General features: G+C 39.2%; 71 protein-coding genes, 1 rRNA gene and 2 other annotated features (1 of these 74 only partly in view). Of the genes, 1 reads left to right on the top strand and 71 read right to left on the bottom strand.

Annotation, left to right across the window (positions count from 1 at the left end):
* Nucleotides 1–66: the start of a KinB-signaling pathway activation protein gene (locus tag ACFQZ1_RS09475; protein ID WP_377881853.1), read on the bottom strand. Its footprint begins 537 nt before the window's first position; only the first 66 of its 603 coding nucleotides appear in the window; its start codon is at nt 64–66; the stop codon falls past the left edge of the window.
* A 135-nt stretch (nt 67–201) separates the two neighbouring features.
* On the opposite strand from ACFQZ1_RS09475, the gene gerD reads away from it, so the two are divergent.
* Nucleotides 202–810 (top strand): spore germination lipoprotein GerD, encoded by a 609-nt coding sequence (gerD, locus tag ACFQZ1_RS09470; RefSeq protein ID WP_377881851.1) that lies wholly within the window; start codon nt 202–204, stop codon nt 808–810.
* A 15-nt stretch (nt 811–825) separates the two neighbouring features.
* Here the strand turns inward: gerD and ACFQZ1_RS09465 are convergent, their stop codons facing one another.
* The 70 genes from ACFQZ1_RS09465 to rrf all read right to left on the bottom strand — a co-directional run.
* Nucleotides 826–1,887, bottom strand: coding sequence for an Mrp/NBP35 family ATP-binding protein (locus ACFQZ1_RS09465; protein ID WP_377881850.1), 1,062 nt, complete (start codon nt 1,885–1,887; stop codon nt 826–828).
* Nucleotides 1,888–2,038: 151 nt separating this feature from the next.
* Nucleotides 2,039–2,752 (bottom strand): N-acetylmuramoyl-L-alanine amidase CwlD, encoded by a 714-nt coding sequence (cwlD, locus tag ACFQZ1_RS09460; RefSeq protein ID WP_377881849.1) that lies wholly within the window; start codon nt 2,750–2,752, stop codon nt 2,039–2,041.
* A 66-nt stretch (nt 2,753–2,818) separates the two neighbouring features.
* Nucleotides 2,819–3,247 (bottom strand): DUF2521 family protein, encoded by a 429-nt coding sequence (locus ACFQZ1_RS09455; protein ID WP_377881848.1) that lies wholly within the window; start codon nt 3,245–3,247, stop codon nt 2,819–2,821.
* 164 nt (nt 3,248–3,411) lie between these two features.
* Nucleotides 3,412–3,804, bottom strand: coding sequence for a 30S ribosomal protein S9 (gene rpsI / locus ACFQZ1_RS09450; RefSeq protein WP_020063209.1), 393 nt, complete (start codon nt 3,802–3,804; stop codon nt 3,412–3,414).
* 21 nt (nt 3,805–3,825) lie between these two features.
* Nucleotides 3,826–4,263 (bottom strand): 50S ribosomal protein L13, encoded by a 438-nt coding sequence (gene rplM / locus ACFQZ1_RS09445; RefSeq protein WP_336484580.1) that lies wholly within the window; start codon nt 4,261–4,263, stop codon nt 3,826–3,828.
* 156 nt (nt 4,264–4,419) lie between these two features.
* Nucleotides 4,420–5,163 carry a tRNA pseudouridine(38-40) synthase TruA gene (gene truA, locus ACFQZ1_RS09440; protein WP_377881847.1) on the bottom strand — a complete coding sequence of 248 codons (744 nt, stop codon included), beginning with the start codon at nt 5,161–5,163 and terminating at the stop codon, nt 4,420–4,422.
* 14 nt (nt 5,164–5,177) lie between these two features.
* Nucleotides 5,178–5,972: an energy-coupling factor transporter transmembrane component T family protein gene (locus tag ACFQZ1_RS09435; RefSeq protein ID WP_377881845.1), complete on the bottom strand. Its 795-nt coding sequence runs from the start codon at nt 5,970–5,972 to the stop codon at nt 5,178–5,180.
* Complete coding sequence (locus ACFQZ1_RS09430) at nt 5,960–6,841, bottom strand: energy-coupling factor ABC transporter ATP-binding protein (protein ID WP_377881844.1); 882 nt, start codon at nt 6,839–6,841, stop codon at nt 5,960–5,962. The genes ACFQZ1_RS09435 and ACFQZ1_RS09430 overlap by 13 nt, the downstream gene beginning before the upstream one ends.
* Nucleotides 6,817–7,659 carry an energy-coupling factor ABC transporter ATP-binding protein gene (locus ACFQZ1_RS09425; RefSeq protein ID WP_377881843.1) on the bottom strand — a complete coding sequence of 281 codons (843 nt, stop codon included), beginning with the start codon at nt 7,657–7,659 and terminating at the stop codon, nt 6,817–6,819. The genes ACFQZ1_RS09430 and ACFQZ1_RS09425 overlap by 25 nt, the downstream gene beginning before the upstream one ends.
* Nucleotides 7,660–7,923: 264 nt before the next feature.
* A complete protein-coding gene (rplQ, locus tag ACFQZ1_RS09420; RefSeq protein WP_098310011.1) occupies nt 7,924–8,286 on the bottom strand; it encodes a 50S ribosomal protein L17 in 363 nt (120 codons plus the stop codon).
* Nucleotides 8,287–8,321: 35 nt separating this feature from the next.
* Nucleotides 8,322–9,266 (bottom strand): DNA-directed RNA polymerase subunit alpha, encoded by a 945-nt coding sequence (locus ACFQZ1_RS09415; RefSeq protein ID WP_000569645.1) that lies wholly within the window; start codon nt 9,264–9,266, stop codon nt 8,322–8,324.
* Between the two features lie 181 nt (nt 9,267–9,447).
* Entirely contained in the window at nt 9,448–9,837 is a 390-nt protein-coding gene (gene rpsK / locus ACFQZ1_RS09410) for a 30S ribosomal protein S11 (RefSeq protein ID WP_154710865.1), read from the bottom strand.
* 24 nt (nt 9,838–9,861) lie between these two features.
* A complete protein-coding gene (rpsM, locus tag ACFQZ1_RS09405) occupies nt 9,862–10,227 on the bottom strand; it encodes a 30S ribosomal protein S13 (RefSeq protein WP_035433696.1) in 366 nt (121 codons plus the stop codon).
* Between the two features lie 21 nt (nt 10,228–10,248).
* Entirely contained in the window at nt 10,249–10,362 is a 114-nt protein-coding gene (rpmJ, locus tag ACFQZ1_RS09400) for a 50S ribosomal protein L36 (RefSeq protein ID WP_000868344.1), read from the bottom strand.
* A gap of 35 nt (nt 10,363–10,397) precedes the next feature.
* The gene (gene infA, locus ACFQZ1_RS09395; RefSeq protein ID WP_020062312.1) at nt 10,398–10,616 is read right to left on the bottom strand and encodes a translation initiation factor IF-1; all 219 of its coding nucleotides are present in this window, start codon (nt 10,614–10,616) and stop codon (nt 10,398–10,400) included.
* 67 nt (nt 10,617–10,683) lie between these two features.
* Complete coding sequence (gene map / locus ACFQZ1_RS09390) at nt 10,684–11,430, bottom strand: type I methionyl aminopeptidase (RefSeq protein WP_377881842.1); 747 nt, start codon at nt 11,428–11,430, stop codon at nt 10,684–10,686.
* Entirely contained in the window at nt 11,430–12,080 is a 651-nt protein-coding gene (locus ACFQZ1_RS09385; RefSeq protein WP_098310009.1) for an adenylate kinase, read from the bottom strand. Before ACFQZ1_RS09385 ends, map begins: the two co-directional genes overlap by 1 nt.
* Nucleotides 12,081–12,133: 53 nt before the next feature.
* On the bottom strand, nt 12,134–13,432 hold the full coding sequence (gene secY, locus ACFQZ1_RS09380) for a preprotein translocase subunit SecY (protein WP_377881841.1): 1,299 nt from the start codon (nt 13,430–13,432) through the stop codon (nt 12,134–12,136).
* Nucleotides 13,432–13,872: a 50S ribosomal protein L15 gene (gene rplO, locus ACFQZ1_RS09375; protein ID WP_098310007.1), complete on the bottom strand. Its 441-nt coding sequence runs from the start codon at nt 13,870–13,872 to the stop codon at nt 13,432–13,434. The genes secY and rplO overlap by 1 nt, the downstream gene beginning before the upstream one ends.
* 33 nt (nt 13,873–13,905) lie before the next feature.
* Nucleotides 13,906–14,088: a 50S ribosomal protein L30 gene (rpmD, locus tag ACFQZ1_RS09370; RefSeq protein ID WP_020062307.1), complete on the bottom strand. Its 183-nt coding sequence runs from the start codon at nt 14,086–14,088 to the stop codon at nt 13,906–13,908.
* A 17-nt stretch (nt 14,089–14,105) separates the two neighbouring features.
* A complete protein-coding gene (gene rpsE, locus ACFQZ1_RS09365; RefSeq protein ID WP_336484572.1) occupies nt 14,106–14,606 on the bottom strand; it encodes a 30S ribosomal protein S5 in 501 nt (166 codons plus the stop codon).
* 21 nt (nt 14,607–14,627) lie between these two features.
* On the bottom strand, nt 14,628–14,990 hold the full coding sequence (rplR, locus tag ACFQZ1_RS09360) for a 50S ribosomal protein L18 (RefSeq protein WP_377881840.1): 363 nt from the start codon (nt 14,988–14,990) through the stop codon (nt 14,628–14,630).
* 31 nt (nt 14,991–15,021) lie between these two features.
* The gene (rplF, locus tag ACFQZ1_RS09355; RefSeq protein WP_377881839.1) at nt 15,022–15,561 is read right to left on the bottom strand and encodes a 50S ribosomal protein L6; all 540 of its coding nucleotides are present in this window, start codon (nt 15,559–15,561) and stop codon (nt 15,022–15,024) included.
* Between the two features lie 31 nt (nt 15,562–15,592).
* Complete coding sequence (gene rpsH / locus ACFQZ1_RS09350) at nt 15,593–15,991, bottom strand: 30S ribosomal protein S8 (protein WP_020062303.1); 399 nt, start codon at nt 15,989–15,991, stop codon at nt 15,593–15,595.
* A 29-nt stretch (nt 15,992–16,020) separates the two neighbouring features.
* Nucleotides 16,021–16,206: a 30S ribosomal protein S14 gene (gene rpsN, locus ACFQZ1_RS09345; RefSeq protein WP_020062302.1), complete on the bottom strand. Its 186-nt coding sequence runs from the start codon at nt 16,204–16,206 to the stop codon at nt 16,021–16,023.
* A gap of 33 nt (nt 16,207–16,239) precedes the next feature.
* Nucleotides 16,240–16,779 carry a 50S ribosomal protein L5 gene (gene rplE / locus ACFQZ1_RS09340; protein WP_020062301.1) on the bottom strand — a complete coding sequence of 180 codons (540 nt, stop codon included), beginning with the start codon at nt 16,777–16,779 and terminating at the stop codon, nt 16,240–16,242.
* 26 nt (nt 16,780–16,805) lie between these two features.
* Complete coding sequence (gene rplX / locus ACFQZ1_RS09335) at nt 16,806–17,117, bottom strand: 50S ribosomal protein L24 (RefSeq protein WP_377881838.1); 312 nt, start codon at nt 17,115–17,117, stop codon at nt 16,806–16,808.
* A gap of 38 nt (nt 17,118–17,155) precedes the next feature.
* Nucleotides 17,156–17,524: a 50S ribosomal protein L14 gene (gene rplN / locus ACFQZ1_RS09330; protein WP_035433708.1), complete on the bottom strand. Its 369-nt coding sequence runs from the start codon at nt 17,522–17,524 to the stop codon at nt 17,156–17,158.
* 45 nt (nt 17,525–17,569) lie between these two features.
* On the bottom strand, nt 17,570–17,833 hold the full coding sequence (gene rpsQ, locus ACFQZ1_RS09325) for a 30S ribosomal protein S17 (RefSeq protein WP_011983253.1): 264 nt from the start codon (nt 17,831–17,833) through the stop codon (nt 17,570–17,572).
* A 20-nt stretch (nt 17,834–17,853) separates the two neighbouring features.
* Complete coding sequence (gene rpmC / locus ACFQZ1_RS09320) at nt 17,854–18,054, bottom strand: 50S ribosomal protein L29 (protein WP_000855718.1); 201 nt, start codon at nt 18,052–18,054, stop codon at nt 17,854–17,856.
* Nucleotides 18,044–18,478, bottom strand: a complete 435-nt coding sequence (gene rplP, locus ACFQZ1_RS09315) for a 50S ribosomal protein L16 (protein WP_020062298.1) — start codon at nt 18,476–18,478, stop codon at nt 18,044–18,046. The genes rpmC and rplP overlap by 11 nt, the downstream gene beginning before the upstream one ends.
* Before the next feature lies 1 nt (nt 18,479).
* Complete coding sequence (rpsC, locus tag ACFQZ1_RS09310) at nt 18,480–19,139, bottom strand: 30S ribosomal protein S3 (protein ID WP_020062297.1); 660 nt, start codon at nt 19,137–19,139, stop codon at nt 18,480–18,482.
* A gap of 3 nt (nt 19,140–19,142) precedes the next feature.
* Nucleotides 19,143–19,484: a 50S ribosomal protein L22 gene (gene rplV / locus ACFQZ1_RS09305; protein ID WP_011983250.1), complete on the bottom strand. Its 342-nt coding sequence runs from the start codon at nt 19,482–19,484 to the stop codon at nt 19,143–19,145.
* Nucleotides 19,485–19,501: 17 nt separating this feature from the next.
* Entirely contained in the window at nt 19,502–19,780 is a 279-nt protein-coding gene (rpsS, locus tag ACFQZ1_RS09300) for a 30S ribosomal protein S19 (RefSeq protein WP_020062296.1), read from the bottom strand.
* 60 nt (nt 19,781–19,840) lie between these two features.
* Nucleotides 19,841–20,671 (bottom strand): 50S ribosomal protein L2, encoded by an 831-nt coding sequence (rplB, locus tag ACFQZ1_RS09295; RefSeq protein ID WP_098310002.1) that lies wholly within the window; start codon nt 20,669–20,671, stop codon nt 19,841–19,843.
* 28 nt (nt 20,672–20,699) lie between these two features.
* The gene (rplW, locus tag ACFQZ1_RS09290) at nt 20,700–20,990 is read right to left on the bottom strand and encodes a 50S ribosomal protein L23 (RefSeq protein WP_035433713.1); all 291 of its coding nucleotides are present in this window, start codon (nt 20,988–20,990) and stop codon (nt 20,700–20,702) included.
* Complete coding sequence (gene rplD / locus ACFQZ1_RS09285; protein WP_154710857.1) at nt 20,990–21,613, bottom strand: 50S ribosomal protein L4; 624 nt, start codon at nt 21,611–21,613, stop codon at nt 20,990–20,992. The genes rplW and rplD overlap by 1 nt, the downstream gene beginning before the upstream one ends.
* A gap of 26 nt (nt 21,614–21,639) precedes the next feature.
* The gene (gene rplC / locus ACFQZ1_RS09280) at nt 21,640–22,272 is read right to left on the bottom strand and encodes a 50S ribosomal protein L3 (RefSeq protein ID WP_230576168.1); all 633 of its coding nucleotides are present in this window, start codon (nt 22,270–22,272) and stop codon (nt 21,640–21,642) included.
* 33 nt (nt 22,273–22,305) lie between these two features.
* A complete protein-coding gene (gene rpsJ / locus ACFQZ1_RS09275) occupies nt 22,306–22,614 on the bottom strand; it encodes a 30S ribosomal protein S10 (RefSeq protein ID WP_001040596.1) in 309 nt (102 codons plus the stop codon).
* 486 nt (nt 22,615–23,100) lie between these two features.
* A complete protein-coding gene (gene tuf, locus ACFQZ1_RS09270) occupies nt 23,101–24,288 on the bottom strand; it encodes an elongation factor Tu (RefSeq protein WP_272190985.1) in 1,188 nt (395 codons plus the stop codon).
* Nucleotides 24,289–24,409: 121 nt separating this feature from the next.
* Nucleotides 24,410–26,488, bottom strand: a complete 2,079-nt coding sequence (fusA, locus tag ACFQZ1_RS09265; protein ID WP_377881837.1) for an elongation factor G — start codon at nt 26,486–26,488, stop codon at nt 24,410–24,412.
* A gap of 208 nt (nt 26,489–26,696) precedes the next feature.
* A complete protein-coding gene (gene rpsG, locus ACFQZ1_RS09260; protein WP_020062289.1) occupies nt 26,697–27,167 on the bottom strand; it encodes a 30S ribosomal protein S7 in 471 nt (156 codons plus the stop codon).
* Between the two features lie 29 nt (nt 27,168–27,196).
* The gene (rpsL, locus tag ACFQZ1_RS09255; RefSeq protein ID WP_098309996.1) at nt 27,197–27,619 is read right to left on the bottom strand and encodes a 30S ribosomal protein S12; all 423 of its coding nucleotides are present in this window, start codon (nt 27,617–27,619) and stop codon (nt 27,197–27,199) included.
* A 352-nt stretch (nt 27,620–27,971) separates the two neighbouring features.
* A complete protein-coding gene (rpoC, locus tag ACFQZ1_RS09250; protein WP_377881836.1) occupies nt 27,972–31,583 on the bottom strand; it encodes a DNA-directed RNA polymerase subunit beta' in 3,612 nt (1,203 codons plus the stop codon).
* Between the two features lie 37 nt (nt 31,584–31,620).
* Nucleotides 31,621–35,154, bottom strand: coding sequence for a DNA-directed RNA polymerase subunit beta (rpoB, locus tag ACFQZ1_RS09245; protein ID WP_377881835.1), 3,534 nt, complete (start codon nt 35,152–35,154; stop codon nt 31,621–31,623).
* 288 nt (nt 35,155–35,442) lie between these two features.
* A complete protein-coding gene (locus tag ACFQZ1_RS09240) occupies nt 35,443–36,042 on the bottom strand; it encodes a class I SAM-dependent methyltransferase (RefSeq protein ID WP_377881834.1) in 600 nt (199 codons plus the stop codon).
* Nucleotides 36,043–36,118: 76 nt separating this feature from the next.
* A complete protein-coding gene (gene rplL / locus ACFQZ1_RS09235) occupies nt 36,119–36,478 on the bottom strand; it encodes a 50S ribosomal protein L7/L12 (protein ID WP_377881833.1) in 360 nt (119 codons plus the stop codon).
* A gap of 67 nt (nt 36,479–36,545) precedes the next feature.
* Complete coding sequence (gene rplJ / locus ACFQZ1_RS09230) at nt 36,546–37,046, bottom strand: 50S ribosomal protein L10 (protein WP_377881832.1); 501 nt, start codon at nt 37,044–37,046, stop codon at nt 36,546–36,548.
* A gap of 40 nt (nt 37,047–37,086) precedes the next feature.
* Nucleotides 37,087–37,229: a sequence feature (ribosomal protein L10 leader region), on the bottom strand.
* Nucleotides 37,230–37,278: 49 nt separating this feature from the next.
* The gene (rplA, locus tag ACFQZ1_RS09225) at nt 37,279–37,971 is read right to left on the bottom strand and encodes a 50S ribosomal protein L1 (protein ID WP_098309990.1); all 693 of its coding nucleotides are present in this window, start codon (nt 37,969–37,971) and stop codon (nt 37,279–37,281) included.
* A gap of 181 nt (nt 37,972–38,152) precedes the next feature.
* Nucleotides 38,153–38,578: a 50S ribosomal protein L11 gene (gene rplK, locus ACFQZ1_RS09220; protein WP_001085872.1), complete on the bottom strand. Its 426-nt coding sequence runs from the start codon at nt 38,576–38,578 to the stop codon at nt 38,153–38,155.
* 169 nt (nt 38,579–38,747) lie between these two features.
* Nucleotides 38,748–39,281: a transcription termination/antitermination protein NusG gene (gene nusG, locus ACFQZ1_RS09215; protein WP_230576161.1), complete on the bottom strand. Its 534-nt coding sequence runs from the start codon at nt 39,279–39,281 to the stop codon at nt 38,748–38,750.
* A gap of 126 nt (nt 39,282–39,407) precedes the next feature.
* Nucleotides 39,408–39,587, bottom strand: a complete 180-nt coding sequence (gene secE / locus ACFQZ1_RS09210; RefSeq protein ID WP_098309988.1) for a preprotein translocase subunit SecE — start codon at nt 39,585–39,587, stop codon at nt 39,408–39,410.
* 32 nt (nt 39,588–39,619) lie between these two features.
* Nucleotides 39,620–39,766 carry a 50S ribosomal protein L33 gene (gene rpmG / locus ACFQZ1_RS09205; RefSeq protein ID WP_336484561.1) on the bottom strand — a complete coding sequence of 49 codons (147 nt, stop codon included), beginning with the start codon at nt 39,764–39,766 and terminating at the stop codon, nt 39,620–39,622.
* Between the two features lie 166 nt (nt 39,767–39,932).
* Complete coding sequence (locus ACFQZ1_RS09200) at nt 39,933–40,607, bottom strand: RNA polymerase factor sigma-70 (RefSeq protein WP_377881831.1); 675 nt, start codon at nt 40,605–40,607, stop codon at nt 39,933–39,935.
* A gap of 67 nt (nt 40,608–40,674) precedes the next feature.
* Nucleotides 40,675–41,187, bottom strand: coding sequence for an NYN domain-containing protein (locus ACFQZ1_RS09195; protein WP_377881830.1), 513 nt, complete (start codon nt 41,185–41,187; stop codon nt 40,675–40,677).
* A gap of 2 nt (nt 41,188–41,189) precedes the next feature.
* Nucleotides 41,190–41,933 carry a 23S rRNA (guanosine(2251)-2'-O)-methyltransferase RlmB gene (gene rlmB / locus ACFQZ1_RS09190; RefSeq protein WP_377881829.1) on the bottom strand — a complete coding sequence of 248 codons (744 nt, stop codon included), beginning with the start codon at nt 41,931–41,933 and terminating at the stop codon, nt 41,190–41,192.
* Between the two features lie 2 nt (nt 41,934–41,935).
* Nucleotides 41,936–42,337: a Mini-ribonuclease 3 gene (locus ACFQZ1_RS09185; RefSeq protein ID WP_377881828.1), complete on the bottom strand. Its 402-nt coding sequence runs from the start codon at nt 42,335–42,337 to the stop codon at nt 41,936–41,938.
* A 2-nt stretch (nt 42,338–42,339) separates the two neighbouring features.
* Nucleotides 42,340–43,737 (bottom strand): cysteine--tRNA ligase, encoded by a 1,398-nt coding sequence (gene cysS / locus ACFQZ1_RS09180; protein ID WP_377881827.1) that lies wholly within the window; start codon nt 43,735–43,737, stop codon nt 42,340–42,342.
* Nucleotides 43,718–44,383, bottom strand: coding sequence for a serine O-acetyltransferase (cysE, locus tag ACFQZ1_RS09175; RefSeq protein ID WP_377881826.1), 666 nt, complete (start codon nt 44,381–44,383; stop codon nt 43,718–43,720). Before cysE ends, cysS begins: the two co-directional genes overlap by 20 nt.
* A 181-nt stretch (nt 44,384–44,564) precedes the next feature.
* Nucleotides 44,565–44,813 (bottom strand) — a binding site (T-box leader).
* Nucleotides 44,814–44,861: 48 nt separating this feature from the next.
* Nucleotides 44,862–46,319 carry a glutamate--tRNA ligase gene (gltX, locus tag ACFQZ1_RS09170; protein WP_377881825.1) on the bottom strand — a complete coding sequence of 486 codons (1,458 nt, stop codon included), beginning with the start codon at nt 46,317–46,319 and terminating at the stop codon, nt 44,862–44,864.
* Between the two features lie 89 nt (nt 46,320–46,408).
* On the bottom strand, nt 46,409–46,885 hold the full coding sequence (ispF, locus tag ACFQZ1_RS09165; protein ID WP_377881824.1) for a 2-C-methyl-D-erythritol 2,4-cyclodiphosphate synthase: 477 nt from the start codon (nt 46,883–46,885) through the stop codon (nt 46,409–46,411).
* A gap of 134 nt (nt 46,886–47,019) precedes the next feature.
* Complete coding sequence (gene ispD, locus ACFQZ1_RS09160) at nt 47,020–47,703, bottom strand: 2-C-methyl-D-erythritol 4-phosphate cytidylyltransferase (protein WP_377881856.1); 684 nt, start codon at nt 47,701–47,703, stop codon at nt 47,020–47,022.
* 16 nt (nt 47,704–47,719) lie between these two features.
* Nucleotides 47,720–48,820 (bottom strand): PIN/TRAM domain-containing protein, encoded by a 1,101-nt coding sequence (locus ACFQZ1_RS09155; protein ID WP_377881823.1) that lies wholly within the window; start codon nt 48,818–48,820, stop codon nt 47,720–47,722.
* Nucleotides 48,821–48,980: 160 nt separating this feature from the next.
* Nucleotides 48,981–50,054, bottom strand: coding sequence for a DNA integrity scanning diadenylate cyclase DisA (gene disA, locus ACFQZ1_RS09150; protein WP_377881822.1), 1,074 nt, complete (start codon nt 50,052–50,054; stop codon nt 48,981–48,983).
* A 3-nt stretch (nt 50,055–50,057) separates the two neighbouring features.
* Entirely contained in the window at nt 50,058–51,434 is a 1,377-nt protein-coding gene (gene radA / locus ACFQZ1_RS09145) for a DNA repair protein RadA (protein WP_377881821.1), read from the bottom strand.
* Between the two features lie 98 nt (nt 51,435–51,532).
* Nucleotides 51,533–53,968, bottom strand: a complete 2,436-nt coding sequence (clpC, locus tag ACFQZ1_RS09140) for an ATP-dependent protease ATP-binding subunit ClpC (RefSeq protein ID WP_377881820.1) — start codon at nt 53,966–53,968, stop codon at nt 51,533–51,535.
* Between the two features lie 13 nt (nt 53,969–53,981).
* A complete protein-coding gene (gene mcsB / locus ACFQZ1_RS09135; RefSeq protein ID WP_377881818.1) occupies nt 53,982–55,055 on the bottom strand; it encodes a protein-arginine kinase McsB in 1,074 nt (357 codons plus the stop codon).
* Between the two features lie 4 nt (nt 55,056–55,059).
* Nucleotides 55,060–55,608: a protein-arginine kinase activator protein McsA gene (gene mcsA, locus ACFQZ1_RS09130; protein WP_377881817.1), complete on the bottom strand. Its 549-nt coding sequence runs from the start codon at nt 55,606–55,608 to the stop codon at nt 55,060–55,062.
* 101 nt (nt 55,609–55,709) lie between these two features.
* Nucleotides 55,710–56,171, bottom strand: a complete 462-nt coding sequence (locus tag ACFQZ1_RS09125) for a CtsR family transcriptional regulator (protein WP_377881816.1) — start codon at nt 56,169–56,171, stop codon at nt 55,710–55,712.
* 208 nt (nt 56,172–56,379) lie between these two features.
* Nucleotides 56,380–56,478 (bottom strand): 5S ribosomal RNA (gene rrf, locus ACFQZ1_RS09120); the annotation flags it as partial.

The raw sequence follows: 56,478 nt of genomic DNA, 5'->3' as shown, positions 1-56,478 counted from the left end.
AATTGTACTGCTTCCCCCAAGAACCAACGTCGTCCAAAAAAGTCGTACCCATTTTCGGCTATTCACATACATATCCCCCAATATATATATTTCTAATTAAATTGTAACAATGTCATTTTCAAAAAGCTAGCCATCAATATGTATAAATTCCTTCAAGATATTTATATTAAAAAGAGAAATATGTGAAAGGAGCCCCGGCTGATGAAACGGAATCTGCTCATTTTGGTCTCTTTCATCCTTTTTATCGGAATAGTTGCATGTGCACAAGAAAAAGAAGCAAAATCCAATTTAGACTATGATCAAACAAAAAAAATGATTATTGATATTTTAAAAACGGATCAAGGCAAAAAAGCAATCCAAGATGTACTAACCGATGAAAAAATGAAACAAGCTCTTATTTTAGATGAAACTGTAGTAAAAAAAACAATTGAAGATACTATGTTATCAGAGAAAGGGCAACAATTTTGGGAAAAAGTATTCAAAGATCCTGAGTTTGCTGCTAAGTTTGCAAAAAGCATGGAAAAAGAACAAACAAGTTTAATGAAAACATTATTAAAAGATCCTGAGTATCAAGCAGGTGTTATAGAAATTATGAAAAACCCAGAAGTTGGGAAGATCATGATGCAAACAATGAAAAGCAAAGAGTATCGTCAATATTTACAACAAGTCTTAACTGAAACTGCCGAAAGCCCCCTATTCCAGGCAAAAATGATCGATATTATTAGTAAAGGTGTTGAAAAGGCTCAGAAAAGTGGCAGTGAGCAGAAAAAAGAAGGCGGGTCAGAAGAAGGAAAAAAAGAACAAAAATAACCCTCGTACTGAGGGTTATTTTTGTTCAATCGCTGCTCTCTCAATTACTTGCTTAGCAATTTGTTTATAGATTACTCCAATGCTATGGTCCTCATCATATACAGATGGAGCAAATTCTTCTGCATTCCAATCGGGCTGCTGGAGAGGAATTTGGCCAAGTACTACTGTACGAAGCTCTTCTGCTAGCTTTTCTCCTCCACCTTTTCCAAAAACATATTCTTTTTCACCAGTTACTTTACTTTCGAAATAAGACATATTTTCCACAACACCAATAATCTCATGCTCTGTGCGCAGTGCCATCGCACCAGCTCTAGCGGCTACAAAAGCTGCTGTCGGATGAGGTGTTGTCACAACAATTTCCTTACAAGCCGGAAGCATAGAATGTACATCCAACGCTACATCACCTGTGCCAGGAGGTAAGTCCAATACTAGATAGTCTAAATCACCCCACTCTACTTCTGTAAAGAAATGATTTAACATTTTCCCAAGCATTGGTCCTCTCCAAATAACAGGCGCATTGTCTTCTACAAAAAATCCCATAGAAATAACTTTCACACCAAAACGCTCCACTGGAATAATTTTATCCCCTCTTACAATAGGACGTTTTTCAATCCCCATCATATCCGGTACACTAAATCCGTATATATCAGCATCAACGATTCCAACCTTTTTCCCTAATCTAGCAAGAGAAATCGCTAAGTTTACAGAAACCGTCGATTTTCCAACTCCACCTTTTCCACTTGCTACTGCTAGGAAAGTTGTTTTTGAATGCGGCGATAATAAAGATTCACCCTGCTCTTCTTGCGGAGCAAATTGTATGCGTTCTTCTTCCGTAAATTCTGTAAAGCGTAAACCAACTGTTGCTGCTCCTAGTTCTTTCACTAATTTCACAATTGTTCCTTGTAGCTGCATTTGTTCGGCCGTTCCTGTCTTCACAATCGCAATTTTAATACTCACATGTTCTTTTTCTGGTTTCACAGTGACTTCTTTAATAGCATTAGTCTCTTTTAATGTTTTATTTAGAAACGGATCTACAATCCCATCAAGTGCTCCCACTACTTGTTCTTTCGTTACCATAATCTGTCCCGCCCCCTGTTATAAAAATAAGACACAATAGTTTCAATTAAGTTCTTACGAGCATGTAATTGCTCATCCAAACAAAATAAATGCGTTTTCATTGTAAGTATAGCATATTTTCGGAAAACTCCGTTACAAAGAAGAACCCTCCTTAATTAGGAGGGTTGCCTTTCTCAGTAAAATATCGCAAAACCCCGCGATATATAGCAGCAGCAACTTTTTGCTGATATTTCTCTGAATTTAATAAATATCTTTCGTTTACATTAGATAAAAAGCCAGCTTCAACTAACACACCCGGTGTTTTCGCATGCTTCAATAAATAAACGTGAGAAATTGTTTTTGCAGAACGTTTCGTATTCTCAAGACTTGTTCGTAGTTCAGCTTGAATAAATTTTGCTGCCCGCTCATTTTCTACTAAAGAACGATAATAAAATGTTTGTGCTCCTTTCGAATCGCCACTTGGAAGAGCATTCAAGTGCACACTAACAAAAAAGTCAATATCAGACTTATTAATAATCTCAACACGTTTTTTTAAGTCCTCTGCTTTGCGGCGCCTATATCCCTTGGTGCTTTTGTCTGCCAAATCATAATCTCCATTGCGTGTTAAAATCACGAGTGCCCCTTGTTCTTGTAAATAATCTCGCACTTTTTTTGTAATTTCCAATGTAATATCCTTTTCCACAATATCTTCTCCACCGACTGCTCCTCCATCTGGGCCACCATGACCAGCGTCTAGCACAATAATTTTTCCAGACAAAGGCAAGTTCCATGCTCTCCATGATTTTGTAATTTGAAAATCCTGCTTCACCAAGAAAAAGAGTGCAACCGCTGCTAACATAAAAGAAATAATCCGAATTCTTTTCATACCTTTCCCCCTCTAGCTAGTCCCTCTACTTACTTATATGGGACAAGAGGAAAGTTTATGATTTTCTTAATGCAGCTTCATGCGATATCTTCTCTCACCTTTTTCATATCCTTGTTGCCACCATGCGCTAATAAAATGTTGGCATAATTGATATAACTGTTCATCTTCGTTTTCTTCTATGGAATGCAAAGGAACACTTGTCAAAAAATGAAATAGCATTTCTGTTAATTGAATTTCTTCATGAGACGATCTGCTTTTCACATCTAAAAGAGATTCTCCATGATAACCAAACTTACTGTACCTAGCTCCTAATAAATAGGATTCAATACCTAACTCTATACAATAATCTTCATAATGACGATGGAATGTATCCATACAAAAGCAATCACGAATATTTTCTCTGAGTTTTTGTAATGATAATTCACGCAGTATTTTACGTTCATACTTCAGCTGCTTTTCTCTTTGTTTTTCTTTCAGGCTTACAATAACATTCATAGTACTTAAAACCTCCCTATGTACGTATTAGTCTAAACTTCTCAGTAGGAAGCATACACAAGAAGACAGCACTAAAATATTCCAAAGAAGGAGATGCTAACAGAAGATGTTTAAGAACATAAAAAAACCCCAGCCCAAAGGCTGAGGTTTGAAGTTCGCAAAAATTAACGTTTTGAGAACTGAGGTGCACGACGAGCACCTTTAAGACCGTATTTTTTACGCTCTTTCATACGTGCGTCACGAGTTAATAGACCTGCACGTTTTAATGTTAAACGGTATTCTGGATCAGCTTTTAATAAAGCGCGAGAAATACCGTGACGAATAGCACCAGCTTGACCAGTGTATCCACCGCCATGTACATTTACAAGTACATCGTAGTTACCTAAAGTTTCTGTTGCAACTAGAGGTTGTTTCACTACTTCACGTAATGCAGCAAATGGGATATAGTTTTCAAAATCACGACCGTTAATGATAACGCGTCCTTCGCCTGGAACTAGGCGTACGCGTGCTACTGAACTCTTACGACGTCCAGTACCATTGTATTGTACCTGTGCCAAAGTAAGCCCTCCTTTAATTAATTATCCGCGAAGTTCGTAAACTTCTGGTTTTTGTGCTTGGTGTGGATGCTCAGATCCAGCATACACATTTAATTTTTTAGACATTTGACGTCCTAAACGTCCTTTTGGAAGCATGCCTTTAATAGCAAGCTCTAACATTTGTACAGGGTAGTTTGTACGCATTTCTAGAGCTGTTCTTTGTTTAAGTCCACCTGGGTGATTTGTGTGACGGTAGTAAATTTTATCGTTTAATTTATTACCTGTTAAGTGAACTTTCTCAGCGTTAATAATAATTACATGATCACCAGTATCAATATGTGGTGTAAATGTTGGTTTGTTTTTACCACGTAAAATGGATGCTACTTCAGTAGCAAGGCGACCTAAAGTTTTACCTTCAGCATCAACCACATACCATTTACGCTCAACTTCGTTAGCTTTTGCCATAAAAGTCGTACGCATTTGTTTCCCTCCTACTCAATATCTTTTCCATAGAAAAAATTCTATTGTTTATCTTAAACACGATTTCCTTCCGGGGCTAATCGCGGTTTTAGAAACAATACCATATGTTATGATATCCTTTTGAGTTTCTAATGTCAAGCAAATGTTACACCAGGATTAGTTGTTATAGTTTACCTCCCATAAATACAGGCCTTGCCCCGGTACCATCTTCCCAGCAAAACGGCGGTCTTGTTTTTTTAAAATATCTGGAATACTTTCAGGAAAAATTTTTCCTTGACCGACGCTAAGCAGCGTACCGACAATAATTCGAACCATGTTATATAAAAAACCATTTCCAACAAAGCGAAAGATTAGCTCATCACCTTGTTCTATTAAATCTATTTCATAGATTGTTCGCACTTTATCCTTTTTATCAGTTTTTGCCGAACAAAATGAAGTAAAATCATGCGTTCCAATAAAATAAGGAATCGCTTTCTGAATGGATTCTATTTGTACTGCATATGGATATTGATATACATAATGTCTACGAAATACATCTGCTTTTTTAGATAACAATACACGATAGCGATATTCTTTTTTTACAACACCGTATCGTGCATGAAAGTCTAAAGTTTTTTTCTCAGCCTGCTGCACAACAATATCATCTGGAAGCATTGTATTTAAAGCTGCCATCCATTGCTCTCCTGTTAATGATAACGGTGTATCAAAATGAATGACTTGGCCTTTGGCATGGACAGTGGAATCTGTTCTTCCTGACGCTTGTACACGAACAGGCTCTCCTTTATGCAACTTTTGCAATGCTTTCTCTATTTCTTGTTGAACAGTACGCTGATTGGGTTGAATTTGGTATCCGCAAAAATTAATTCCATCATACGCGACTGTGCATTTTATTCTTTCCATATTTATACTCTCCATTACGATCGAACTAAAATTAAAATACAAGCTAAACCACATAGACTCAAGAGTGTTAATGTATCCAGCCATTTCCATTCTAATTGCCGGAATTTTGTACGGTATCCATTACTTTGATAACCCCTTGCTTCCATAGCAATTGCTAAGTCTTCTGCACGTTTAAACGCACTAATAAATAGAGGTACAAGTAATGAGATAATTGCTTTCAATCTATCTTTCATTGGACCACCTGCAAAGTCTATGCCACGAGAAGCTTGTGCTTTCATAATTTTACTCGTTTCATCCATCAAAGTCGGAATAAAGCGCAACGAAATAGACATCATAAGTGCAATTTCATGAACAGGAACTTTTATACGTTTTAAAGGATGCAGCAATGTCTCCATGCCATCTGTAATTTCAATTGGTGTTGTTGTTAATGTTAGTAGAGTGGTCATTAAAATAATAACTAAAAAACGAATCGAAATATAAATCCCTTGCTCCAGCCCTTTCTCATATATAGAAAACCATCCAAATTGAAAGAGTACAGTACCTTCTTTTGTTGTAAAAATATGCAGAAAGAACGTGAATAAAAAAATCCATAAAATAGGCTTTAAGCCAGACAGAATATAACGAATCGGCACTTTTGCAAAAAACAAAGCAATGAGTGCATACAAAAATAGCAAGCTATATGAAATTGCATTATTTGCTAAAAAAACAACAAATACATATAAAAAAACAATTAACAGTTTTGCACGAGGATCCATTCTATGAATAGCAGATTCTCCTGGAATATATCTTCCGATAATTAACTGCTGCATGATGAATCCCCACCTTTTCTAAACAGTTGTATGACTTCATCTGCTAAATCTTCTAAAGACAAGGTGGCTTTCGGTATAGAAATGCCTAATTTCTCCTCAATTTCCCGCTTATATTTCAGCGACATTGGAAGAGACACACCAATTTGTTCAAGTTCTTCTGCATGCATAAAGACTTCTTCTGATGTTCCTTGCAAAAAGACCGTTCCTTTATGCATGACAACAATGTTGTCTGCATATTTTGCAGCATCCTCCATATTATGTGTCACAAGAATCACCGTAAGATTATTTTGCTTGTGAAGATCATAAAACATCTCCATAAGCTCATTTTGGCCCTTTGGATCAAGTCCTGCTGTTGGCTCATCTAATACTAATACCTCAGGCTCCATCGCTAATACACCAGCTATAGCAACACGTCTCATTTGTCCTCCGCTTAATTCAAACGGAGATCGTTCTAATAGTTCTTCTGATAACCCAACCAATCGAATAGCATCTTTTGCTTTTTGTTTCGCCTCATGCTCAGACACACCAAAATTTAAAGGACCGAAACAAATATCTTTTTCCACCGTTTCCTCAAATAACTGATGTTCTGGAAATTGAAAAACAACCCCAACTTTTTTTCGAAGAGGTTTTAATTTTTTTACTTTCTTTTGAGAAGATATTGTATACTCTCCAATGCGAACAGTTCCACTCGTTGGTTGTAATAAACCATTTAAATGTTGGATCATCGTTGACTTACCCGAACCCGTATGACCGATAATCGCATAATATCCGCCACTAGGAAACGCAATATCTATATCATAAAGGGCCCGTTTTTCAAATGGGGTTTTATATTGATAACGATGCTCTACTTTTTGGAATGTAATCTCCAAAGTTCGCTCACCAAACTTTCCATTGTAAGATGCATTGATTGTAAAGGAATTTCATTACTTTTCAATAATTCTGCCATTTTCACAGAAAATGGCACGTCTAAGCCGATTTCTTTCAGCATTTTAGATGACCTAAAAATATGCTCGGGCGTTCCTTCTTCTAATATTTCTCCGCGATTTAAAATAACAATACGATCTGATTGCGCAGCTTCCTCTAAATCATGAGTAATCGAAAGAACTGTAATCCCTTTCGTACGAACAAGATCTCTGACTGTTTCTACTACTTCTCTACGGCCTTGTGGGTCAAGCATAGATGTTGCTTCATCTAATACTAAAATAGACGGCTGAAGTGCCAATACGCCCGCAATTGCAACGCGTTGCTTTTGCCCACCTGATAAATAGTGAGGTTCTTCATTTTGAAACTCTTCCATTCGAACGAGCTCCAAAGCATGCTTCATACGCTCTATCATCAGCTCCCTGGGCATTCCGATATTTTCAAGTCCAAAGACAACATCATCCTGTACAGTTGTTCCAACAAATTGATTATCTGGATTTTGAAAGACCATTCCAATCTGTTTCCGAATATCCCAGACAGTTTCTTCAGATAGAACAAGAGTTTCATTTACAGTAATTGTTCCAGCTGATGGTAAAAACAAACCATTTAATAACTTTGCAAGCGTGGATTTTCCTGACCCATTTTGTCCAATAACAGATACCCATTCTCCTTCATATAAGGAGAACGAAACGTCACGCAGAGCATAAGAAGCAGCTTGAGGATATTGAAATGATATGTTCTCAGCACGAAGCTTCTCTTTTTTCACTCGCGGGCCCCCTCTTACATTATTCAACCAAATAAAGTGAAACTTCCATCAGTAAGGTTCTTTCATCTCCCATTGATAGAAAGCTCTCACCAATTAGGCACATGCCGGCAGGTATCTCCTACCTAGCTTCCCCGTTTCTCTCTGAATCTTGAGGTGGGAGTCTTACTGCCTGCGAATGGCAGGATAAGTGTTTTCTTCTATACTTAAAAAAAAAGGGCCATGACCAGTTACTTAAAAAGTACTGTCCTGCCCTTTTGCTTGTCATTATACTAACTCGATAATTACCATTGGTGCAGCGTCACCGCGACGTGGACCAATTTTTGCAATACGAGTGTATCCGCCTTGACGCTCAGCATAGCGTGGAGCTACATCAGCGAATAATTTTTGTAATGCATCTTGACCAGTCTCAGCATTAGCAACTTCATTACGAATGTAAGAAGCTGCTTGACGACGAGCATGAAGATCTCCGCGTTTACCTAAAGTGATCATTTTTTCCACTACAGAACGAAGTTCTTTTGCACGAGTTTCTGTCGTTTGGATGCGCTCGTTGATAATTAAATCAGTAGCTAAGTCACGTAACATAGCTTTACGTTGCGCACTTGTACGGCCTAATTTTCTGTATGCCATTCGTAGTTCCCTCCTTTGTTGATGAGTTTAAATCCTCAGTCGTCTTTACGTAAGCCTAAACCTAGTTCTTCTAGCTTATGCTTAACTTCTTCTAAGGATTTACGTCCTAAGTTACGAACTTTCATCATATCTTCTTCTGTTTTGTTCGCAAGCTCTTGTACAGTGTTAATACCTGCACGTTTTAAGCAATTATAAGAACGAACAGAAAGATCAAGTTCTTCAATTGTCATTTCTAGAACTTTTTCTTTTTGATCTTCTTCCTTTTCGACCATAATCTCAGCATTTTGCGCTTCGTCAGTTAAACCAACAAAGATGTTTAAATGCTCTGTTAAGATTTTGGCACCTAAAGAGATAGCTTCTTTTGGCCCGATGCTTCCATCCGTCCATACATCAAGCGTAAGCTTATCATAATTTGCCACTTGTCCAACACGTGTCTTTTCCACTTGGTAAGTCACACGTGATACTGGAGTATAAATAGAATCAATAGGAATTACACCTATTGGTTGATCCTCGCTCTTATTTGCATCAGCTGGCGTATACCCACGGCCACGCTTTGCAGTTAAACGCACGCGGAAATGCGCATCCTTTGCTAACGTTGCAATGTATAAATCTGGATTTAAGATTTCAACATCACTATCATGAGTAATATCAGCAGCTGTGACAATACCTTCGCCCTGTACATCAATTTCGAGCGTCTTCTCTTCTTCAGAGTAGATTTTGAGAGCTAACTTTTTCAAGTTTAAGATGATCGTTGTAACGTCTTCTACTACACCCTCAACTGTCGAAAATTCATGTAATACGCCATCGATTTGGATGGCAGTAACAGCGGCACCAGGGAGTGAGGATAAAAGGATACGACGTAAGGAGTTACCCAAAGTAGTACCATATCCACGCTCAAGCGGTTCAATAACGAATTTACCATACTTAGCATCTTCGTTAAGCTCAACCGTTTCGATTTTTGGTTTTTCAATTTCAATCATTTATTAAACCCTCCTTCAAAACGTCGAAACCTCGGTTAGACATAGGAAATCACCTCTATCTAACCGAAAGTCCCCCTTAGGCAGTTCCCGATTGTGCACAACAAGCGATGTTTCTGTACGAAATTTCTCGATAATGCATCATATCCATTATAGACAATAGGGAAAAATCTATACAGAAAAATTATACACGACGACGTTTTGGCGGACGACATCCATTATGAGGTACTGGAGTAACATCTTTAATTGCTGTTACTTCTAGACCTGCAGCTTGAAGCGCACGAATTGCAGCCTCACGACCAGCACCAGGACCTTTTACAGTAACCTCTAAAGTTTTTAAACCATGCTCCATTGCAACTTTAGCAGCAGTTTCAGCAGCCATTTGTGCAGCGAATGGAGTAGATTTACGAGACCCACGGAAACCAAGTGCACCAGCACTAGACCAAGAAAGCGCGTTACCATGAGTATCTGTAAGAGTTACGATTGTGTTGTTGAAAGTAGAACGAATATGAGCGATACCAGCTTCAATATTCTTTTTCACACGTTTTTTACGAGTGTTTGTTTTACGTGCCATTGTTAGTTCAACCTCCTTTACTTATTATTTCTTTTTATTTGCTACTGTACGACGTGGACCTTTACGTGTACGAGCATTGTTTTTAGAGTTTTGACCACGAACTGGTAAACCACGACGGTGACGAAGACCACGGTAAGAACCGATCTCCATTAGACGTTTAATGTTAAGAGAAACTTCACGACGAAGGTCTCCTTCAACTTTGATACGATCGACGATATCACGGATACGTCCTAATTCGTCTTCAGTTAAATCGCGAACTCGTGTTTCTTCAGAAACACCAGCTTCAGCAAGAATTTTTTCAGCAGTTGTGCGACCAATGCCGAATACGTAAGTTAAAGAAATAACAACGCGTTTGTCACGAGGAATATCTACACCTGCGATACGTGCCATTCCGAATGCACCTCCTTCTGATTAACCTTGTTTTTGTTTATGTTTAGGGTTTTCACAAATAACCATTACTTTTCCACGTCTACGAATAACTTTACATTTTTCGCAGATCGGCTTAACTGACGGTCTTACTTTCATGTCTCGAACCTCCTTAAAGATTACGGAGTGCTATATTATTTAAAGCGGTACGTGATACGACCACGATTTAAATCGTACGGAGATAATTCTACCGTAACTTTATCTCCTGGTAAAATACGAATGAAGTTCATACGGATTTTACCAGAAACGTGAGCCAATACAACATGCCCATTCTCTAATTCTACTTTGAACATAGCATTTGGCAACGTTTCAATAACGGTACCTTCGACTTCAATTACATCATCTTTAGCCATTCAATGTTCTCCCTTCTTCAAATCAGTAACATTCTACACTGTTCTGAAATTCCGGAGAGCCAGCTACCTATAAAGTGGTAAGGATTTCGTATCCTGCTTCTGTAAGAGCAATCGTGTGCTCAAAATGTGCACACCATTTACCATCTACCGTTACCACTGTCCAGTCATCAGATAGTGTTTTTACATATCGTCTTCCTTGGTTCACCATCGGCTCAACACAAATGACCATTCCCGGTTTTAATCTAGGGCCTTGATTCGGTGGACCATAGTGCGGGATTTGTGGGTCTTCATGTAAGTCTTGCCCGATTCCGTGACCGACATACTCCCTAACGATCGAGAATCCATTATCTTCAACATACGTTTGAATCGCATGTGAAACATTAGATAATCGTTCGCCCGGTTTTGCGTGTTCTAGACCAAGATACAACGATTTTTCTGTGACATCAAGTAGCTTTTGAACAGATTCGGAAATGTTTCCTACTGGATACGTCCATGCAGAATCTCCATGGTATCCATTATATTTCGCACCAATATCGATACTAATAATATCGCCTTCTTGGAGCTTGCGCTTTCCTGGAATCCCGTGTACAAGCTCTTCGTTTACCGAAGCACAAATGCTTCCCGGAAATCCGTTGTATCCTTTAAAAGATGGCACAGCGCCATATTTTAGAATCGTTTTTTCCGCTATTTGATCGAGCTCTTTCGTTGTAATTCCTGGGGCAATATGCTTTTTTAACTCTTGATGAGTTAAAGCAACAATCTTGCCAGCTTCTCGCATAATCTCGATTTCGCGAGGAGTTTTGCAAATAATCATTACGCTAAGCCTCCGATGAGAAGATCGACATCAGCAAATACTTTATCGATATCTTGCTCACCATTAATGCTTTTTAAGTAACCAAGCTCTTCGTAGAAATCAAGCAACGGCTTTGTTTGCTTAATATTCACTTCTAAACGATTTGCTACAGTTTCTTCGTTGTCATCAGAACGCTGATATAACTCGCCACCACATTTATCACATACGCCCTCTTTTGCTGGCGGATTGAATTCTAAGTGGTAAGTCGCACCGCACTCTTTACAAATGCGACGGCCTGTTAAACGTTTTAACAACAATCCTGAATCCACATTAATGTTTAAAACATAATTGATCTTTTTGCCAAGATCTTTCATGATTTCTTCAAGAGCTGACGCTTGTGCAACTGTTCGTGGAAAACCATCTAATAAGAAGCCTTTTACGCAGTCTTCTTGGCTTAAACGCTCACGCACGATTCCGATTGTAACTTCATCTGGTACAAGTGCTCCTTTATCAATAAAGGACTTTGCTTGTAAACCAAGTTCAGTTTCATCTTTCATAGCAGCACGGAACATATCTCCTGTTGAAATGTGAGGGATGTCATACTTGGCAACAATCTTTTCGGCTTGTGTGCCTTTACCAGCACCTGGAAGCCCCATTAGAATTAAGTTCATCTGTATTCCCCCTCATGAATGAGAATGTAGGGAAGATGCCTCTTCCCACTTACTCACTGTTTGATAAACCCTTTGTAATGGCGTTTCACTAATTGACTTTCGAGCTGTTTCATTGTCTCTAAAGCAACACCGACAACAATTAGCAAACTCGTTCCACCAATCTGTGCAGATTGTGGCAGATTTGCAACTTGAATAAATAAAACAGGTAGAATTGCAATTGCCGCTAAGAAAATTGCACCTACAAAGGTCAACCGATACAAGATCTTTGTTAGATATTGTTCTGTATTCTTACCCGGACGAATACCAGGAACATATCCACCCTGTTTATTTAAGTTTTCAGCCATCTGTTCAGGATTCACTTGAACAAATGCATAGAAATATGCAAAAGCAATAATTAGTGTAACATATATGATCATACCCACTGGATGAGTATAGTTAAAGTTCTTAATAATCCACTGCGATATTTCATATTTCGGGAAAAACTGTGCAATAGTCGGAGGCGTAATCAAGAATGAAACAGCAAAAATTACTGGAATAACACCGGCACTATTTACCTTAAGTGGTAAATGAGTGTTTTGTGCTCCAGTATAACCACCATTTCCAGTTACGCGCTTCGCATATTGAATCGGGATCTTTCTAACAGCCTGTTGAATGTAAATAACACCAACTACAACTGCTAACACAGCTAACAAAATTAAACCAACTCTTACGATACGAATGAACAAGTCATCTCCGGCATTTTGGAACTGCTGTGCATACACTTGACTTATAGTATTTGGGATCGCTGCGGTAATACCTGCAAAGATGATAATAGAAATACCGTTTCCTACTCCCTTTGCCGTAATCTGCTCACCTAACCACATTAGAAATGCAGTTCCGGCAGTCAGTACCGTAGCAATATATAAGTATGTTGACCAGCTAGGATCCGTAATTAACTGTCCACCTGCCATACCGTTAAAACCGATTGACATACCGATTGCTTGAATAAAAGCAAGAACAATTGTAAAGTAGCGGGTAAACTGATTTAACTTACGACGACCCATTTCCCCTTGTTTTGACCATTCCGTAAATTTAGGAACAACATCCATCTGCAATAATTGCACGATGATGGATGCTGTAATGTACGGCATGATTCCCATCGCAAAGATGGAGAATTTTTTCAAGGCTCCGCCGCCAAATGTATTCAGAATACCCAATACATTCAACTGGTCTTGCGCTCTCAGTACATCTGCATTTGTATGAGGCACTGGGATGAACGTGCCAATCCGAAACACGATTAACATCGCTAAAGTGAATAATATTTTCTTTCTTATCTCAGCAACGCGCATAAAGTTGGAGATTGTGCGAAACATTAGATCACCTCAACTGTTCCGCCAGCCGCTTCAATTGCTTCTTTTGCAGTTGAAGAGAACTTGTGAGCTTTAACAGTAAGCTTTTTCTCTACCGCACCGTTTGCAAGAATTTTAACACCGTCATTTAATTTGCTGATAACGCCAGTCTCAAGCAATAATTCAGGTGTTACTTCTGTACCGTCTTCAAAACGATTTAACGTTGTTAAGTTAACGATAGCAAACTCTTTACGGTTAATGTTTGTGAAGCCGCGTTTTGGTAAACGACGGAATAATGGAGTTTGACCACCTTCAAAACCAAGACGAACACCGCCGCCAGAACGTGCGTTTTGTCCTTTATGACCTTTTCCAGCAGTTTTACCATTACCAGAACCGATACCACGACCTACACGGTTACGAACTTTACGAGAACCTTCTGCAGGTTGTAATTCATGAAGTTTCATTCCAAGGCACCTCCTTATATTGATGAGTTATCATTAAGCTTCTTTTACAGTTACAAGGTGAGAAACTTTGTTGATCATACCGCGAATAGCAGGAGTTTCTTCCTTAACTACAGTTGAATTCAACTTTTTAAGACCTAAAGCTTCTACAGTCGCACGTTGATCTTGTGGACGACCAATTACACTACGAGTGAGGGTAATTTCTAACTTTTTCGCCATTATGTTTTCCCTCCTTCTTAACCTAGTAGCTCTTCTACAGATTTACCGCGTAATTTTGCAACATCTTCAGCACGCTTAAGATCTTTTAATCCATTTACAGTAGCACGGATCATGTTAATTGGTGTGTTAGAACCAAGAGATTTAGAAAGAATATCTTGTACACCAGCTAATTCAAGAACCGCACGAACTGGACCACCAGCGATAACTCCAGTACCTTCTGCAGCAGGTTTTAAGAATACTTCACCCGCTCCAAATTGACCGATAATTTCGTGTGGAATTGATGTACCAACTAATGGTACTTCGATTAAGTTTTTCTTAGCATCTTCGATAGCCTTGCGGATTGCATCTGGTACCTCTTGCGCTTTACCAGTACCGAATCCAACATGACCGTTTTTATCACCAACTACAACCAGTGCAGCGAAGCGGAAACGACGACCACCCTTAACAACTTTCGCAACACGGTTTATCGTAACTACACGTTCTTCAAGTTCAAATTTACTTGGGTCAATGCGACGCATCTATTTTCCCTCCTTTGACCATTAAAATTGTAAGCCAGCCTCACGAGCAGCTTCAGCTAAAGCTTTAACACGACCATGGTATAAGTAACCGCCGCGATCAAATACTACTTCTTTAACGCCTTTCTCTACAGCACGTTTAGCAACTAATTCGCCAACTTTAGTAGCAGCTTCAGTGTTGCCTGTACCGTTAAGAGTAAGTTCTTTATCAAGAGTAGACGCGCTTGCTAATGTTACACCGTTTACATCATCAATTACTTGAGCGTAAATGTGTTGATTAGAACGGAACACGTTTAAACGTGGACGCTCAGCAGTACCAGCAAGCTTTGCACGTACACGTGCGTGTCTTTTCTTACGAACCGCATTTTTATCAGGTTTAGTGATCATTCTTGTCACTCCTTTCTTTCACCTAACGGGTTTACTTAGCAGTTTTACCTTCTTTACGACGTACAACTTCGCCTTCGTAACGAATACCTTTGCCTTTGTATGGCTCTGGAGCACGTACAGCGCGAACGTTAGCAGCGAATTCGCCAACACGTTGCTTGTCGATACCTTTAATTACGATCTTTGTAGGAGCAGGAACTTCAACTTCAAGACCAGCTTCTGGAGTCATCTCAACTGGGTGAGAGTAACCTACGTTTAATACAAGTTTGTCACCTTGTTTTTGTGCACGGTAACCAACACCGATTAATTCAAGTCCGCGAGCGAAACCTGTTGTTACACCTTCAACCATGTTTCCAAGAAGAGCACGAGTTGTTCCGTGTAATGCACGGTGTACCTTCTGTTCAGAAGGGCGTTCTACTGTTAAGATATTTTCTTCAATTTTGATAACCATATCAGCATTGAAAGTACGAGTTAATTCACCTTTAGGGCCTTTTACAGTTACAGTATTGTTTTCTGCTACTGTAACTGTAACACCTGCAGGGATTTCAAGAATCTTTTTACCAATACGAGACATGTGGTCACACCTCCGTTCGTTTAAATATATATTACCAAACGTATGCTACTACTTCTCCACCAGTTTGTAATTGACGAGCATCTTTGTCCGTCATTACGCCCTTAGATGTAGAAACAAGTGCAATACCTAATCCGTTAAGTACACGTGGTACTTCATCAGCTTTTGCATAAACGCGTAAGCCAGGCTTACTGATACGCTTTAATCCAGTGATTACGCGCTCATTGTTTACACCGTATTTTAGGAAAATACGAAGGATACCTTGCTTGTTATCCTCGATGTATTCCACATCACGAATGAAACCTTCACGTTTTAGGATTTCAGCGATTTCTTTTTTGATTTTAGAAGCAGGAACTTCTAATTTCTCATGACGTACCATGTTCGCATTACGGATGCGAGTAAGCATATCTGCAATTGGATCTGTCATCACCATGTGTTTTACCTCCTTCCCATTTGTGGGTATTACCAACTAGCTTTTTTAACACCAGGAATTTGACCTTTATATGCAAGTTCACGGAAACAAATACGGCAAAGTTTAAATTTGCGGTATACAGAATGCGGACGACCGCAGCGCTCGCAACGTGTATAATCTTGCACTTTAAACTTAGGAGTACGCTTTTGTTTCGCAATCATAGATTTTTTAGCCACGTTTTCGCCTCCTCTACTTAGCGTTGGCTTCCATTATTTTTGGAATGGCATACCGAATTGTGTTAATAGTTCACGAGCTTCTTCATCAGTTTTCGCTGTAGTAACGATTACGATGTCCATACCACGAACTTTACTTACTTTATCATAATCAATCTCAGGGAAAATTAATTGCTCTTTAACACCTAATGTGTAGTTACCACGACCATCGAAAGATTTCTTAGAAACACCACGGAAATCACGTACACGTGGTAAAGAAACTGATACTAATTTGTCGAAGAACTCATACATTTGCTCGCCGCGTAAAGTAACCTTTGCACCGATAGGCATACCTTCACGAAGACGGAAACCTGCGATAGATTTTTTAGCGCGAGTTACAACAGGCTTTTGACCTGCGATTTGTGTTAATTCTTCTACAGCACTGTCTAATGCTTTAGAATTGGATACCGCGTCACCAACACCAGTGTTGATTACGATCTTTTCGATTTTCGGTACTTCCATTACAGATTTATAGTTAAACTTGCTCATAAGAGCAGGAGTAATTTCTTTTTGGAATTTCTCTTTAAGGCGATTCAATGAAGGGACCTCCTTTCATATAGAACTTATTTATCTAATAATTCACCAGATTTTTTTGCAACACGAACTTTTTTACCATCTTCCACTTTGTAACCTACGCGAGTAGGTACACCTGTTTTAGGATCTAATGGCATAACATTAGATACGTGGATAGCTGCTTCTTTCGTGATAATTCCACCTTGTGGATTTAACTGAGATGGCTTAGAGTGCTTCTTAACGATGTTAACACCCTCAACGATAACACGGTTTTCTTTTGGGAAAGCTGCAAGGATAACACCTTGTTTTCCTTTGTCTTTACCACTGATTACCTGTACTTTATCACCTTTTTTTACATGCATCTTACTTCTGCACCTCCTTAGCAAGGCAAGACCTTAAATTATAGAACTTCTGGAGCTAAAGAAACGATCTTCATGAAGTTGTTATCACGTAATTCACGAGCTACTGGTCCGAAGATACGAGTACCACGTGGGCTCTTATCGTCTTTGATGATAACCGCTGCGTTTTCATCAAATTTGATATAAGAACCGTCTGGACGACGAGCACCGCTCTTCGTACGTACTACTACTGCTTTAACAACGTCACCTTTTTTAACAACGCCACCTGGTGTTGCTTGTTTTACCGTAGCAACGATAATATCACCGATGTTTGCGTATTTACGACCAGAGCCGCCTAATACTTTAATTGTTAAAAGTTCACGTGCGCCAGAGTTGTCAGCTACTTTCAAACGAGATTCTTGTTGGATCATGTTATGAAACCTCCCTTCGGACTTAAAATTCCGATTCGTCTATATTTAGATAATAACCGCTTCTTCAACGATTTCAACTAAACGGAAACGCTTAGTAGCAGAAAGCGGGCGAGTTTCCATGATTTTTACGATATCGCCAACTTTTGCTTGGTTTTGCTCATCATGCGCTTTGTACTTCTTAGAATACTTAACGCGTTTTCCGTACAAGGAATGAGTTTTGTAAGTTTCAACTAAAACTGTAATCGTTTTGTCCATTTTGTCAGAAACAACACGACCAGTATAAACTTTGCGTTGGTTACGTTCGCTCACTTTGCAAACCTCCCCTCAATTTATCGATTAATTCCGATCTCTCTTTCACGAACTACAGTTTTCATACGAGCAATCGCTTTACGCACTTCACGGATGCGTGTTGGATTCTCTAATTGTCCTGTAGCAAGCTGGAAGCGAAGATTAAACAACTCTTCCTTTAACGCTTTAACTTTTGTTTCGATTTCGGCAGTGGTTAATTCACGAATATCATTAGTTTTCATTAGATTCACCACCATTTTCTTCACGTTTTACGAATTTACATTTCACTGGTAACTTGTGAGCTGCAAGACGTAATGCTTCGCGTGCTACCTCTTCAGATACACCCGCGATTTCAAACATAACCTTTCCAGGTTTTACTACTGCTACCCAACCTTCTGGAGCCCCTTTACCGGAACCCATACGTACTTCTAGAGGTTTAGCAGTGTAAGGTTTAGAAGGGAAAATTTTAATCCAAACTTTACCGCCACGTTTCATATAACGAGTCATTGCACGACGAGCTGCTTCGATTTGACGGTTTGTAATCCAAGAAGCCTCTTGAGATTGTAAACCAAACTCACCAAAATGTACTTCAGCGCCACCTTTTGCACGACCACGCATTTTACCACGATGCTCTCTACGATATTTTACGCGTTTAGGCATTAACATATTATTTTCCTCCTTCCTCAGAAGCTTTCTTTTTTGTAGGAAGGACTTCTCCACGGTAGATCCATACTTTTACGCCTAATTTACCGTACGTTGTATCAGCTTCAGCTGTTGCATAGTCAATATCAGCGCGAAGTGTATGAAGTGGAACAGTTCCTTCACTGTAAGATTCTGCACGAGCGATATCAGCTCCGCCAAGACGACCAGAAACCTGTGTTTTGATACCTTTAGCTCCTGCACGCATAGCACGTTGAATTGCTTGCTTCTGTGCACGACGGAAAGATACACGGTTTTCTAATTGACGAGCGATGTTTTCGCCTACTAATTTAGCGTCAAGATCAGCTCTCTTAACTTCTAAAATGTTGATGTGTACACGTTTACCTGTTAATTGGTTAAGAGCTTTACGAAGTGCTTCAACTTCTGTACCACCTTTACCAATTACCATACCAGGTTTTGCAGTGTGAATTGTAACATTTACACGATTTGCCGCACGCTCGATTTCTACTTTAGAAACAGCAGAATCTTTTAAGCGAACGTTGATGTACTCACGAATTTTGATGTCTTCATGTAAGAATGTAGCATAATCTTTTTCAGCGTACCAACGAGATTCCCAATCACGAATGATACCGACACGAAGACCAACTGGACTAACCTTTTGACCCATCGATTATCCCTCCTTCTTTTCTGATACCACAACTGTGATGTGGCTTGTGCGTTTGTTAATTTGGCTTGCACGACCCATTGCACGTGGACGGAAACGTTTTAACGTTGGACCTTCGTCAACGAAAACTTTTTCAACAACTAAGTTGTTTACATCCATTTCATAGTTATGTTCTGCATTTGCAATTGCAGATTTCAAAACTTTTTCTACAACTGGAGAAGCAGTTTTTGGCGTGTGGTTAAGGATAGCAATCGCTTCACCCACTTGCTTACCTCGGATTAAGTCTACTACTAAACGAACTTTACGAGGAGCAATACGAACTGTTCTCGCTACTGCTTTAGCTTGCATTGAAGTGCCTCCTCTCATTATCTTCTAGTTTTCTTATCGTCAGCATCATGACCTTTGTACGTACGAGTTGGTGCGAACTCACCTAACTTGTGGCCAACCATATCCTCAGTTACGTATACAGGAACGTGTTTACGACCATCATATACAGCGATTGTATGACCAATAAACTGTGGGAAGATCGTTGAACGACGAGACCAAGTTTTTACAACTTGTTTTTGCTCAGTTTCATTTAACTTTGCAATTTTGTTCATTAAATGATCATCAACAAATGGTCCTTTTTTCAAGCTACGAGCCATTTTGGTGCCTCCCTTCGTGATTGCCGTACGGTTCTAGAAATGAACCGTACTACAACCCCATTATTTTTTACGACGACGAACGATGAATTTGTCAGACGCTTTATTTTTCTTACGAGTTTTGAATCCAAGAGTTGGTTTACCCCATGGAGACATTGGAGACTTACGTCCGATTGGTGAGCGACCTTCACCACCACCGTGTGGGTGATCAACTGGGTTCATTACAGAACCACGAACAGTTGGGCGCTTGCCTAACCAGCGAGAACGACCCGCTTTACCAATTTTAATAAGTTCATGGTGCTCATTACCTACTTGACCTACTGTAGCGCGGCAAGTAGCTAGAACTAAGCGTACTTCACCAGAAGTTAAACGTACAAGTACGTATTTACCTTCTTTACCAAGTACTTGAGCAGATGTACCAGCAGAACGAACTAATTGTCCACCACGGCCTGGTTTAAGCTCGATGTTATGAACAACTGTACCTACTGGAATGTTGATTAATGGTAATGCGTTACCGATTTTAATGTCCGCTTCTGGGCCAGACATGATTTCCATACCTACTTCTAAGTTTTTAGGAGCAAGGATGTAACGTTTTTCACCGTCAACGTAGTTAATTAATGCGATATTCGCAGAGCGGTTTGGATCGTATTCGATCGTAGCAACGCGTCCAGGAATTCCATCTTTGTTACGTTTGAAGTCGATGATACGGTATTGACGCTTGTGTCCGCCACCTTGGTGACGTACAGTAATTTTACCTTGGTTATTACGTCCAGCCTTTTTGCTTAAAGGCGCAAGTAATGATTTTTCCGGTCTATCAGTCGTGATTTCAGCGAAATCATTCGTAGTCATATTACGACGACCGTTAGTAGTTGGATTATACTTTTTGATTGCCATCTGATTTTCCCTCCTTCTTTAGTAAGAATTAAACTCCTTGGAAGATCTCGATTTCTTTGCTGTCAGCAGTAAGCTTAACGATTGCTTTACGACGACGGTTAGTGAAACCAGCGTGACGACCAACACGTTTTGCTTTTGGCTTGTAGTTCATGATATTTACTTTCTCAACTTCAACACCAAAGATAGCTTCTACAGCATCTTTAACTTCCGTTTTATTAGCTTTAACGTCCACATCGAACGTGTATTTTTTTTCAGCCATCATTTCCATAGAACGTTCAGTGATAACTGGGCGCTTAATGATATCACGAGGATCTTTCATTATGCAAGCACCTCCTCTACTTTTTCCACTGCCGCTTTTGTCATGATCAGCTTATCATGATGAAGCACGTCTAAAACGTTTACGCCATCAGCAGTGATTACTGTTACTCCAGGAATATTGCGAGCAGATAACTCAACTGCTTCGTTTACATCAGCAGTTACGATAAGAGCTTTCTTCTCAACAGTTAATCCTTTAAGAACTGCTACCATGTCTTTTGTTTTTGGTGCATTTAACACTAAGTCTTCAAGAACTACGATGTTGTTCTCAACTACTTTAGTAGCTAATGCAGATTTAATAGCTAAGCGACGAACTTTTTTAGGTAGTTTGTATGCATAGCTTCTTGGTGTAGGTCCGAATACCGTACCACCACCACGCCATTGAGGAGAGCGGATAGAACCTTGACGAGCACGTCCAGTTCCTTTTTGACGCCATGGTTTGCGACCTCCACCGCGCACTTCAGAGCGAGTTTTTACTTTATGTGTACCTTGACGTAAAGATGCACGTTGCATCATTACTGCTTCAAAAAGTACAGCTTCATTTGGTTCGATACCGAAAACAGTTTCAGCTAATTGGATTTCACCAACTTCAGAACCAGTTTGGTTAAATAACTTTACTTTTGGCATTGGGGTTCCTCCTTTCTTATAGAGAATTATTTGCTAGCCTTAACAGCACTACGAACAACTACAAGAGATTTCTTAGCGCCAGGAACGTTGCCTTTTACTAACAGTAAGTTGCGTTCTACGTCAACTTGAACGATTTCTAGGTTTTGAATAGTAACTTGGTCTCCACCCATACGTCCAGCAAGTTTTTTGCCTTTGAATACACGGTTCGGAGCAACAGGGCCCATTGAACCAGGACGACGGTGATAACGAGAACCGTGAGACATAGGTCCGCGAGATTGTCCGTGGCGTTTAATAGCACCTTGGAAACCTTTACCTTTAGAAATACCTGTTACGTCTACAGTTTCACCTGCAGCGAAAACTTCTACTTTTACCTCTTGACCAACTTCTTGTCCTTCCACGTCTGCATCGCGAAGTTCGCGAATGAAGCGCTTAGGAGCAGTAGTTGCTTTAGCAACGTGACCTTGTTCAGGTTTGTTAGCTAATTTTTCGCGTTTGTCAGCAAAACCTAACTGAATTGCATTGTAGCCATCAGTTTCAACAGTTTTCTTTTGAAGAACAACGTTTGGAGTCGCTTCGATAACAGTTACAGGAATTAGCTCGCCGTTTTCAGCAAATACTTGAGTCATACCGATCTTTTTTCCTAAGATTCCTTTGGTCATGAGTTACACCTCCTACATTTTAACTTATATAAATTATAGTTTGATTTCGATATCTACACCAGATGGTAAGTCTAAACGCATTAAAGAGTCTACTGTTTGTGGAGTAGGGCTCACGATGTCGATTAGACGTTTGTGCGTGCGCATTTCGAATTGCTCACGAGAATCTTTGTATTTATGAACCGCACGAAGAATCGTGTAAACAGTTTTTTCAGTTGGTAATGGGATTGGACCAGAAACTGTCGCCCCAGAACGCTTAGCTGTTTCTACAATTTTCTCAGCTGACTGATCAAGAATACGGTGATCGTAAGCTTTTAAACGAATACGAATTTTTTCTTTTGCCATTATTTTCCCTCCTTCGTTCGCCTATTTTAAAAATAGACATTCTCCATGGAAATTTCCACACACTCGCCATGGCAAAGCGGCCGGGTGTGTCAGCAACCTTCCACTTCATCGCAGTCAAAGACCAACATTGTTTATTATACAATGTTATTCGTCCAGATGCAAGCATTTTTTGTTCGCATCTGCTTTTCTCTACTTTTGCTATTATACATGGCACTTTGAATAATTTCAAGTTTTCATCTGCTGTAATTCTTTTTACAGTTTTTGGTTGAATGGTTTTGTAGTTTATATATTATAGAAGAAACTCGTCAAAGCTTAAAAATAGATCTTTATCTATTATAAATTGAAACTTCCATCAGTAGGTTTTCTTCCTCTGCCCGTCTTCCTCACTTCTCTCTCAATTTTGAGGTGAGGGCTTACTACTCACAAATAGCCGGATAAATAAAAAACCCAAGGGAAAATCCCTTGGGTTTCATATATCAGTTAAGATTACTCAACGATAGTTGCAACTACACCGTAACCTACAGTACGTCCACCTTCACGAATAGAGAACTTAGTTCCCTCTTCGATCGCGATTGGAGCGATAAGTTCGATAGTCATTTCGATGTTGTCACCAGGCATTACCATTTCAGTACCTTCTGGTAATTGGATGATACCAGTTACGTCAGTTGTACGGAAATAGAATTGTGGGCGGTAGTTAGCGAAGAATGGAGTGTGACGTCCACCTTCTTCTTTAGATAAAACGAAAACTTCAGCTTTGAATTTAGCGTGAGCTTTTACAGAGCCAGTTTTAGCAAGAACTTGTCCACGTTGGATCTCTTCACGAGCAACCCCACGAAGTAGAGCACCGATGTTGTCTCCAGCTTGAGCTTGGTCAAGAAGCTTACGGAACATTTCTACACCAGTTACAGTTGTAGATTTGTTTTCTTCAGTAAAACCGATGATTTCTACTACGTCACCAACTTTAACTACACCGCGCTCTACACGACCTGTAGCAACTGTACCACGACCTGTGATAGAGAATACGTCCTCAACAGGCATTAAGAATGCTTTTTCAGTGTCACGTTCTGGAGTTGGGATGTAAGCATCAACTTCGTTCATTAATTCGATGATTTTTGCTTCCCACTCAGCATCTCCTTGAAGAGCTTTAAGAGCAGAACCTTTAATTACAGGGATATCATCGCCTGGGAAGTCGTATTCAGATAATAGATCGCGAACTTCCATTTCTACTAATTCTAATAACTCTTCGTCGTCAACCATGTCGCATTTGTTTAAGAATACAACGATGTAAGGAACACCTACTTGACGAGAAAGAAGGATGTGCTCACGAGTTTGAGGCATTGGGCCATCAGCAGCAGATACTACTAAGATACCGCCGTCCATTTGAGCAGCACCAGTGATCATGTTTTTAACATAGTCAGCATGTCCTGGGCAGTCAACGTGTGCATAGTGACGAGTTTCAGTTTCGTACTCAACGTGTGCAGTTGAGATTGTGATACCGCGCTCTCTTTCTTCTGGAGCAGCATCGATTTGGTCGTAACCTTTCGCTTCAGCACCACCAGCTTTTGCAAGAACTGTAGTGATAGCAGCAGTTAATGTAGTTTTACCATGGTCAACGTGGCCGATTGTACCAATGTTAACATGTGGTTTAGAACGTTCGAATTTAGCTTTTCCCATTCTAAATTCCTCCTTGGTTATATAGATTATTTTATATTCAGACTAGAAAGTAAGGAGCCTAAGCCCCGCTGCTTTCTAAGCTTACATAAGTAGTTATACTTGAACAATCGATAAAAATCAATTATTCACCTTTATTTTTTTTAATAATTTCTTCTGAAACAGACTTCGGTACTTCTTCATAATGATCAAATGTCATTGAGAATGTTCCGCGTCCTTGAGTGTTAGAACGTAATGACGTTGCATAACCGAACATTTCAGAAAGTGGAACCATAGCGCGAACAACTTGTGCGTTACCGCGAGCTTCCATACCTTCTACACGTCCACGACGAGATGTTACGTCACCCATAATGTCACCCATGTACTCTTCAGGAATTACAACTTCAACTTTCATCATTGGCTCAAGAATTACTGGGTTACATTTAGAAACCGCAGCTTTAAGAGCCATAGATGCAGCGATTTTGAACGCCATCTCAGAGGAGTCAACATCATGGTAAGATCCGTCAACCAACGCAGCTTTAATGTCTACTACAGGATATCCTGCAAGTACACCATTTTTAAGCGCATCTTCAAGACCTGCTCCTACAGCTGGGATGTATTCACGTGGAACTACACCACCGACGATCTTGTTTTGGAATTCGAATCCTTTACCTTCTTCGTTAGGTTCAAACTCAATCCAAACGTGACCGAATTGTCCACGACCACCAGATTGACGAGCGAACTTACCTTCAACTTTCGCAGAAGCGCGGAAAGTCTCACGGTATGCTACCTGAGGAGCACCAACGTTTGCTTCCACTTTGAATTCACGGCGCATACGGTCAACGATGATATCAAGGTGAAGTTCACCCATACCAGCGATGATTGTTTGGCCAGTTTCTTGGTCAGTGTGAGCACGGAATGTTGGATCTTCTTCAGAAAGCTTAGATAATGCTGTACCCATTTTATCTTGGTCAGCTTTAGATTTTGGTTCGATAGCTACAGAGATAACCGGCTCTGGGAATTCCATAGACTCAAGGATAACAAGGCTCTTCTCGTCACAAAGAGTATCACCAGTTGTAGTATCTTTTAAACCTACAGCAGCAGCGATGTCACCAGCATAAACTGTTGAAATCTCTTCACGGCTGTTTGCGTGCATTTGTAGGATACGACCTACACGCTCACGCTTACCTTTAGTTGAGTTTTTCACGTAAGATCCAGAGTTTAATGTACCAGAGTACACACGGAAGAACGTTAATTTACCAACATAAGGGTCAGTCATGATTTTGAATGCTAAAGCTGCGAATGGTTCTTCATCGCTAGATTTACGTTCTACTTCTTCATCTGTATCCGGAATGATACCTTTAATAGCAGGTACGTCAAGTGGAGATGGAAGGTAGTCGATAACTGCATCTAACAGAATTTGAACACCTTTGTTTTTGAATGCTGAACCACAGATTACTGGGAAGAATTCAACAGAAGTTGTAGCCTTACGGATACCAGCTTTAAGCTCTTCTACAGTGATTTCTTCACCTTCTAGGTACTTCATCATCATTTCTTCATCAAGCTCTGCTACCGCTTCGATAAGTTTTCCGCGGTATTCATCAGCTAATTCTTTATGTTCTGCAGGAATTTCAATACGTTGGATATCTGTTCCTAAGTCGTTTGTGTACATGTATGCACACTCTTCTACTAGGTCGATAATTCCCGTAAACTGATCTTCAGCACCGATTGGTAACTGAATTGGATGAGCGTTTGCTTGTAAACGATCATGAATTGTTCCTACAGAGTATAAGAAGTCTGCACCGATCTTGTCCATTTTGTTAACGAACACGATACGTGGTACACCGTAAGTAGTAGCCTGACGCCAAACAGTTTCTGTTTGTGGTTCTACACCAGATTGCGCGTCAAGTACTGCTACCGCACCATCAAGTACGCGTAAAGAACGTTCTACTTCTACAGTGAAGTCTACGTGTCCTGGAGTGTCAATGATGTTTACACGGTGACCTTTCCATTGAGCAGTAGTTGCTGCAGAAGTAATTGTGATACCACGCTCTTGTTCTTGCTCCATCCAGTCCATCTGAGATGCACCTTCGTGAGTTTCACCGATTTTATGAATGCGGCCTGTGTAGTACAGGATACGCTCAGTTGCTGTTGTTTTACCAGCATCGATGTGAGCCATGATACCAATATTACGAGTGTTTTCTAAGGAGAACTCTCTAGTCATTTGGTGTCTTTCTCCTTCCTAATATGGATTGGATTTTTTTATTTTAAGTAGCAAAAAAGCCACTTTATTTTGTTACATATGTCAGTATGTCTAGTACTCTCATTATGTAAAACGAGCGCCCATTGAAAGGGAGAGGTATTCTCCCTCTCCACAATTCCATAAGCGACAAATAAAGCGGTTTATGCTTATAGTTATTTTTCGTTGAATCCTACCAACGGTAATGAGCAAATGCTTTGTTAGCTTCTGCCATTTTGTGAGTGTCTTCGCGTTTCTTAACAGATGCACCAGCGTTGTTAGCTGCATCTAAGATTTCGTAAGCTAAACGCTCTTCCATAGTTTTTTCACCACGAAGACGAGCATAGTTTACTAACCAACGAAGACCTAAAGTTGTACGGCGTTCTGGACGAACCTCAACTGGAACTTGGTAGTTAGCACCACCAACACGACGAGCGCGTACTTCAAGAACAGGCATGATGTTCTTAAGAGCTTGCTCGAATACTTCCATTGGTTCATTACCAGTACGTTCACGAACGATATCGAACGCATTATAAAGAATTGTTTGAGATTTACCTTTTTTACCGTCAACCATCATTTTGTTGATTAGGCGTGTTACAAGTTTAGAATTGTACATTGGATCTGGTAACACGTCACGTTTCGCAACAGGTCCTTTACGAGGCATATTGAGTTCCTCCTTTCAGTTCAGTTTTATTATTTCTTAGCAGCTTTTGGTCTCTTAGTACCATATTTAGAACGTCCTTGCATACGTTTGTCAACACCAGCTGTGTCAAGCGCACCACGAACGATGTGGTAACGTACCCCTGGTAAGTCTTTTACACGACCACCGCGAATTAATACTACGCTGTGTTCTTGTAGGTTATGACCGATACCTGGGATGTAAGCAGTAACCTCGATACCGTTTGTTAAACGTACACGAGCGTATTTACGTAACGCTGAGTTCGGTTTCTTTGGAGTCATTGTACCAACACGAGTACATACACCACGTTTTTGAGGTGCAGAGATATCAGTTGCTTTTTTCTTTAAAGAGTTGAAACCTTTGTTTAACGCAGGTGATTTAGATTTCCATACTTTATCAGTACGTCCATTTCTCACTAATTGGTTAATAGTAGGCATTAATTTATCCTCCCTTCGCACGTTTGTATGACCACATATCCAGGTGGTTCATTATTAGTTGAAAACAAAGTTTTTGCAAGGGAGAGCAAATGCTCTCTCCTCACAAAAACAGTTTTAACTTGTTATTCCTATCACTGAAGCTCCCACTTGTATCTCGCACATTTTCATGTTGAGATCCAGTTTCAAAAGGCATGTTATATTACATCACCAAAGCGAATGCAACGTTCTAACTATACCGTGTTGAATTTCATTCAACGTTTGTTTAGGAGCAACCTTGCTTATATTAACATTTTGCATTACATAATGTCAACTAGGATTATCTGTTTTTATACAAAATTTACGACGGAAAATTTTAGTTTTCTACGTAAACCTCGTCATTTTCTACATTTATTTCTTCTTTTGCTGTTTTTACAAGATCTACTCTGCGGTAACGATTCATACCTGTACCAGCCGGAACAAGTTTACCGATAATAACATTTTCTTTCAGACCAAGAAGTTCATCGCGCTTACCTTTAATTGCCGCATCAGTTAACACACGAGTTGTTTCCTGGAATGATGCTGCAGATAAGAATGAATCTGTTTCAAGTGAAGCCTTTGTAATACCAAGAAGGATTGGACGTGCTGTTGCTGGTTGTTTACCTTTAAGCAACACTTTGGCATTTGCATCTGTGAACTGATGAATATCCAGTAATGTTCCTGGTAATACATCTGTTTCACCAGCATCGATTACACGAACTTTACGAAGCATTTGGCGAACCATTACTTCAACGTGTTTATCACCAATTTCTACCCCTTGCATACGGTATACTTTTTGTACTTCACGAAGCAGGTATTCTTGAACTGCTGTAATATCTGTTACTTTCAGTAATTCTTTTGGATCGATAGAACCTTCTGTAAGTTCTTTACCGTGTTCAATGCGGTGTCCTGGAGCTACTTTTAGACGAGCGCCATAAGGAATTGCATACGTACGAGTTTCTACATCACCTTGTACAACAACTTCTTGGCGATCTTTCACATCGTTAACCGCTGCAACAACACCGTCGATTTCACTGATAACCGCTTGACCTTTCGGATTACGCGCTTCGAAAATCTCTTGAATACGCGGTAAACCTTGTGTGATATCGTCTCCAGCAACCCCACCTGTATGGAATGTACGCATCGTTAACTGTGTACCTGGCTCACCGATAGATTGAGCTGCGATAATACCAACCGCTTCGCCTACTTCTACATCTGTACCAGTAGCTAAGTTGCGACCGTAACATTTCTTACATACGCCGTGGCGTGTGTTACATGTAAATGCAGAACGGATGTACAATTGTTCAACGCCTGCTTTTTCAATGATATGAGCGATATCTTCTGTAATTAATTCATTTTCACGAACTAACACTTCGCCTGTTTCTGGATGCTTCACAGATTTTCTTGCGAAACGTCCTACAAGACGATCGTATAAGGACTCGATAATTTCGTTTCCTTCTTTAATTGCGCCAATTAATAAGCCGCGGTCTGTTCCACAATCGTCTTCACGAACGATAACATCTTGTGCAACGTCAACAAGACGACGAGTTAAGTAACCAGAATCCGCAGTCTTAAGTGCTGTATCGGCAAGACCTTTACGCGCACCATGTGTAGAGATGAAGTACTCGAGTACCGTTAAACCTTCGCGGAAACTTGATTTGATTGGAAGTTCGATAATACGACCAGATGGGTTTGCCATCAAACCACGCATACCAGCAAGCTGAGTGAAGTTCGATGCGTTACCACGGGCACCAGAGTCACTCATCATGAAGATCGGGTTGCGCTTATCTAAGGTTTTCATCAGTTTTCCTTGGATAACATCTTTTGCGTTACTCCAAATAGAGATAACACGATCATAACGTTCTTCCTCTGTAATTAAACCGCGACGGAATTGCTTAATTACTGTATCTACTTTCGCTTGCGCTTCATGCAAGATTTCTTCTTTTTCACCTAATACAAGGATATCCGCCACACCAACTGTAATACCAGCTTTTGTAGAGTATTTAAATCCTAGATTTTTCATGCGGTCAAGCATGCGAGATGTTTCAGTAATTTTGAAACGTTTAAATACTTCAGCAATGATATTACCAAGAATTTTCTTGCTAAATGGTGCCACTTCTTCGCGACTAGCAATAATTTCTCTTACGTTAGCGCCTTTTTCAACAAAGTATTCCACTGGAGTTTCTTTCTCCAAGTTTGTTTTTGTTGGTTCGTTAATGTAAGGGAAAGATTTCGGTAAGATTTCATTGAATATTAACTTACCAACTGTTGTTAACAACAACTTGCTGTTTTGCTCTTCTGTAAACGTTTCGTTGTTTACAGAGCTTGCTGCAACAGCAACACGAGTATGCAAGTGCACATATCCGTTTTGGTATGCAATTAATGCTTCATTCGTATCTTTGAAAACCATACCTTCACCAATTGCACCTGCACGTTCAAGCGTTAGGTAGTAGTTACCTAATACCATATCCTGAGATGGTGTAACAACTGGTTTTCCGTCTTTCGGGTTCAAGATATTTTGTGCAGCTAACATAAGAAGACGAGCTTCTGCTTGTGCTTCTGATGATAACGGAACGTGAACCGCCATTTGGTCACCGTCAAAGTCCGCGTTGTATGCAGTACATACAAGTGGATGAAGACGAATTGCACGACCTTCTACTAATGTAGGTTCAAACGCTTGAATACCAAGACGGTGAAGCGTTGGAGCACGGTTTAGAAGTACAGGGTGTTCTTTAATTACAGACTCTAAAACATCCCAAACTTCAGGCTGTACTCGCTCAATTTTACGTTTCGCACTCTTAATGTTGTGTGCTAATCCTTTTCCTACCAACTCTTTCATTACAAAAGGTTTGAACAATTCAAGCGCCATTTCTTTTGGCAGACCGCATTGGTACATTTTTAAGTTCGGTCCTACAACGATAACGGAACGACCAGAGTAGTCAACACGTTTACCTAATAAGTTTTGACGGAAACGTCCTTGCTTACCTTTTAACATATGAGAAAGAGATTTTAATGGACGGTTACCAGGTCCAGTAACTGGACGGCCACGACGACCATTATCGATTAAAGCATCTACTGCTTCTTGTAACATACGCTTTTCGTTTTGGACGATGATGCTTGGTGCACCTAAGTCTAATAAACGTTTTAAACGATTGTTACGGTTAATTACACGACGGTATAAGTCGTTTAAGTCAGAAGTTGCAAAACGTCCACCATCTAACTGTACCATTGGACGAAGCTCTGGTGGGATAACTGGAAGAACATCTAGAATCATCCAAGATGGTTCGTTTCCAGAGTTACGGAATGCTTCTAATACTTCTAGACGTTTAATAGCACGAGTACGACGTTGTCCTTGTGCTGTTTTTAACTCTTCTTTTAAGAAGTCTACTTCTTTATCTAAATCGATATCTTGTAATAACTTCTTAATTGCCTCTGCGCCCATAGAAGCTTGGAAAGAGTTTCCGTATCTATCGCGATACGCACGGTATTCCTTCTCCGAAAGAAGCTGCTTCTTATCAAGCGGTGTATCACCGCTTTCTGTTACTACATAAGAAGCGAAATAAATTACTTCTTCAAGCGCGCGAGGGGACATGTCTAAGACAAGTCCCATGCGGCTTGGGATACCTTTGAAATACCAAATATGAGATACAGGAGCAGCTAATTCGATATGACCCATACGTTCACGACGAACTTTCGCACGCGTTACTTCAACGCCGCATCGATCACAAACTACACCTTTATAACGGACGCGTTTATATTTACCACAATGACATTCCCAGTCTTTTGTTGGACCGAAAATACGCTCACAGAACAAACCGTCTTTCTCTGGTTTCAATGTACGATAGTTAATCGTCTCGGGTTTTTTTACTTCCCCATATGACCAAGAGCGAATTTTGTCTGGTGATGCAAGTCCAATCTTCATATATTCAAAGTTGTTTACATCTATCAAGGGGCCTACCTCCCTTTTAGTCTACAGGTTATCCCAATTATTCCTTCGTTGTCTCAACTTCGACATTTAATTTATCTGCAGATTGATGATCATCATCGTCATCAGTATCACGCATTTCAATTTCAGTATCGTCGCTAGACATCATCTTAACATCCATACCTAAGCTTTGTAATTCCTTAATCAATACTTTGAATGATTCAGGAACACCTGGTTCTGGAACGTTTTCGCCTTTTACAATCGATTCGTACGTTTTCACACGACCAACAACATCATCCGACTTAACTGTTAAGATTTCTTGAAGAGTATAAGCAGCACCGTAAGCTTCAAGTGCCCAAACCTCCATCTCACCGAAACGTTGTCCACCGAACTGTGCTTTACCTCCAAGAGGCTGTTGCGTTACAAGTGAGTATGGTCCAGTAGAACGAGCATGAAGTTTATCATCAACCATGTGTGCAAGTTTAATCATGTACATGACACCAACAGATACACGGTTGTCGAATGGTTCACCAGTACGTCCATCGTATAGAATTGTCTTTGCATCACGTGCCATACCAGCTTCTTCGATTGTTCCCCACACATCTTCCTCGCGAGCGCCATCGAATACTGGTGTTGCAACGTGGATACCAAGATATCTTGCTGCCATACCAAGATGAAGCTCTAGCACCTGACCGATATTCATACGAGATGGTACCCCTAATGGGTTTAACATGATATCGATTGGTGTGCCATCTGGTAAGTAAGGCATATCTTCTTCCGGTAAAATACGGGAGATAACACCTTTGTTACCGTGACGACCGGCCATCTTGTCACCTTCAGAAATTTTACGTTTTTGAACGATATATACACGTACAAGTTGATTCACGCCTGGTGGCAATTCATCGCCATCTTCACGGTTGAATACTTTTACGTCTAAGATAATACCGCCGCCGCCGTGTGGTACGCGTAGTGATGTATCACGCACTTCACGAGCTTTCTCACCGAAGATTGCATGTAATAGACGTTCTTCTGCTGTTAATTCCGTTACACCTTTTGGTGTTACTTTACCAACAAGAAGGTCTCCGTCTTTTACTTCTGCACCGATGCGGATAATACCGCGCTCATCAAGATTGCGAAGCGCATCTTCCCCTACGTTTGGAATGTCTCGTGTAATTTCTTCTGGTCCTAGCTTTGTATCACGAGCTTCAGATTCATATTCTTCAATATGAATAGAAGTATACACATCATCTTTTACAAGGCGCTCACTCATAATAATCGCATCCTCGTAGTTATAACCATCCCATGTCATAAAGCCAACAAGCACGTTACGACCAAGTGCAAGTTCACCTTTTTCCATAGAAGGACCGTCTGCAAGAATCTCACCTTTTACAACTTCATCTCCAACACTTACGATTGGGCGTTGGTTGTAACAAGTTCCTTGGTTAGAACGGACAAATTTTAACATTTTATAGCGATCTAAATCACCTTTTACTTGTTGGCCGTCTACTTCGATGTAACGACGTACCCAAACTTCGCGGGCTTCTACGCGTTCAACAATACCAGGATATTTACAGATTACTGCAGCACCTGAGTCTTTCGCTGATACGTACTCCATACCAGTACCTACAATTGGAGATTCTGGGTTCATAAGCGGAACTGCTTGACGTTGCATGTTCGCACCCATTAGCGCACGGTTCGAGTCATCATTTTCTAAGAACGGAATACAAGCTGTCGCAGCAGACACAACCTGTTTTGGAGAGATATCCATGTAGTCAATACGTTCGCGTTTTACTACAACGTTCTCATCACGGAAACGGGCTACAACATCTTCATCAAGGAAATCTCCTTCTTCAGATAAACGTGCATTTGCTTGGGCAACAACATAGTTGTCTTGCTCATCAGCTGTTAAATAATCCACACGTGTTGTTACACGTCCAGTTTCTGGATCAACACGACGGTATGGTGTTTCAATGAAACCAAATTCATTTACTTTCGCAAATGAAGATAAAGAGTTAATCAAACCGATGTTTGGTCCCTCTGGCGTTTCAATTGGACACATACGACCATAGTGAGAGTAGTGAACGTCACGTACTTCAAAACCTGCGCGCTCACGCGTTAAACCACCAGGTCCTAATGCAGATAGTCTTCGTTTATGCGTTAACTCTGCTAATGGGTTTGTTTGATCCATAAACTGAGATAACTGCGAGCTTCCGAAGAACTCTTTAATAGATGCAATAACCGGACGAATGTTAATTAACGCTTGCGGTGTAATTGCATTTGTATCTTGAATCGACATTCTCTCACGAACAACACGCTCCATACGAGAAAGACCGATACGGAATTGGTTTTGTAACAATTCCCCTACAGAACGTAGACGACGGTTTCCTAAATGGTCAATATCATCCGTGTCTCCTACTTTATATAGAAGGTTAAAGAAATAGCTAATAGATGCAATAATATCGCCTGGTGTAATATGTTTTACATCGCGATCAATGTTCGCATTACCAATAATATTGATAGAACGCTCTCCATCTGCATCTGGAGCATAAATCTTAATAGATTGCAATTCAACATTGCCTTCTACCACTCCACCTATCGGCTTCGCAGTTTTAAAGCCAATGTTCTTTTCTAAGTAAGGTAACATACGATCTAATGTACGACGATCTAAGATTGTTCCTTCTGCCGCTAAAATTTCGCCTGTTTCAGGATCCACCAATGTTTCAGCTAAGCGTTGGTTAAACAATCTGTTTTTAATGTGTAATTTCTTATTAATTTTGTAACGACCTACATTTGCTAGATCATAACGTTTTGGATCAAAGAAGCGAGAAACAAGCAAGCTCTTCGCATTTTCTACTGTTGGTGGTTCACCTGGACGTAGACGCTCATAAATTTCAAGCAATGCTTTTTCTGTGCTATCCGTGTTATCTTTTTCTAGCGTATTGCTTAAGTACTCGTTATCACCTATAAGCTCGGTGATTTCTTGATCAGAGCCAAACCCTAATGCGCGTAACAAAACAGTTACAGGTAGTTTGCGCGTACGGTCGATACGCACATAAACAACATCCTTAGCATCTGTTTCATACTCTAACCAAGCTCCGCGGTTTGGAATTACAGTAGCAGTAAATCCGCGTTTTCCGTTTTTGTCCACCTTGCCGCTGTAGTATACACTTGGTGAACGAACTAACTGAGAAACAATAACGCGTTCTGCACCGTTAATTACGAATGTTCCTGTCTCTGTCATGAGTGGGAAATCTCCCATGAACACATCTTGTTCTTTCACTTCACCAGTTTCTTTATTGATTAGACGCACTTTTACACGAAGTGGTGCTGCATACGTCACATCACGCTCTTTACATTCTTCTACAGAATATTTCGGTTCGCCTAAACTGTAGTCGATAAACTCAAGCGATAGATTTCCCGTAAAGTCTTCAATCGGAGAAATGTCTTGGAACATTTCTCGCAAACCCTCATCAAGAAACCACTGATAAGAAGAGGTTTGAATTTCGATAAGATTTGGTAATTCTAATACCTCACTAATACGGGCATAACTTCTTCGTTGGCGGTGGCGTCCGTATTGAACTAGTTGACCTGTCAACTGCTTCACCCCTCAAATCATGAGTATTATAAATGCACAAAAATGCGCAAAATCACAACTAAATACAGCTAACACAAATTGCGTAGCCTTTTTCTCTAAAAAAGATAGATACGTTGAGTATTTCTAACTGCTCAAAAAGAAAAATGGTTTCTATAAGAAAACCATCATTCTGTTTCATAATCTGCTGATTTTACTATCTTTTCCAAGAGAAGCAAAAATATACATCGTTCTCAACGCAGAAAATCATATATTGGCATTTTATAATGCTAACACAAACCAAAAAAACCGTCAACGTTTTTTTGATTTTATGATATAATATCCTTTTTTCTTTTCTACAACTTCCACAAAATCGAACACTTCTTCTAACTTTTTCACCGCGGATGGTGCACCTTGTTTCTTTTGAATCACAATCCAAAGCTCACCGCCTGGCACAAGATAATCCACGGCTTTTTCTAGAATCTCATGTACTACTTGTTTCCCCGCACGAATTGGCGGATTAGATAAAATAGCAGCATATTGTCCACTTACATTTTCATATACACTACTTTGATAAATCTGGACATTTCCAATTCTATTATTAGCGGCGTTTTCTTTCGCAAGCCCAAGCGCTCTTTCGTTCACATCCACCATATGGACTGTACGCCCTTGAAACTCTTTTGCTAAAGATAAACCAATTGGACCATATCCACACCCGACATCTAACACGTCACCTTGAACATCCGGCATCTGAAAGGCTTCGATTAAAAGACGAGAACCAAAGTCCACTTCATTTTTCGAAAACACCCCGTGGTCAGATAAGAAAACAAATTGAGATCCTCTCAACTTATATTCCCAACGTTTACGATCACTTTTGCTAGAGGGATCGTTAGAAAAATAATGGTCTGCCACATGGCCACCTCTTTTCTTTACAGTTAAAAAAAAAGCTCGCATGAGAGCGAGCTTTTTTTAAAGCTTCAAAAGTTAATTACTTAACTTCTACAGCAGCGCCAACTTCTTCAAGTTTAGCTTTGATTTCTTCAGCTTCTTCTTTAGAAACGCCTTCTTTAACTGCTTTTGGAGTGTTGTCAGCTAATTCTTTAGCTTCTTTTAAGCCAAGACCAGTGATTTCACGAACAACTTTGATAACTTTGATTTTTTGAGCGCCTGCATTAGCAAGTACAACATCAAATTCAGTTTTCTCAGCAGCAGCTTCACCAGCGCCACCAGCTACAGCTACAGGAGCAGCAGCAGTTACGCCGAATTCTTCCTCGATAGCTTTTACTAAGTCGTTAAGTTCTAATACAGTCATAGATTTAACTGCTTCAATGATTTGTTCTTTAGTCATTGTAAATATCCTCCCTTAAATAGGTTTGTATTGTTTTATCGATAACACGTAATTATCTTTTAAAAAATTAAGCGCCTTGCTCTTCTTTTTGATCTGCAACTGCTTTAGTAGCAAGTGCAAGACCGCGCATTGGAGCTTGAAGAACGCTAAGAAGCATAGAAAGTAAGCCTTCACGTGATGGAAGAGTAGCGATAGCTTTAACCTCATCAAGTGATACAAGTTTACCTTCGATTACGCCCGCTTTAATTTCTAAAGCTTCATGATCTTTAGCGAAGTCGTTTAATACTTTCGCAGGAGCAATTACATCCTCGTTACTGAACGCGATTGCATTTGGTCCTGTTAAGAATTCGTTTAACTCAGCTAGTTCAGCAGCTTCTGCAGCACGACGAGTTAAAGAGTTTTTGTAAACTTTGAACTCAACGCCAGCTTCACGTAAGTTTTTACGTAATTCAGTTGCTTCAGATACTGTTAAACCACGGTAGTCAACAACGATTGTAGATTTACTATCGCGAAGTTTTTCAGCGATTTCAGTTACAACTTGTTGTTTAGTTTCGATTGCTTTGCTCATGTTATTACACCTCCTGTAGATTATATAGAAGATGTACCGAAAGTGCACTAAAAAACCTCCATGCCCAATTGTAGACATGGAGGCATATAGTCACAGAAAAAATTCCGTTTCGTATATTCACACCTAGGTAGGAAATTAAGCCGCATTGGCACCTACTGTCTACGGTACACTATTTAAATTCACAACATAAATGATTATATTAAAACTTCTTCACGAAGTCAACTTCCAAATTTTACGCGATAGTAGAAACTTCAACGCGTACGCCAGGTCCCATTGTAGAAGCAACTGTTACGTTCTTCATGTAAGTACCTTTTGCAGCAGCTGGCTTAGCTTTTAGAAGAGCATCAGCAACTGTCTCTAAGTTTTCAACTAATTTTGCATCTTCGAAAGATACTTTACCGATTGGCACATGAATGTTACCAGCTTTATCAACGCGGTATTCTACTTTACCAGCTTTGATTTCGTTAACTGCTTTCGTTACGTCGAAAGTAACTGTTCCAGTTTTAGGGTTTGGCATTAAACCTTTAGGTCCTAATACACGACCAAGCTTACCAACTTCACCCATCATGTCAGGAGTTGCTACTACTACGTCAAAGTCAAACCAACCTTGTTGGATTTTGTTGATGTAGTCTGTATCACCTACGAAGTCAGCTCCAGCAGCTTCAGCTTCTTTTAGTTTTTCGCCTTTAGCGAATACTAATACACGTTGTACTTTACCAGTACCGTGCGGAAGAACAACTGCACCACGAATTTGTTGGTCAGCTTTCTTAGGGTCAACACCTAAACGGAATGCAGCTTCTACAGTTGCATCAAATTTAGCTGTGTTTGTTTTCTTTACTAATTCTACTGCCTCTGTTGCAGAGTAAGCAGTTGTACGATCAACAAGCTTTGCAGCTTCTACGTACTTTTTACCTCTTTTAGCCATTTTTATTTCCTCCTCAATGTGGTCTTAGCGGAATAACCTCCCACGTTTACGCCTTCTTTTCGATATAATCGAGGATGTGCGCCCATCCTTTTATTTTAAAAACGACACTCATTTACGATAATAAAGGTTGCGAATTGGAATTCCAGACCCGCAACCTCTTTTACAAAAAAAACAAATCGAATTAGTCTTCGATAACAATGCCCATACTGCGTGCAGTACCTTCAACCATACGCATTGCAGCTTCTACGCTAGCAGCGTTTAGGTCAGGCATTTTAGTTTCAGCGATTTCGCGAACTTTATCACGCTTAACAGTTGCCACTTTATTACGGTTTGGTTCACCAGAACCAGACTCGATACCAGCTACTTTCTTAAGAAGAACAGCAGCAGGAGGAGTTTTAGTAATGAAAGTGAATGAACGGTCTTCAAATACTGTAATTTCAACAGGAATGATTAGACCAGCTTGATCTGCTGTACGAGCGTTGAACTCTTTACAGAAGCCCATGATGTTAACACCTGCTTGTCCTAATGCTGGACCAACTGGTGGAGCTGGGTTAGCTTTACCTGCAGGAATCTGAAGTTTTACCATTTTAATTACCTTTTTAGCCACGAGACACACCTCCTTAAGTCCGTGATGTGGTCAATTGGGCAGTGATTTGCCCTCCCACTTCATATTTTATCTTTAGCGATAAAATCTTTCTCAAAAAACGTCTCCGTTTCCGAAGACGTACTGACTTAAAAGATATTATCACTTTTTACAATTCATTTCAAGTTTCATTTTATAATTTTTCAATTTGGTGGAAATCTAATTCAACCGAAGTTTCACGACCAAACATATCAACAAGCACTGTTACTCTTTGCTTTTCTAGGTCAATTTCATTAATAGCACCTGTGTAATTCGCAAATGGGCCTTCGTTCACACGTACAGTCTCATGAAGTTCAAAGTCAAAGTCAACTACTTCATTTTCCATTCCCATGTGTTTTAAGATTGTAACTACTTCTTCTTCTAATAACGGAGATGGCTTCGAACCCGATCCAGAAGATCCAACAAATCCTGTTACACCTGGTGTATTACGAACAACATACCAAGAATCATCTGTCATGATGATTTCTACCAACACATAGCCAGGAAATACTTTCCTCTTTGTTATTTTTTCTTTTCCGTTTTTCATTTCTACTTCTGTTTCCTCTGGAACAATAACACGGAAAATTTTATCTTGCATAGCCATTGATTCTACGCGTTTTTCTAGGTTTGTTTTTACTTTATTTTCATATCCAGAATAAGTATGGACAACATACCAACGTTTTTCCATTAATTTAGGACGACCGTCCTTCCCTCCCTGACGTACATTTTTTCGTGCAAATGAAAAAACCCGTTCACCGGGCTTTTACACAGTTCATATAAATAACATTAACATTATATCATGTATAAGCGCTTCTTATTCAAGAATTAAACGAATTAAAGAAGAAATCCCCATATCCACTACCGCAAAGAAAATTGCGCAGAAAGCAACTGTTGCAATTACAGTAAGTGTGGAACGGATTAATTCATCTTTTTTCGGCCAGCTTACTTTTTTCATTTCGCGACCTACATCGCCAAAAAAGTTCGTCAAACGCATTTCCGGGACCTCCAGTGCATAATTGCAATTATTTATTTTGTTTCCTTATGAACCATATGCGCATTACACGTTTTGCAAAATTTCTTTATCTCAAGACGCTCTACCGAGCTTGTATCTTTCATTGTTGAATAGTTTCGATTATTGCATTTTTCACATGCAAGTACAACTTTTTTTCTCACCTGTTACACCAGCCTTGTAACATTATTTCCTTAAAAATGTATCATACAATAAAAGACAATGTCAATGACGCTTCCCCCTACCACAAAAAGAAAAGGAGAGGAAAAAACCTCTCTTTTATATTTCTCTATTAACCTAATACATTTTTAACTTCCAAACTTAAAAAACTTAACGTTTAAGTGAAGGCGAGTGAACAGTTGCTGTTTCTCTCATTTCCATATAACGTTCAAGCTTCCTCTTCACTCGCTGCAAGGCATTATCAATGGATTTTACATGACGATTCAATTGCTCCGAAATCTCTTGATAAGATCTTCCATCTAGATATAAAGAAAGCACCTTTCTTTCTAAATCGCTTAACAATTCAGATATTTTTGACTCTATGTCAACATACTCTTCCTGACTAATAATCATCTCTTCAGGATCCGTCACCTTCGCCTCAGATATAACATCTAACAGAGTTCGATCAGATTCTTCATCATAAATCGGTTTATCCAAAGACACATATGAATTTAAAGGAATATGCTTTTGTCTTGTCGCTGTTTTAATCGCGGTGATAATTTGACGTGTAATACATAATTCCGCAAAAGCTTTAAAAGAAGACAGCTTGTCCTCTTTATAATCACGAATCGCCTTAAATAATCCAATCATACCTTCTTGAATAATATCTTCACGATCAGCGCCAACCAAAAAGTAAGATCTTGATTTTGCACGAACAAAATTTTTGTACTTATGAATTAAATACTCTAGCGCATCAACATTACCTTTTCGTACTAATTCAACTATCTCTTCATCCTCTAAACTACTAAATGTAACATTGTTGCCGCTTACGAAGTATGCTTCCAATCTGATCCCCCCGACCGCTTATTATTTAGAAATATTATACAGTAAGCACTTGAAGAGCGTCAATGTTTCAACGCCCTCCTCGTCTTAATTTTTCTAATTTTTCTGCAATTTCCTCACTAAATATCGTCCGCATTGCCGGTTGTTCTTCTTTCGTTTTTTTCGTTTTATGACGAACTCTTTGTTCCATCGCTCGAACTTCTATCTCTAGCTCACGCGCCGATTTACGCAGAGCACCTTGTCCAAAAATGGCCCACTGCTCTGTGTAATCAGACGTCGCAACATAAATACGTGTATTAATATTGCGCAGCTCAATTGCGAGCTGCTCAATTTTTTCATCCGCCGTTTGATTTTTCCTTGTAAAGATTACATCTACACGCGCTTGCTTCATCTTCTTTTCAATTCCATAAACAGAATATGCATCAAAAACAACCATTACTTTCGTACCTGTGTATCCTTGATAATCTGCCATTTTATCAATAAGTAAATCTCGTGAAGCTTGTAAATCTACATCCCTTAGTTTTTTCAAGTCTGCCCAAGCTCCGATAATATTGTAACCGTCAACGATTAAAATATCATTCATTTTTATTCACCGATTGGGTGACGTTTCCGATACACTTCATACATTAACAAGCTAGCAGCAACTGAAGCATTTAAGGATGTAACTTTACCAACCATCGGTAAATGAATCAAGAAGTCACATTTCTCGCCAATAAGGCGACTCATACCTTTCCCCTCACTACCAATTACTAAACCAATCGGCATTTTTCCATCTAAATTACGATAGTCATCTTTCCCTTTTGCATCTGTACCCGCAATCCAAAGCCCGCGCTCTTTTAATTCATCAATCGTTCTCGATAAATTTGTAACACGAGCCACTGGAACATACTCAATCGCTCCTGTTGAGGCCTTTGCAACTGCCGCCGTTAAACCAACCGCTCTGCGCTTTGGAATAATAATACCATGAGCTCCTACTGCATCTGCCGTACGCATAATAGAACCTAAGTTGTGCGGATCTTCAATCTCATCAAGAATTAAGAAAAATGGATCTTCATTCCGCTTAGCAGCCAACGCAAATAAATCTTCTAAGTCCGCATACTCATATGCCGCCACTTGTGCGATTACACCTTGATGATTTCCCTCTACAAGTTGATCTAATTTTTTCTTCGGTGAATTCTGCACTAAAATTTTGTTTTCTTTCGCTAATGCTAGTACAATTTGCACTTGCCCTTTCGCAGCACCTTCTGCAATCCAAATTTTATTAATGTCACGACCTGCTCTCAATGCTTCAATTACAGGGTTACGTCCAATAATATATTCACTGTTCACGCTCACGCGCCTCCTTCCTTATCCTCTAATACACGAATTGCTTCAAATACAATCTCTTCTATTCGTGTCTGATCATTTAATAAATAATGATATCCAATCAGCGCCTCAAAAGCAGTACTGTATCGATATGTTTGTACATCTGTATTTTTCGGAACAGAACCTGATTTCGCATTGCGCCCTCTTCTTAATACAGCTTCCTCTTCTTCAGTAAGAAATGCTGTCTCTAGTAAATGATGAACAACTTTCGCCTGCGCTTTTGCAGAAACAAAGCTTGTCCCCAAACGATGTAATTGATTTGGACGAACTGTTCCTTTTTGAAGCAGGTGATAGCGGATATATTGTTCATATACCGCATCACCCATATATGCTAACGCTAAGCTGTTTAATTGCTTTGCATCAATCATGTTTAGCCTCTTTTCCATCTTGTACCTTGTGGTGTATCTTCTAAAATAATGTTACGTTCTTTCAATTCATCGCGAATTTGATCAGATAGTGCAAAGTCACGATTTTTACGAGCCTCAATACGCTTTTGGATTAGTGCTTCAATTTCTTCATCAAGCAATTCTTCTTTCGTTAATTCTAATCCTAAAATGCCAAACAATGTTTCAAGCTGCTTTACATACGCCGCAATCACTGTTTTTGATGTATGCTCTTCTAATAAATATTGATTCGCATGATTTGCTAAATTATATAACTCAGTTATTGCATTTGCTGTATTGAAGTCATCATCCATCGCTTCTTCAAATGCCGCTTGGAAGTTATCCATTTCAGTTAACCATTTCTCATTATGGTCCGTTAAATCCGTACTGCTTTCCATGCGATGTTTTAAGTTTCCATAAGCTGTTTTAATGCGCTCTAATCCGTTATTTGTATGCTGTAATAATTCTTCACTAAAGTTAATTGGATGGCGATAGTGCACAGATAACATAAAGAAACGAATTAATTGTGGATCATATTGTTTAATAATGTCGTGAACTAGGACAAAGTTACCCAGTGATTTAGACATTTTTTCATTATTAATATTAATATATCCATTATGCATCCAGTAACGTGCAAATGATTTACCAGTCAACGCTTCTGATTGTGCAATCTCATTTTCATGATGGGGGAATGTTAAATCTTGACCACCAGCATGAATATCAATTGTATCACCTAAATATTTACGCGCCATTGCAGAGCATTCGATATGCCATCCTGGACGCCCTTTCCCCCACGGACTATCCCAGAAAATTTCTCCTTCTTTAGCAGCTTTCCATAGTGCGAAATCTAACGGATCTTGTTTCTTTTCACCAATTTCAATGCGAGCACCATGACGTAAATCTGCAATTGGTTGATGAGATAATTTACCGTATTCTTTAAATTCTTTCGTTTTATAATAGACATCGCCTTCAGATTCATATGCATATCCCTTATTCACAAGCTCTTGAATAAACTCAATGATAATATCCATATTCTCCATTACACGAGGATGAACCGTTGCACGTTTGCAACCCAATGCAGTTACATCTTCAAAATACGCTTTAACAAAGCGATCTGCAATAGTTGGAACGTCTTCTCCTAGCTCATTCGCCGCTTTAATTAATTTATCATCTACATCAGTAAAGTTAGAAACATATTGTACATCGTATCCTTTATGTTCTAAATAACGACGTACTGTGTCGAATACCATAGGTGGTCTTGCATTCCCAATATGGATGTAGTTATATACAGTTGGTCCGCACACATACATTTTTACCTTATTTTCTTCTAGTGGAACAAACACTTCCTTTTGACGTGTTAACGTATTATAAATGTGAATAGTCATTTTTATCCTTCCTTTCTGTTTTCACTACCATTTTTGTTTTCAATTGTTCAAGTTCCCCTTCTAATGCTTTCAACTTATCAAAAATCGGATCCGGAAGATCACAGTGATTTAAGTCTTGACCTACTTTCACCCCATTTTGGATCACGACGCGACCAGGAATACCTACAACTGTAGAATGCGCAGGTACTTCTTTTAACACAACCGAACCAGCACCAATTTTAGAATTTTCTCCAACCGTAATCGACCCAAGCACTTTCGCACCTGTTGCAATCAACACATTATCTTTAATCGTTGGATGACGTTTTCCTTTTTCTTTTCCCGTACCGCCTAACGTGACACCTTGATAAATTGTCACGTTATCTCCAATTTCACACGTTTCTCCAATTACAACTCCCATACCATGATCAATAAAAAACTTACGACCAATCGTTGCCCCTGGATGAATTTCAATACCCGTAAAAAAACGACTCATTTGTGAGATAACACGAGCAAAAAAGAAAAATTTTCGTTTATAAAAAGCATGTGCCATCCGATGCGCCCAAATTGCATGCAATCCAGAGTAAGTTAAAATTACTTCGATGTAACTTCTCGCTGCTGGATCCTGTTCAAAGACGACTTCAATATCCTCCCGAAGCCTCTTAAACATTTTCGTTCCCCCTCTTTTGTTTAAAGTGAAACTTCCATCAGTGGACCTCTTTACCACTAATAGTGAGCTGAACCAATCCGGTCCTTAATTTCTACTTCCTTACAAAGCTTTTCCGACTATTATTTATCCAAAAAACTCTCCCCCATACCTGTAGGTATAGAAAAAGGCGTCTCTGTCTATAGACAGAGACGCCTTACCAGCGCGGTTCCACTCTGTTTAGGCCTAAAAAAGCCTCAAACTTAAACATGATAACGGTTTATACCGCTTCTGCTTACTTTGCGTCAACATGACATTTCTCGAAATATATTCGTTGTTCAGCAGAAGACTCAAAGGGGCACTTCAAAAACCTGCTTTTAAACCACTTCCAGCCAAATGGTGGTTTTCTCTGTGAAAAGCATGATTTTCTACTTCTCCTTCTCGTCGCTTTCTTTTATTTCATTTTAAAGTATTCTTATTATATTTCTAAATCCGTAAAATGTTAACCAATTACTTTACGAACACGATTTAAAACTTTTTCTTTTCCAAGAAGTGCAATTGCATTTGGAAGTTCTGGTCCGTGTGTTTGGCCAGTTGTTGCAACGCGAATTGGCATGAATAAATTTTTCCCTTTTTGACCTGTTTGCTTTTGAACAGCTTTAATTGCTGTCTTGATTGCTGCAGGTTCTACTTCTTCTAACGCTTCTAACTCTGCCGCAAATGCACGAAGAACTTCTGGTACTTGTTCGCCTTTTAATACTTCTTGTCCTTCTTCTTCATAATCCACATGATCTTTAAAGAACATATCAGATAGCTCAACAATCTCAGCCCCGAAGCTCATTTGATCGTGATATAAATCAATGACATCGCGAATCCAAGCTAGTTCTTGTTCACTTGGGTTTTCACTTACGCGACCAGCTTTCACTAAATGCGGTAAGCTTAATTCAACAACGCGATCTAAGTCTTGCTTTTTCATATATTGGTTGTTCATCCATTTTAATTTTTGAGAATCGAATAATGCTGGTGATTTCGATAAACGAGCTGCATCAAACATTTCAATAAACTCATCTTTAGAGAAGATTTCTTCTTCCCCTACTGGTGACCAACCTAGTAATGCAATAAAGTTAAAGATTGCTTCTGGAAGATATCCTAACGCTTCATATTGTTCAATAAATTGAATAATAGATTCATCACGTTTACTTAACTTTTTACGGCTTTCATTTACAATTAACGTCATATGACCAAATTGTGGTATATCCCAACCAAATGCTTCGTAAATCATCATTTGTTTTGGTGTATTAGAAATATGGTCATCACCACGAAGAACGTGTGAGATTTCCATGAAATGATCATCTGCCGCTACTGCAAAGTTGTAAGTCGGGATGCCATCTTTCTTCACGATAACGAAATCGCCGAAATCGTTTGAGTTGAAAGATACGTCTCCTTTTACAATATCATTAAATACATATTCACGGTTTTCAGGTACACGGAAACGAATACTTGGAATGCGTCCTTCTGCCTCGAATTGTTTTACTTGCTCATCCGTTAAATCACGGTGACAACCCGCATAACGAGGTGTTTCACCGCGAGCGATTTGTCCTTCACGTTCTGCTTCTAACTCTTCTTCTGTCATATAGCACTTATACGCTAAGCCACGCTCTAATAAATCTTCATATAACTTTTTATAAATATCTAAACGCTCCATTTGACGGTACGGACCATATTCACCACCAACGTCGATGCTTTCATCCCAGTCCATGCCAAGCCATTTTAAATACGTTAATTGGCTTTCTTCGCCGCCAGCAATATTACGCTTTACGTCTGTATCTTCAATACGGATAATAAATTTACCGTTTTGACTACGAGCGAATAAATAGTTAAATAATGCCGTACGTGCATTTCCGATATGTAAGTGTCCTGTTGGACTTGGCGCATAGCGCACTCTCACTTGCTTTTCCATAATTGGTACACCTTCCATTCTTAATGTCAACAGATTCCTTAATTGTACACCAAAAAATTACGATTATCCATCTTGCGAATCAAAAACAACTATTTTTTCTGTAATAATACAATAGCCTGCGAAGCAATTCCTTCTTCTCGTCCTGTAAATCCTAATTTTTCTGTCGTCGTTGCCTTCACATTGACATTCTCCACGTCTGTTTGCAACAGTTCGCTAATTCTCTTGCGCATACTTTCAATATGTGGTGCCATTTTTGGTTTTTGGGCAATAATTGTACAATCTAAGTTTCCGAGTACATACCCTTGCTCTGTCACAAACTCCCACACTTTCTGCAAAAGCACAGCTGAATCCGCATCTTTAAATGCAGGATCTGTATCTGGAAAATGTTTACCGATGTCACCAGCGGCAATCGCCCCTAAACAAGCATCAGCAATAGTATGTAAAAGGACATCCGCATCAGAGTGCCCAAGTAATCCTTTTTCATATGGAATTGTAATTCCACCAATAATTAACGGTCTTCCTTCTGCAAATGCATGTACATCAAAACCTTGCCCAATTCGAAACATTTCCAATTCCTCCTCAAACTACACTAGTAAACTTTATATCATTCTTACGGGCATATAAAAGCTCCGTCTGTTGAAATTTCTACTCTATATATAGAAAAGCTCGGTAGCTACCGAGCTTTTCTATTATAACATTGCTATTGTATTTTCAAAACTCGTAGAAAGCTTTCAGCAATCACTAAATCTTCAGGTGTTGTCACCTTTATATTATGATAGCTTCCTCCTACAACTCCTACCTCTTTAGGAAGACATTCCACCAAACTAGCATCGTCAGTTCCGAGAAAGCCCGCTTGTTTTGCACTCTCATGTGCCTCTAACAGAATGGGAACATGAAATCCTTGCGGCGTTTGAACTGCTCGCAAATGAGAACGTTCTACTGTTTCAACAACAGTATCATGCGTCACTTTTTTAATTGTATCTTTCACAGGTACCGCACAAATGGAAGCACCTTTTTCTTTCGCCATTTGCAATACATCTTCAATCATCTTTTTCGTTACAAATGGACGTGCCCCGTCATGGACAAGTACATACTCTACATCCCTTACATACATAAGAGCATTGTATACACTATCCTGACGCTCACTACCACCTTGAATAAGTAAGATGTCTTTTTGAATAGGATATGTTTGAAGCAATTCTTCAAAATAAGAACGCTCTTCTTCATTAATCGCTAAAATAATATGTTTACATTGTTCATCTTTTTCAAAAGCTCGTAATGTATGAATGATAATAGGAACAGAATCAATTTGTAAAAACAATTTATTTTTACCTGCTCCCATACGCTTACCTTGTCCTGCTGCAGGAATAATTAAAGTATATATCATCGCAATCCTCTACTTATAACGCTTTTTCTAACAACTTACGCTTAGCAAAAATCATTCGACCTGCAGATGTTTGCAATACACTTGTAACAAGTACATCAAGCTGAGAACCAACATGCTCTCTACCATCTTCGACTACAATCATTGTACCGTCGTCTAAATAAGCAACGCCTTGATTCTGTTCTTTCCCATCCTTCACAACGTATACGCTTAACTCTTCACCCGGAAGCACAACAGGCTTAATGGCATTTGCTAAATCATTAATGTTTAAAACTGTCACACCTTGCAATTCAGAAACTTTATTTAAGTTAAAATCATTCGTAACAACAGTACCGCCTGTTAACTTTGCTAACTTCACAAGCTTACTATCGACTTCTTGAATATCTTCAAAATCACCTTCATAAATTTCTACCGGAATAGATAACTCTTTTTGAATACGATTTAAAATATCCAAACCTCTTCGTCCGCGATTACGCTTTAATGCATCCGAAGAATCAGCAATATGCTGTAGTTCTTCTAACACAAATTGCGGAATGACAATTGTACCTTCCAAAAATTTTGTTTGGCAAATATCCGCAATACGCCCATCAATAATAACACTCGTATCTAGTATTTTCCAACTAGAAGTTAACGGTTCTACTTCCTCGTTTTCATTATTCGTATTTTTTTTCTTTCCTCCGCGTTGCGCCAATGTAAACAACCCTAACAATTCATTCCTCTTTTTAAACCCTACTTGGAACCCTAAGTAACCAAGTAGTAGCGTGAAAAAGATTTGCAATACTGTACTAATGACTGGAATGGTAAATTCGCGAATCGGAATCAAGATTAAATACGCAACAATTAGTCCTGAGATTAATCCTAATGTTCCAAATAACACATCTGTAACAGGTGCCTTTACAAGCGCTTCCTCAATATGTTTAATAAGCTGAACAATATAATCTACAAGCCAAAACGTTGTTAAAAATAAAATGATTGCACCAATAATTGCACGAATATAAGAACCTTCAAGCCAAGGAACTGCACCTATATCCAAAACATTAATCACTTTTGGAATAAGAAAAATTCCCAATGCTCCTCCAATAACTAAAAAGAAAAGCTGTACGATTCGTTTTAACATTCAACCACCTCCTACTCATTATTAACCATTACTTCGTCACTCAAAACGTCGAGTGCAAAAGTGGACGTGTTTTTTTATAATTTGTTTTATTTACCAATATATCATATCATATATAAAAAATCTTTGAGTGTCGCTATATTGTGAAATCAATGTAATATTCTTAATTGTGTCTGCTCATATACAAATGTTCTTGAATTCGTTTTAAACCCTCTCGTATCTTTTTCGCCCGCACTTCTCCAATTCCTTCCACATCATCCAAATCAGCAATTGTTGCACGGCAAATTCCTTGTAAGTTCTTAAAACGATTAATTAAGTTTTCAATGATAAGAGGTGGAACTCTAGAAATTTTACTCGCAATCCGATAGCCTCTTGGTGTAATACTTTCTTCTAATTTCATTTGTCCGGAATACCCAAGTAATTTTACTAAATCGCTATCTTCTAGAAGTTGTGCATTCGCCAGCTCTTGTAATTTTTTTAAAATTTGATAGTGATCTTGTGTTTTTTCATAATAGTAGTCTTTAATTAATAGCGCAGCCTCTGCTTCCACGTCAGCAAGCAATTCTGTTAATTGTAAACGAATAAGTCTTCCTTCTGTTCCTAATTCATGAATGTAACTAAAGATTTCATTTTTAATCCGCAACATCATTTCGACGCTATGTAGTACATGCACAACTTCAGACATCGTAACCACTTCTTCAAACTCTAAAATACCAAGGTTCGTTATGCCCTCATTCCATACAGCCTTATATTTTTCTAATGTTTGAATCGCTTGGTTTGCCTTTGTTAAAATAACCCCAATATCTTTTAATGTATAACGTAAGTTTCCTTGATATAACGTAATTACATTTCGTCTTTGTGAAATAGCAACAACAAGACTACCTGTTTGCTTCGCCACTCGCTCTGCTGTCCGGTGGCGCATACCTGTTTCAATGGAGTCAATAGATGAATCAGGAACCAACTGTCCATTAGCGATTAAGATTCTGCTTCCTGTTTCATTTAAAATAAGAGCCCCATCCATTTTTGCTAGTTCGTATAGACTAGCAGGAGAGAAAGCACAGTTAATATGAAATCCTCCATCAACAATACTTTTAATTTGTTCATTGTACCCGAGTACAATAAGACCACCCGTTTGTGCCCGGAGCACATTATCAATTCCTTCTCTTAACGGTGTCCCCGGTGCAACGAGCTGCAAAATATTAATAATACTTTTGGAACGTTGCTTGTTTTCTTCCATATCTTATCCTCCTAGTGCAAATCGAAGAGCCTCTCCTATATTCGATACTCCAACTACTTCAATTCCTTCTGGAATCGTCCATCCACCTAAATTCTTTCGCGGGATAATAACACGTTGAAATCCTAATTTTGCAGCTTCTTGTACACGCTGTTCAATGCGAGACACACGACGAACTTCTCCCGTTAAACCAACTTCACCAATGACTGCATCACCCGGAAAAGTCGGTTTATCACGAAAACTTGATGCGATACTTAAAGCGACTGCCAAATCAACTGCTGGTTCATCTAATTTAATTCCACCAGCAACTTTTAAATACGCATCTTGGTTTTGGAGCAATAGCCCTGCTCTTTTTTCTAGTACCGCCATAATAAGAGATACACGGTTATGGTCAATTCCTGTTGCCATTCTTCTTGGATTCCCGAAACTTGTAGGAGAAATTAATGCTTGTATTTCTACTAAAACAGGCCTTGTTCCTTCCATAGAAGCAACAACCGTTGAACCAGCAGCACCTACAGGTCTTTCTTCTAGAAAAATTTCAGAAGGATTTAACACCTCTGAAAGGCCAAGCTCCTTCATTTCAAAAATTCCCATCTCATTGGTTGAACCGAAACGGTTTTTTACTGCTCGTAAAATTCGATATGTATGATGACGATCTCCTTCAAAATAAAGAACGGCATCCACCATATGCTCTAACATACGTGGACCAGCTATAGCTCCTTCTTTCGTTACATGCCCTACAATAAAAATAGGAATTCCTTTCGTTTTTGCAAGCTTCATAAGTTCTGCTGTACATTCGCGTACTTGCGCAACACTTCCCGGCGCTGAAGTTACTTCCGGTAAATGAATGGTTTGAATAGAATCAATTACTACAAATGACGGATTCATTTCATCTATATATGCTGCAATTCGTTGTAAATCTGTTTCTGATACAACAAATAAATTATCTCCATTTACATGAAGACGATCTGCCCTAAGTTTAATTTGTTTTGCAGATTCCTCACCTGATATATATAAAACATCATAAGTACGATCTGCTAGTTGTGATGATATTTGCAGTAATAGTGTTGATTTCCCAATACCAGGATCTCCCCCTATGAGCACGAGAGAACCATCTACAATTCCACCACCAAGCACCCGATTAAACTCTTGAAAATTTGTTTCAATACGCGCCTCTGTTTTCGTTTCCACTTCTTTTAGGCGGCGAGGCTTCGTTAATTCAGTTTGAATTGCACTTGCATAGTTCAACCTTCTTGATGATACAACTGGTTCCATCTCTTCCACCAGTGTATTCCATTGTCCACATCCCGGACACTTTCCCATATACTTTGGTGACTGATAACCACATTCTTGACATGTAAATTTCGTTTTCTTTTTAGCCATCGTTTTTTACACTTCACTTCGCTTTCATATGTAACAAAAATATTTCTTTTTGTACAAGAAAGAGGGCTATTGTTTAGCCCCCTTTTGTTTGTCTATACTTATTTTACCTTTTCTGCACTACGAATGACAAATGATTCTCCTTCTGCATCAAAAACAACTTTTTGACCTTTCTCAATAACCCCTTTAAGAAGTTCTTCTGATAATCGATCTTCTACATGTTTTTGAATTGCACGGCGTAGTGGACGAGCACCGTACTCTGGGTCAAATCCTTTATCGGCAATCGCTTCAATTGCTGCATCCGTTAACTCTAAATCGATCTCTTGTTCTTTTAAACGTTTGACCAACTGTTCTACCATCAGTGTAACAATTTCTTTAATATGTTTCTTCTCTAATGTATGGAAAACAATAATTTCGTCAATACGGTTTAAGAACTCAGGACGGAATGCTTTTTTCAACTCATCCATCACTTTACCCTTCATATCTGCATAATCACGACTTTCATCTTGTACATTAAACCCAAGATGTTTGTTCCGTTTTAATGCATCTGCACCTACGTTAGAGGTCATAATAACAATAGTATTACGGAAATCAACTGTACGACCTTTTGAATCTGTTAAGCGGCCATCTTCTAGCACTTGCAGTAAAATATTGAATACATCTGGATGTGCCTTTTCTACCTCGTCAAGTAAGACAACGGAGTATGGTTTACGACGAACTTTTTCTGTTAACTGGCCGCCTTCTTCATATCCAACATATCCTGGAGGAGAACCAACTAAACGAGAAGTAGAGTGTTTTTCCATGTACTCCGACATATCAATACGAATCATTGCATCTTCGTCACCAAACATAGATTCTGCTAATGCGCGTGCAAGTTCCGTTTTACCAACACCAGTTGGTCCTAAGAAAATAAAAGAACCGATTGGACGTTTTGGATCTTTCAAACCTGCTCTTGCACGGCGAACTGCTTTTGCAACCGCAACAACCGCTTCATCTTGCCCAATTAAACGATCATGTAAAATATTTTCTAAGTTCAGTAGTTTGTCTGTTTCTGTTTGAGCCAGCTTAGAAACTGGAATACGCGTCCACGTTGAAACAACATTTGCAATATCCTCTACTGTTACTTCCGAATTTTCTTTACCTTGTTGCTCTTTCCATTGACGCTTCGTATCTTCTAATTTTTCACGTAGGCGCTGTTCCATATCACGTAAAGAAGCTGCTTTCTCAAATTCTTGACTTTGTACTGCCGCATCTTTTTCTTTTCTTACCTCTTCTAGCTTCAATTCAAGTTCTTTTAAGTTTGGTGGTGTTGTATAAGAACGTAAACGGACTTTTGAAGCTGCTTCATCAATTAAGTCAATTGCTTTATCGGGTAAGAAACGATCTGTAATGTAACGATCTGATAATTTTACTGCGGCATCAATCGCATCGTCTGAAATAGAAACGCGGTGATGTGCTTCATAGCGGTCACGTAATCCTTTTAAAATTTGAACCGATTCTTCTAAGCTTGGTTCATCAACGTGAATCGGTTGAAAGCGTCGCTCTAATGCCGCATCTTTTTCAATATATTTACGATACTCATCTAGCGTTGTCGCCCCAATACATTGTAGCTCCCCGCGTGCTAATGATGGCTTTAAAATATTCGATGCGTCAATAGCCCCTTCTGCACCGCCCGCACCAATCAATGTATGAAGCTCATCAATGAATAAAATAATATTACCAGCTTGACGAATTTCATCCATAACTTTCTTTAAACGGTCTTCAAACTCACCCCGATATTTCGTACCAGCAACTACAGTCCCCATGTCTAATGTCATAACACGCTTATCGCGTAAAGTTTCTGGAACTTCGTTGTTTACAATTTGTTGTGCTAACCCTTCAGCAATTGCTGTTTTACCAACACCAGGTTCTCCAATTAACACAGGATTATTTTTTGTTCTTCTACTTAATACTTCAATTACACGTTGAATCTCCTTGCTACGGCCAATTACCGGATCTAAACGCTCTTCACGTGCTACAGCTGTTAAATCGCGAGCTAAACTATCAAGCGTCGGTGTATTTGCATTAGCCGAACCACCACCTTGATGCCCCGAAGCTGTTTCGTTGCTACCAAGAAGCTGCAGTACTTGTTGACGTGCTTTATTTAAACTTACGCCTAAATTATTTAAAACACGAGCTGCAACGCCTTCTCCTTCACGAATAAGACCTAGTAAAATATGTTCGGTTCCCACGTAAGAATGACCAAGTTTACGTGCTTCATCCATTGATAACTCTATTACTTTTTTTGCACGTGGCGTATAGTGAACTGTTTGGGACATTTCTGTACCACGCCCAATTAGTGCTTCTACTTCTTTTTGAACTTTCTCTGGACTTAATCCAAGTGCGACCAATGCTTTTGCAGCAATCCCTTCTCCTTCACGCACAAGGCCAAGTAAAATATGCTCTGTACCAATATTATTATGACCAATACGAATTGCTTCTTCTTGGGATAGCGCTAATACCTTTTGTGCTCGCTCTGTAAATCTTCCAAACATCATATGAATCACACTCCTAATTCGCTCGATTTTGTTCAATTCGTAATCTTTCACGAATAAGTGCTGCTCTGCGATAATCTCTTTCGCCAGGTTGTAAGGGGCCTCCAGCATATTGCTGCAAGATTCCAGGCTGTGTAAGTACCATTAACTCTGTTAAAATATTCCTAGATATATTTTCTATATACCCAAGGTCAATACCAAGCCGAACATCTGATAAACACGTTGCTGCCTCAGCAGATTCAATTAACCGGCTATTCTCTAATACACCGTAAGAGCGATACACCTTATCTTCAAGCTCAATACTTGAACTTTTCATAATGGATTCTCTTGCTGTTCGTTCTTGCTGAATGAGTTGCTGAACAACACTCTTTAAATCTTCTACAATATCTTCTTCAGATTTCCCCAATGTCATTTGATTAGAAAGCTGAAATATATTCCCTAAAGCTTCGCTACCTTCACCATATATCCCTCTCACAACTAACCCAAGTTGATTAATTGCTTGAACAATACGGTTCATTTGTCCTGCTAAAACGAGAGCCGGCAAATGTATCATCACTGAAGCTCGTAAACCTGTTCCTACATTTGTAGGACAGCTCGTTATATAACCAACTTGTGCATCAAATGCATATTCAATCTGACTTTCTATCCAATCATCAATTCGATTTGCACTATGCAACGCTTCTGATAATTGTAATCCCGGAAATAAACACTGAATTCGAATATGGTCTTCTTCATTAAGCATAATACTTACTTGTTCATTCTCAGATAATAAACAAGCACCATATTCTGTTCCCACTAGATCAGGACTTACAAGATGCTTTTCTACCAATACTCTGCGCTGCAAAGGTTGAATCCTATTCATTTGTAACAGTTCAAATCTCCCGAAAGGTTCAACTTTTTGATTAGCAAACTTTTCTTGAAATACATCAATTATTTGCTCTGCTTCCTCATTTGTTAGCATAGTCGGGAACTCATAATCTCGTAAATTCCGAGCCAATCGAACACGACTGCTTAAAACAATATCGGAATCAGGACCTTCTTCCCTCATCCATGGACTGATTGCTTCGTTCATAATACGATCGAGTGACATAGAATTATTCCCCCTCTCTATGCTCACGAAGCTGATTTTCTATGCTGCGAATTTTATCTCGTACTTCAGCAGCCTGTTCAAACTCTTCTTGTTGTATGCACTCCTGCAATCTTAGTTTTAACTCATCTAATTCTTTTTTTAGATGAATATTTCCTCCTATACGGTTAGGAATTTTTCCATGGTGCTTTGTATGTCCACCATGAACTCGTTTTAGCGTTGGTTGTAATTGTTCTTTAAATGTTTCATAACAAGTCGAACAACCAAACCTTCCGATCTTTGCAAATTTTGGATACGTCATATTGCATTTCGGACATTGCAAAGGCTGTTCACTCGAAAAATCATTTGTTTTTTTCTCAGATACAGGTTGCTCGACATTCAGTAGTCCTGCTAATAAATTATGAAATGACAAACTAGACTTATTTGATTGAAAGAAAGACGTATATCCATTTTCTTGTGCACATTGCTCACAAAGATGAATCTCCGTCTTTTCTCCATTCATTGCTTTTGTAAAATGTAGCGTTGCTGGTCGTGAACTACAGTTTTGACAAATCAACGTATTTCCCCACCTTTACAATAGGAACGAGTTATTAATTTATACCCTTATTCGTTCAACTAATCCTCAAGAGATAAAGCATTCCTAAAGGAAGTTTCACTTTACTTATACTTCAATGTTCTAAGCATCGCTTGAAGCATACGTGCTCGTAATTCGTCTCGAAATGGTAAATCCGTTAGCAAAACAGATCGATCTAACACACTAAACATGAGCTTTGCTTCCCTATCGGTAACAATACCCTCTTCTGCTAAACGCCTTATTATACTCTCAGCGCTTGATTGAGTAATGCTATACTGAATCATTTGTAACATTTGATTAATAATGTCTATTTCATCATGCAATTTGACTTTTATAATGCGAATATAACCTCCGCCACCTCGTTTACTTTCTACTACAAATCCTCTTTCTATTGTAAAACGAGTATTAATAACGTAGTTAATTTGAGATGGCACACAATCAAACTTATCAGCAATTTCATTCCTTTTGATTTCAATTGCATCATTATTACTCAAGTCAATAACTTGCTTTAGATATTGTTCAATAATATCAGATATATTTCTCATTTATCCTCCACCTTTATTGACTTTGACTATCTTTGACTTTAATTATATACGTATTAAAAAATTTTGCAACTCTTTTGCTTCCCTCTTTATCCTATCCATATTTTCTCTCATTTAATCAGCCGTTTTTTATTTTATGAATAAAGAATATAAAGTTTCCTATATAAAAAAGAATACAAAAAAGACGAGTCTACTGACTCGTCTTTTTTTTGCCTGGCAACGTCCTACTCTCACAGGGACAAAGTCCCAACTACCATCGGCGCTAGAGAGCTTAACTTCCGTGTTCGGTATGGGAACGGGTGTGACCTCT

It is taken from the genome of Bacillus sp. CGMCC 1.60114, assembly GCF_042676365.1.
GTDB lineage: Bacteria > Bacillota > Bacilli > Bacillales > Bacillaceae_G > Bacillus_A > Bacillus_A rhizoplanae_A.
This window is presented reverse-complemented; position numbering and strand designations above follow the sequence as displayed.

Excerpts from the sequence above, each read along its gene's own strand:
- gerD (WP_377881851.1), top strand. The coding sequence starts at position 202 with ATGAAACGGAATCTGCTCATTTTGGTCTCTTTCATCCTTTTTATCGGA.
- ACFQZ1_RS09465 (WP_377881850.1), bottom strand. The coding sequence starts at position 1,887 with ATGGTAACGAAAGAACAAGTAGTGGGAGCACTTGATGGGATTGTAGAT.
- cwlD (WP_377881849.1), bottom strand. The coding sequence starts at position 2,752 with ATGAAAAGAATTCGGATTATTTCTTTTATGTTAGCAGCGGTTGCACTC.
- ACFQZ1_RS09455 (WP_377881848.1), bottom strand. The coding sequence starts at position 3,247 with ATGAATGTTATTGTAAGCCTGAAAGAAAAACAAAGAGAAAAGCAGCTG.
- rplM (WP_336484580.1), bottom strand. The coding sequence starts at position 4,263 with ATGCGTACGACTTTTATGGCAAAAGCTAACGAAGTTGAGCGTAAATGG.
- truA (WP_377881847.1), bottom strand. The coding sequence starts at position 5,163 with ATGGAAAGAATAAAATGCACAGTCGCGTATGATGGAATTAATTTTTGC.
- ACFQZ1_RS09435 (WP_377881845.1), bottom strand. The coding sequence starts at position 5,972 with ATGCAGCAGTTAATTATCGGAAGATATATTCCAGGAGAATCTGCTATT.
- rplQ (WP_098310011.1), bottom strand. The coding sequence starts at position 8,286 with ATGGCATACAGAAAATTAGGCCGTACAAGTGCGCAACGTAAAGCTATG.
- ACFQZ1_RS09415 (WP_000569645.1), bottom strand. The coding sequence starts at position 9,266 with ATGATTGAAATTGAAAAACCAAAAATCGAAACGGTTGAGCTTAACGAA.
- rpsK (WP_154710865.1), bottom strand. The coding sequence starts at position 9,837 with ATGGCACGTAAAACAAACACTCGTAAAAAACGTGTGAAAAAGAATATT.
- rpsM (WP_035433696.1), bottom strand. The coding sequence starts at position 10,227 with ATGGCACGTATCGCAGGTGTAGATATTCCTCGTGACAAACGCGTTGTT.
- rpmJ (WP_000868344.1), bottom strand. The coding sequence starts at position 10,362 with ATGAAAGTAAGACCGTCAGTTAAGCCGATCTGCGAAAAATGTAAAGTT.
- infA (WP_020062312.1), bottom strand. The coding sequence starts at position 10,616 with ATGGCTAAAGATGATGTAATTGAAGTCGAAGGTACCGTTATTGAAACG.
- map (WP_377881842.1), bottom strand. The coding sequence starts at position 11,430 with ATGATTATTTGCAAAACTCCTCGCGAAATCGAGATTATGCGAGAAGCT.
- ACFQZ1_RS09385 (WP_098310009.1), bottom strand. The coding sequence starts at position 12,080 with ATGAACTTAATTCTAATGGGGCTTCCAGGTGCTGGTAAAGGCACACAA.
- secY (WP_377881841.1), bottom strand. The coding sequence starts at position 13,432 with ATGTTTCGCACAATCTCCAACTTTATGCGCGTTGCTGAGATAAGAAAG.
- rplO (WP_098310007.1), bottom strand. The coding sequence starts at position 13,872 with ATGAAACTTCATGAATTACAACCTGCAGAAGGTTCTCGTAAAGTTCGT.
- rpmD (WP_020062307.1), bottom strand. The coding sequence starts at position 14,088 with ATGGCGAAAAAGTTAGAAATTACCCTCACTCGTAGTGTAATTGGTCGT.
- rpsE (WP_336484572.1), bottom strand. The coding sequence starts at position 14,606 with ATGCGTCGCATTGACCCAAGTAAATTTGAACTTGAAGAACGTGTAGTT.
- rplR (WP_377881840.1), bottom strand. The coding sequence starts at position 14,990 with ATGATCACTAAACCTGATAAAAATGCGGTTCGTAAGAAAAGACACGCA.
- rplF (WP_377881839.1), bottom strand. The coding sequence starts at position 15,561 with ATGTCTCGTATTGGTAAAAAGATTCTTGAAATCCCTGCAGGTGTTACA.
- rpsH (WP_020062303.1), bottom strand. The coding sequence starts at position 15,991 with ATGGTGATGACAGATCCAATTGCAGATATGCTTACTCGCATCCGTAAT.
- rplX (WP_377881838.1), bottom strand. The coding sequence starts at position 17,117 with ATGCATGTAAAAAAAGGTGATAAAGTACAGGTAATCAGTGGTAAAGAC.
- rplN (WP_035433708.1), bottom strand. The coding sequence starts at position 17,524 with ATGATCCAACAAGAATCTCGTTTGAAAGTAGCTGACAACTCTGGCGCA.
- rpmC (WP_000855718.1), bottom strand. The coding sequence starts at position 18,054 with ATGAAAACTAATGATATTCGTGAATTAACCACTGCCGAAATCGAAACA.
- rplP (WP_020062298.1), bottom strand. The coding sequence starts at position 18,478 with ATGTTAATGCCTAAACGCGTAAAATATCGTAGAGAGCATCGTGGTAAA.
- rpsC (WP_020062297.1), bottom strand. The coding sequence starts at position 19,139 with ATGGGTCAAAAGGTTAGTCCAGTTGGTCTTCGTGTCGGTATCATTCGT.
- rplV (WP_011983250.1), bottom strand. The coding sequence starts at position 19,484 with ATGCAAGCTAAAGCAGTAGCGAGAACAGTTCGTATTGCTCCTCGTAAA.
- rpsS (WP_020062296.1), bottom strand. The coding sequence starts at position 19,780 with ATGGCTCGTAGCTTGAAAAAAGGACCATTTGTTGATGATCATTTAATG.
- rplB (WP_098310002.1), bottom strand. The coding sequence starts at position 20,671 with ATGGCAATCAAAAAGTATAATCCAACTACTAACGGTCGTCGTAATATG.
- rplW (WP_035433713.1), bottom strand. The coding sequence starts at position 20,990 with ATGAAAGATCCTCGTGATATCATTAAGCGCCCAGTTATCACTGAACGT.
- rplD (WP_154710857.1), bottom strand. The coding sequence starts at position 21,613 with ATGCCAAAAGTAAAGTTATTTAACCAAACTGGTTCTGAAGTTGGTGAA.
- rplC (WP_230576168.1), bottom strand. The coding sequence starts at position 22,272 with ATGACCAAAGGAATCTTAGGAAAAAAGATCGGTATGACTCAAGTATTT.
- rpsJ (WP_001040596.1), bottom strand. The coding sequence starts at position 22,614 with ATGGCAAAAGAAAAAATTCGTATTCGTTTAAAAGCTTACGATCACCGT.
- tuf (WP_272190985.1), bottom strand. The coding sequence starts at position 24,288 with ATGGGAAAAGCTAAATTCGAACGTTCTAAACCACATGTTAACATTGGT.
- fusA (WP_377881837.1), bottom strand. The coding sequence starts at position 26,488 with ATGACTAGAGAGTTCTCCTTAGAAAACACTCGTAATATTGGTATCATG.
- rpsG (WP_020062289.1), bottom strand. The coding sequence starts at position 27,167 with ATGCCTCGTAAAGGACCTGTTGCGAAACGTGACGTGTTACCAGATCCA.
- rpsL (WP_098309996.1), bottom strand. The coding sequence starts at position 27,619 with ATGCCTACTATTAACCAATTAGTGAGAAATGGACGTACTGATAAAGTA.
- rplL (WP_377881833.1), bottom strand. The coding sequence starts at position 36,478 with ATGACTAAAGAACAAATCATTGAAGCAGTTAAATCTATGACTGTATTA.
- rplJ (WP_377881832.1), bottom strand. The coding sequence starts at position 37,046 with ATGAGCAAAGCAATCGAAACTAAACAACAAGTTGTAACTGAAATCGCT.
- rplA (WP_098309990.1), bottom strand. The coding sequence starts at position 37,971 with ATGGCTAAAAGAGGTAAAAAGTACGTAGAAGCTGCAAAGCTTGTTGAT.
- nusG (WP_230576161.1), bottom strand. The coding sequence starts at position 39,281 with ATGGAAAAACGTTGGTATGTTGTCCATACTTATTCTGGATATGAAAAT.
- secE (WP_098309988.1), bottom strand. The coding sequence starts at position 39,587 with ATGCGTTTGACGAACTTTTTTGGCGATGTAGGTCGCGAAATGAAAAAA.
- ACFQZ1_RS09195 (WP_377881830.1), bottom strand. The coding sequence starts at position 41,187 with ATGAATGATATTTTAATCGTTGACGGTTACAATATTATCGGAGCTTGG.
- ACFQZ1_RS09185 (WP_377881828.1), bottom strand. The coding sequence starts at position 42,337 with ATGATTGATGCAAAGCAATTAAACAGCTTAGCGTTAGCATATATGGGT.
- cysS (WP_377881827.1), bottom strand. The coding sequence starts at position 43,737 with ATGACTATTCACATTTATAATACGTTAACACGTCAAAAGGAAGTGTTT.
- cysE (WP_377881826.1), bottom strand. The coding sequence starts at position 44,383 with ATGTTTAAGAGGCTTCGGGAGGATATTGAAGTCGTCTTTGAACAGGAT.
- gltX (WP_377881825.1), bottom strand. The coding sequence starts at position 46,319 with ATGGAAAAGCAAGTGAGAGTGCGCTATGCGCCAAGTCCAACAGGACAC.
- ispF (WP_377881824.1), bottom strand. The coding sequence starts at position 46,885 with ATGTTTCGAATTGGGCAAGGTTTTGATGTACATGCATTTGCAGAAGGA.
- ACFQZ1_RS09155 (WP_377881823.1), bottom strand. The coding sequence starts at position 48,820 with ATGTTAAAACGAATCGTACAGCTTTTCTTTTTAGTTATTGGAGGAGCA.
- disA (WP_377881822.1), bottom strand. The coding sequence starts at position 50,054 with ATGGAAGAAAACAAGCAACGTTCCAAAAGTATTATTAATATTTTGCAG.
- radA (WP_377881821.1), bottom strand. The coding sequence starts at position 51,434 with ATGGCTAAAAAGAAAACGAAATTTACATGTCAAGAATGTGGTTATCAG.
- clpC (WP_377881820.1), bottom strand. The coding sequence starts at position 53,968 with ATGATGTTTGGAAGATTTACAGAGCGAGCACAAAAGGTATTAGCGCTA.
- mcsB (WP_377881818.1), bottom strand. The coding sequence starts at position 55,055 with ATGTCACTCGATCGTATTATGAACGAAGCAATCAGTCCATGGATGAGG.
- ACFQZ1_RS09125 (WP_377881816.1), bottom strand. The coding sequence starts at position 56,171 with ATGAGAAATATATCTGATATTATTGAACAATATCTAAAGCAAGTTATT.